This is a genomic window from Stutzerimonas kunmingensis, from assembly GCF_014764705.1.
In the GTDB taxonomy this organism is placed as follows: Bacteria; Pseudomonadota; Gammaproteobacteria; order Pseudomonadales; family Pseudomonadaceae; genus Stutzerimonas.
In genome coordinates, this window is the sequence record NZ_JACXXG010000006.1 from 113,192 (window position 1) to 169,699 (window position 56,508).

Genomic DNA, 56,508 nt, shown 5'->3' on the forward strand with positions numbered 1-56,508 from the left:
CGCAACCGACATCCAGTATCGCCAGCGCCCGCACCGCCAGCACCATCACCACGGCCGACGGCGTGCAGCTGTACTACAAGGACTGGGGCCCGAAGGACGGCCCGGTGGTCACCTTCAGCCATGGCTGGCCGCTCAACTCGGACAGCTGGGAATCGCAAATGCTGTTCCTCGCATCCGAGGGCTACCGCGTGGTCGCTCACGACCGCCGCGGCCACGGCCGCTCCAGCCAGCCGTGGGAAGGCAACGACATGGATCACTACGCCGACGACCTGGCCGCGGTGATCGAGGCGCTGGACCTGAAGGATGTCACCCTGGTGGGTTTCTCCACCGGTGGCGGCGAGGTGGCCCGCTACATCGGTCGCCACGGCACCGAGCGGGTGAAGAAGGCCGTACTGGTCAGCGCCGTGCCGCCGATGATGTTGAAAACCGCGGATAACCCGGGCGGGCTGCCGCTGGAAGTGTTCGACGGCATCCGCAAGGCATCGCTGGAGGATCGCGCGCAGCTGTACCTCGACCTCGCCTCCGGCCCGTTCTACGGCTTCAATCGACCGGGAGCCAAGGTTTCCCAGGGGTTGATCGACAATTGGCGCGCCCAGGGTCTGCAGGCCGGGCACAAGAATACCTACGACTCCATTGCCGCCTTCTCGGCCACCGACTTTCGCGGCGACCTGAAGAAGTTCGACGTGCCGACGCTGGTGATCCACGGCGACGATGACCAGATCGTGCCGCTGGACAGCTCGGGCAAGGCCTCCGCCGCGCTGATCGAGGGCGCGCAGCTGATCGTCTATCCCGGCGCGCCGCACGGCCTGACCGACACCCACAAGGAGCGCTTCAACAACGATCTGCTGGCCTTTCTCAAGGAGTGATGCGCAGCGGCTTTATCGAGCGGCTCGCAGCACCGCGTCACTTGCCGCTCAGAAACGACAAACCCCGCCAGATGGCGGGGTTTGTCTGTGGACTGCGCTCAGGCAGACCAGATTTTCTACACGACGCCGATCAGGCGTTCTGGCGGATACCAGCGACCAGCCAAGGCTGGTTCTCGCCCTGGGCACGTTCCATGCGCCAGCTTTCGCTGAACGGCTCGCCCTGGTCGAAGCGCGAAGTCTTCGCGGTGCCGGTGAAGGTCAGGGTCGCGGTGGTCTTCTCGGCATCGTCGTCGACGCCGTCGAGCTGGATTTGCAGGTCGTCGATGTAGGTCGACTGATAGGCATCACCGATCTCGGCGCGCTCCTGCTTGAGGAAGCCCAGCAGCTGCGGGGTGACGAACTCGGAGATCTTGTCCATCTCGTTGGCGTCCCAGTGCTGCTGCAGCGAGAGGAAATGCTCGCGGGCTGCGGCGACGAAGCTCTGCTCGTTGAACCAGGCCGGGGCGTTGATCACCGGAGCGGCGGCGGCCGGGGCGGCGCTGCCACCGAAGATGGAGGTCGACGGCTGCTGCGGCATGTCACGCTGCATCGGCGCATGGCCGGCCATGGCAGGCTGCTGCTGGCGACGGCGGGCGGCGAGGAAGCGGAACAGCAGGAACGCGATCAGGCCGAAGATCAGAATATCCATGAACTGGATGCCCTCGAAGCCGTCGCCCATGAACATCGAGGCGAGCAGGCCACCGGCGGCCAGACCGGCCAGCGGGCCGAGCCAGCGCGAGGCACCGCTGGCGGCAGCGGGCGTCTGACGGCCAGCCTGATTCGGTGCGGCCTGGGTCTGCTGGGGCGCCTGGCGGGTCTGGTGGCTGGGCGCCGAGCCGAAGCTCTTGCCGCCGCCGAAACGCTTGGCGTGGGCGTCGAGCGCGAAGGTCAGGCTGATACACAGCGCCATGAAGATGCTAAGCACACGTTGCATTGAGTGTTCCCGCTAAAAAGAGTGGAGTACGCGCGCCATCCTGCCGAGGCAGGCAGGGGTTGGCCAGGGGCAGTATGTTACCGGCTTTTGCTTGCGACCGTTGGTCGCGCCAGGTCAGCGCTGGGCAAGATGCGAAAACGGAGCCTGACGGCTCCGTTCTGTGCTGCAGCGGGTTTAGCGCCAGTTGTACAGCTCCTTCTCGGAGATCTCGTGCATCGGCTTGACCTGTTCCTGGAAGGCTTTCATCGACGCCCAGATGCGGCCGTTAAGCTCGCTCTGTTCGGCCAGCTCGCCGAGCACCAGCTCCGACTGCTCCTGCATGGCGCCGAGCACTTCGTCGGGGAAGCGCTTGAGTTCCACGCCTTGCTGCTTGAGCTGGTCCAGCGCCAGGGCGTTGTTGTAGACGTAGTCATCCATCATGTCGCGGCTGGCCGCACGGGTCGCCTCGGTGAGGATCGCCTGCAGGTCCTCGGGCAGGGTGTCCATCGCCTTCTGGTTCACCAGCAGCTCCAGCACCGCCTGCGGCTCCTGCCAGCCTGGGTAGTAGTAATACTTGGCGGCCTTGTGCAGGCCGAAGGCCAGGTCGTTGTACGGGCTGACCCAGTCGGTCGCGTCGATCGCGCCGGTCTGCAGTGCGGTGAACACCTCGCCGCCGGGCAGATTCACGGTGGTCGCGCCGAGACGCGCCAGCACTTCGCCGCCGAGGCCCGGCATGCGGATCTTCAGCCCGCGCAGGTCGTCCAGCGAACTGATTTCCTTGTTGTACCAGCCGCCCATCTGCATGCCGGTGTTGCCGACCACCATCGGCTTCACGCCGAAAGGTGCATAGGCCTCTTCCCAGAACTTCTGGCCTTCGCCCTTGCTCAGCCAGGCGTTCATCTCGATGGCGGACAGGCCGAACGGAACCGAGGTGAAGAACTGCGCGGTGGGCACCTTGCCCTTCCAGTAGTAGGCGGCGCCGTGGCCCAATTCGGCGGTGCCGCGGGAAACGGCATCGAACACTTCCAGCGCCGGGACCAGCTCGCCGGCGGCGTAGACCTTGATGGTCAGGCGACCGTCGCTCATCACCTTGACGCGATCGGCCAGGCGTTCGGCGGCGGTGCCCAGGCCCGGGTAGTTCTTCGGCCAGGCGGTGACCATCTTCCAAGTGTAGGTCTTGGCGGGTTCGCTGGCGGCCTGCTGGCCTGTGGTTTCGACTTTCTTGTCGTCGTTGCAACCGGCGAGGCCGAGGGTGGCAAGCAAGGCTGCGGCAGCACCGAACAGATGGCGGCGTTTCATGGGTCGGTATCCTTGGAAGACTCTTCTTATAGGAATGGCTTGTCGGTATGACGGGTTGACGTTAGCGTCAACCTCACAGGGCTTCAAGTTTTGCGTAGCTGAGCATCAGCCATTTGCTGCCCTCATCCTCGAAATTCACCTGCACCCGGGCCTGGGCGCCGGAGCCTTCGAAGTTGAGGATGGTGCCTTCGCCGAACAGCGAGTGGCGTACACGCTGGCCGAGGCTGAACGGCGTTTCCGGCACGCCGGCGCCGTCGAACAGCGACGAGCCGCTCATGCTCTTGCCGCTGAACGAGCGCGTCACGGTATTGCTCAGACGTACTTCCTGGATCAGTGCCGGCGGCACTTCGCGGACGAAACGCGAGATCTTGTTATAGGTTTCGCTGCCGTACAGCCGGCGCGTTTCGGCGTAGGTGATCACCAGCTGCTGCATGGCGCGGGTGATGCCGACGTAGGCCAGGCGGCGTTCTTCTTCCAGACGGCCGGATTCCTCCAGGCTCATCTTGTGCGGGAACAGGCCTTCTTCCATGCCGACCAGGAACACCAGCGGGAACTCCAGGCCTTTGGCGCTGTGCAGCGTCATCAGCTGCACGCTGTCCTCGTGGTCGCCGGCCTGCTGTTCGCCGGCCTCCAGCGAGGCGTGGTCGAGAAAGGCCGCCAGCGGTGACTGGACGTCGTCGTCCTCTTCGCTGTAGCTGTCGAAGGCGCGCGCGGCGGAGACCAGTTCCTCGAGGTTTTCCACCCGCGCCTGGGCTTTCTCGCCCTTTTCGTCGCGGTGATAGGCAAGCAGCCCGGACTGCTCGATGACCAGCTGCGCCATGCTGTGCAGCTGCATGCCTTCGACCTTCAGCGCCAGGGTATCGACCAGCTCGACAAAGGCGTTCAGCGCGCTGGCAGCGCGGCCGGAAACCGCCTTGATACCGACCGCCTGATGCAGCGCCGCCCACATCGACAGGCCCTGATCACGCGCCAGCTGGCGCAGTGCTTCGACGGTCTTCTCGCCGATGCCGCGCGCCGGCACGTTGATCACCCGTTCCAGCGCCGCGTCGTTGTCGCGGGTCTGGATCAGGCGCAGGTAGGCCATGGCGTTCTTGATCTCGGCGCGCTCGAAGAAGCGCTGGCCGCCGTAGATGCGGTAGGGAATCTTCTCGCGCAGCAGCGCCTCTTCCAGCACCCGCGACTGGGCGTTGGAGCGGTAGAGGATGGCGATCTCGCTGCGGCTCATGCCGTCGCGGATGGCCTTCTCGATGCTCTCGACCACGTAGCGCGCTTCGTCGTGCTCGTTGAACGCGGCGTACAGGCTGATCGGCTCACCCTCGCAGCCGGAAGTCCAGAGCTCCTTGCCGAGACGGCCCTGGTTGTTGGCGATCAGCGCGTTGGCGGCCTTGAGGATGCAGGCGGTGGAGCGGTAGTTCTGCTCCAGGCGGATGGTTTCGGCGTCGGGGAAGTCCTGGCTGAACTGGTGCAGGTTCTCGATCCGCGCGCCGCGCCAGCCGTAGATAGACTGGTCGTCGTCGCCGACCACCATCAGGCTCTCGCCGCCCTTGGCCAGCAGCCGCAGCCAGGCGTACTGCACGGCGTTGGTGTCCTGGAACTCGTCCACCAGCACGTGGCGGAAACGCCGCTGGTAGTGATCGAGCAGGCCCGGGTGGTCGCGCCACAGGTCCAGGGCGCGCAGCAGCAGCTCGGAGAAGTCGATCACCCCGGCGCGGGCGCAGGCCTCTTCATAGGCTTCGTAGATCTTCAGCTGGGTGGCGAGGAACAGATCACCGCCGGCCTGGATGTTGCGCGGACGCAGGCCTTCGTCCTTCTGCGCGTTGATCCACCACTGCGCCTGGCGCGCTGGCCAGCGTTGCTCGTCGAGGCCGAGTTCGCGGATCACCCGCTTGACCAGCCGCTGCTGGTCGTCGGAATCGAGGATCTGGAAGTTCTGCGCCAGCTTGGCCTCCTGCCAGTGCGCGCGCAGCAGGCGGTGGGCCAGGCCGTGAAAGGTGCCCACCCACATGCCCTGCGGGTTCACGTGCAGCAGCTGCTCGATGCGCTGGCGCATCTCGGCGGCAGCCTTGTTGGTGAAGGTCACCGACAGGATCGAGTGCAGCGAGGCGCGTTCGACCTGGTGCAGCCACGCGATACGGTGCACCAGAACGCGGGTCTTGCCCGAGCCGGCGCCAGCCAATACCAGCTGGCGGCCAAGCGGCGCGGCCACGGCCTGGCGCTGAGCATCGTTGAGGGAATTCAGGAGGAGAGAGAGATCGTCATGCATCGCGGCATTCTATTGGAAATGCCTGCGCTGCGCTCGCCCTGCGGTCCATTCGAAAGCGCAGTCTGCGGCAAACCGGCGCGGGCGCGGTTCTGGTCGATCGCGCCTGGTGGAACCTTCCGCTGGTCGGCTGGAGTACCGATCGCCGTTTTTCCGACGCACCATGGTATGACGCGACGCCATCAACGTGCCATTATCGACGGTGGTATGGTTCCGAGGGAGCCTGTTTTAGGTGCAGTTATTACTAGAACAATATTCATGACCGATTCCATCCGAGCCGCCTGCCCGGCATCAACACAGCCATTATCCAGCGGGGCCTCGGCGGCCGATTATGCTGCCGAGCGTACCCGGCTGCTGTATCGAGGTTCGCGCGTGCCCGCCTGGCTATTGCTGCTGGCTACGCTGGTCCTCGGTGTGGTGCTCTGGGGCGAGCAGGGCGGTGTCGAGCTCGGGCTGTGGCTTGGCTGGATGGGCGCGCTGGCACTGTTGCGCTTGCAGCAGATATTCGCCTTCAACCGAGCCAGCCCCGAGGCGCAGGCCGCGCCGTGCTGGCGCTGGCGCTTTCTGCTCGGCAGTGGCGCGTCTGCGCTGAGCCTGTGCTACGCCATGGTCGTGCTGGTGCCGGCCGATGTCTTCGTCACCCAAGCGCTGCTGTACGGGCTGATCGGTTCGGTCGTCGTGGCCGCGAGCGTCGCTTACGGGGTCTGCCTGCCCGCCTTCTTCAGTTTCGCCGTGCCCAGTCTGTTGCCCACCGGCCTATTGCTGATGACCAGCGGCCACCCGCTGCAGCAGGGCTGGGGTTTGCTGGCGATGATCGTGCTGGCCACCCTCAGCCTGATCGGCTGGCAGATCAGCCGGCTGGTGAACGACGGGCTCGAACAGCGGCTGCATAAGCAGCAGCTGATCGAGCGGCTGGAAAGCGCCGGCCGCGAAGCCGACCAGCTCAATCGCCGTTTGGCCTCGGAAGTCGAGCAACGTCGCCATGCCGAAAAGCAGCTGCGCAGTGCCTACGATGGCCTCGAGCAGCGCGTCGCCGAGCGCACCGCGGAACTCGCGCAGCTCGCCGAAGAGCTGGGGGAAAGCGAGGCGCGGCTGAATCTAGCGCTGGACGCCAGTGGCCTCGGCCTGTGGGACTGGGATCTGCAGAACAACCATGTTCATCATTCCCGTCTGGAGGTGGTGTTCGGCATCGGCCGGCAGCACCGCTACGACGAGGATGGCTCGCCGTTGCCGGACATCCATCCCAAGGATCTGGAAGGCGTGCGCGCGATCCTGATCGCGCACCTGAAGGGCGAATCCGAACAGTTCGCCGTCGAGTACCGTGCATTGCGCGCCGACGGCAGCGAAATCTGGCTCGAGGATCGCGGCCGGGTGATCCAGCGTGACGCCGCTGGCCGTGCCCTGCGCATGATCGGCACCCGTCGCGACATCAGCGAGCTGCGCCGCCAGGCCGAACAGCAGCGCCTGGCAGCGACGGTGTTCGAGGCGGCCAGCGAAGGCATGGTGATCATGAACGATCACTACCGCGTGCTGGCGGTCAACGACGCCTGCTGCGCGCTGTCCGGCTACAGCCGCGAGGAATTGCTCGGGCACAGCGTAGCGCGCATCGCCGGTTCGCCGGAGAGTCAGCGCCAGTACCAGACCATGCGTGAAGCGCTGGAACTGCACGGTCACTGGCAGGGCGAGCTGATCGAGACCCGCAAGAGCGGCGAGGTCTACCCGCAGTGGGTACAGCTGCGCGAAGTGCGCGATGCCAACGACAGCGTCACCCATGTGGTCGCGTTCATCTCCGACCTCAGCGTGCGGCGCAAGATCGAAGAGCGTCTGCGCTACCTGACCCATTACGACGACCTCACCGGGCTGGCCAACCGCGGCCTGCTCAAGGAGCGTCTGCACGAGGCCTGCCAGCGGGTGCGTCGCAACGGCCGCAACATGGCGGTGCTCTACATCGATCTGGACCGCTTCAAGCTGCTCAACGAAAGCCTCGGGCACGAGGCCGCCGACGCATTGCTGCGCGAGATGTCGCGGCGCATCACCCAGACCCTGGCAGATGCTGACACCATCGCGCGGCTGTCCGGCGACGAGTTCGTCGTGCTGTTCGACGCCTACGGCAGCCTCAGTAGCCTCGCGCATCTGGGCAGCCGGCTGCTGCAGCGAATCCGCAAGCCGCTGATCATCGATGAGCAGGAGCTGGTCATCAGCGCCTCCATCGGTGTCAGCCTGATGCCGGACAACAGCCGTGACGCGGAAGTGCTGCTGCGCCAGGCGAACATGGCCATGCAGCAGGCCAAGCATCTGGGCGGCAACACGCTGCAGTTCTTCACCGACCGGCCGCAGGCGTCGAGCATGCAGTACCTGCAGCTGGAGAATCAGCTGCGCAAGGCGCTGGAAGTCGGCCAGCTGGAAGTCTTCTATCAGCCACGTCTGAGCTTGGCCGACGATGCTCTGGAGGCCGCCGAAGCGCTGGTGCGCTGGCGTCATCCGCAGCGCGGGCTGGTCGCGCCGGCGCACTTCATTCCGCTGGCGGAAGAAACCGGTTTGATCATTCCGCTCGGTGAGTTCGTCCTGCGCGAGGCCTGCCGCCAGGCACGCCAGTGGCAGCAGGACGGGCTGGCGGAGATTCGCGTGTCGGTGAACCTCTCGGTCAAGCAGCTGCGGCAGGGCAACTTCGTCAGCCTGGTGCGCCAGGTGCTCGAGGAAACCGGCCTGCCGGCGACCATGCTGGAGCTGGAGCTGACCGAGAGCCAGTTGCTGGACGATATCGACAATGCCATCAGCATCAGCGAGCAACTTCGCGCGCTAGGAGTCAGGCTGGCGATCGACGACTTCGGCACCGGCTTCTCGTCGCTGAGTTACCTCAAGCGCTTCCCGGTGGACTACGTGAAGATCGACCGCTCGTTCATCAGTGAGCTGGAGCATTCCAGTCAGGATGCGGCGATTACCCGGGCGATCATCGCCATGGTCCACAGCCTGGAGCGCAAGGTGGTGGCCGAGGGGGTGGAAACCCAGGCGCAGATGGATTTCCTCAAGGCCAACCAGTGCGACGAGATTCAGGGCTACCTGCTCAGCCCGCCGGTGCCGGCCGAGCAGTTCGCCGAATTACTGCGCTAGCGGCGACGCGGTAACGCGCCGCCCGTAGCGGCGTCAGCCGCGGGTGGTGCTGCCTTCGAGCTCGCGCATCAGCAGCGCGTAGCGCAGATCGACGTCTTCCGGCACCGGCAGGTAGACCGTGTGACCGTCGCCCGGAGCCACCTCGATGGCTTCGCCGCGCTTGTTCTCCAGCTGCTCCAGGCGCAGGTTGAGGTTGCCCTGCGGCGTCATCAGTTCCAGCCTGTCGCCAACCGCGAAGCGGTTCTTCACCGTCACCTCGGCCAGGCCGTTGCGGCGTTCGCCGGTCAGCTCGCCGACGAACTGCTGACGCTCGGAGAGCGAGAAGCCGCGCTCGTAGTTCTGGTATTCGTCGTGCACATGGCGGCGCAGGAAGCCCTCGGTGTAGCCGCGGTGGGCCAGCGATTCGAGGGTATCCATCAGCGACTTGTCGAATGGCCGGTCGGCGAGGGCGTCGTCAATGGCCTTGCGGTAGACCTGCGCAGTGCGCGCCACGTAGTAGTGGCTCTTGGTGCGGCCTTCGATCTTCAGCGAGTGCACGCCCATCTGCACCAGGCGCTCGACGTGCTGCACGGCGCGCAGGTCCTTGGAGTTCATGATGTAGGTGCCGTGCTCGTCCTCGAAGGCGGACATGAATTCGCCCGGACGGCTGCTGTCCTCGAGCAGGAATACCTCATCGGTCGGCGCGCCGATACCGAGGGTTGGGTCGGGGCTGGGAGTTTGTGCCGGCTGCACGACGATCGGCTCGTACTTGTGCACGATGTCGCCGACTTCGTTCTCCTTCGCCTCATGGGTCTTGTACTCCCAGCGGCAGGCGTTGGTGCAGCTGCCCTGGTTGGGGTCGCGCTTGTTGATGTAGCCGGACAGCAGGCAGCGGCCGGAATAGGCCATGCACAGCGCGCCGTGGACGAACACTTCCAGCTCCATGCCTGGCACCTGTTCGCGGATCTCGCCAATCTCCTCCAGCGACAGCTCGCGGGAGAGGATCACGCGGCTGACGCCCTGGCTCTCCCAGAACTTCACCGTCGCCCAGTTCACCGCATTGGCCTGCACCGAGAGGTGGATGGTCTGCTGCGGGAAGTGCTGGCGCACCAGCATGATCAGCCCGGGGTCGGACATGATCAGCGCATCCGGTCCCATCGCCACCACCGGCTCCAGATCCTTGATGAAGGTCTTCAGCTTGGCGTTGTGCGGGGCGATGTTGACCACCACGTAGAACTGCTTGCCCAGTGCATGTGCTTCGTCGATGCCAAGCTTGAGGTTGGCATGGTCGAACTCGTTGTTGCGCACGCGCAGGCTGTAGCGCGGCTGCCCGGCGTACACCGCATCGGCGCCGTAGGCGAAGGCATAGCGCATGGATTTCAGCGTGCCGGCAGGCGACAGCAGCTCGGTGCGGTAGGGGGTGCTCATGGCGCGGGACTCGCAGGAGGGCATCGAAGAAGCGCGGCATTTTACTGCGCTCGGCGGTCGATTGCGCGTCGTCTGCGATATTCGGGGTGAGGCGCAATGGCGCCCCGCCTGAGCGGGGCGCCGAGGATCAGGCGGCGGGCGCTTCCTTGAGCATGGCGTAGAGCCGGTCCTTGAGCTGCAGCTTCTCCTTCTTCAGGGTCTCGACCTCGCTATCGGTGCCCGGGACGATGTGCGCTTCGATGTTCTTGACCCGTTGATCCAGCTCGTTGTGCTCGTCGAACAGGCGGGCAAAGGTCTTGTTTTCCGCCTTCAGGCGGGTGATCAGGTCGCGGTACTCGGGGAACATGGCAACTCCTGCGGCATGGATGAGCGGGTTGGGCAGATCGGCTCGGGCCGAGCTGCCTCGTGCTTCCATGGTCGTACCGGTGCTTGCCTGTGGTATTGACCCGCGTCATGCGCCGTCGGGAAGCCGGACAGCAAAACGCCGGGACGAGCCCGGCGTTTCGGTCTTGCGCCTGGATCAGGCCGCGGCGATCACGTCGCCGTGGTTTTCCGGCTCGATCAACGCGCGGTGCAGCGCGGCAATGGCGGCGTCGTAGTCCTCTTCGTTGACCACGCACTGCATCTCCACCTGACGGATCGACTGGTGGATCGCCTGGATGCTGATGCCCGCTTCGGCGAGCGCCGCCACGGTCTTGGCCAGGATGCCCTTGACCTTGAGGTCCGAACCGATCGCCGAGACGATGGCTAGGTTGTGCACCGTGACCTCGGCCGCCGGGTACTTCTCCTCGATCAGCCGCGCCGCGCGGTTGATCAGCTTGCGCGAGCCGGAGGCGTAGTAGGTGATGCTGTTGGCATCGGAGTCCTTGTTCACCACGTAGAGCTTGAGCTGCTTGAGCAGCTTGCTGATCTCCATGTCGTGGCTGATGTCGCCGAGCATGTCCTGGTCGAACACCTCGATGCCGAAGACATCCTTGCGTCCGGCGATGATTTCCACGCAGGGCTTCTCGCTCTTGTAGTCCTGGCTGATCAGCGTGCCGCCGTGCTCGGGCTCGAAGGCATTCTTGATGCGCAGCTCGACACCGGCACGGCGCAGGGTCTTGGCCGCGCGCGGGTGGATCGCTTCCATGCCGAGGTTCGACAGCTGGTCGGCGACGTCGTAGTTGGTGCGGCCGATGGTCACCACCTTGTCGGCACCGACCAGGTTCGGGTCGGCGGAAGAGAGGTGGAATTCCTTGTGGATGATCGCTTCATGCGCGCCGGTGGCGGCGGCGATCTGTGCGAAGGTGATCTCGCTGTAGCCTCGGTCGTAGGTGTTCATCAGGCCTTCGGCGCAGTGCGTGTAGCCGGTGGCGACCACCAGTTCGCGGCTCAGGTCGAAGCCGGCAAAATGGCTGGCGATCATCTCCTCGAATGGCAGCGGCGCTTCCTGCTGCCAGCCGGTGAGGTCGGCCAGGCGCGCGTTGACGCCGCGCTGCTTGAGTGCCAGCACAGAGTTGAAGGCGCTATGCGCTTCACCGAGGGAGGCGAGCATCTCGCGCACCTTCATCAGGTGCTCGGAGAGCTGGAAGTGGCCGTAGGCGCAGAGCTTCTGCAGGCTGTGCATGCACTCGCTGGCGTCGTCGATGCGCGAATTGATGAATTGGTTGGCAGCGTGCAGCTCATACTCGGAGCTGAACAGCTCGGCGTTCTTCGCCAGCATGCGCTGGCGCACGCCTTCCAGCGCCTCGCGCCAAGCGCCTTCGCTCTGGGCATCGGCAAAACGCTGGTAGACGCCGGGCTCGCCGGTCTTCTTATGTTCCAGCAGCAGATTGGTCATGCCGCTATAGGCCGAGACGACGAAGACGCGCTGGTACAGCGCTGCGCCTTCCCGGCGGCCGATGAAGATGTTGTCGAGGACTTCCTCGAAGCGGCTCATCGACGTGCCGCCGATCTTTTCTACGGTATGCATCTTTTTATTGCGTCCGAATCTGGCAGGCCGTTGATGGGCCCGGCGCGGCTGGCGCACCTGTCGATCAACGAGCTGGAAGTGAGTTCATCCCTGGGCCAATAAGCAATCGGCCAAGCCGGGGGATCGGGCCCGTCATCAGACGCGCCCGATCGCCTCAGAGATACTGTTGCGGCTGAATGTCCAGCGGCTTGAAGTTTTCGCGCTCGGCGACGAAGGCCGGGCGGGGTTTCTGCTCGCAGAACGGCGGCTGCACGGCATTATCCACGTGGTTGTAGACGTAGAACAGATTGCTCCGCGCGCTGGGTGTGATGTTGCCGTTGGAGCCGTGCATGGTGTTGCAATCGAAGAACACCACGCTGCCGGCCGGGCCGGTGGCGCACTCGATGCCGAAGCGGCTGGCCAGCTCGCTCAGGCTGTTCTGGTCGGGTACACCGAACTCCTGCTTGCGCAGGGACTTCTCGTAGTGGTTCTCCGGCGTGGCGCCGACGCAGCGCACGTAGTGCTTGTGCGAGCCGGGCATGAGCATCAGCGGGCCGTTGTGCGGCTCGTTGTCGGTCAGCAGGATCGAGCAGGACAGGCAACGCATGCGCGGCATGCCGTCCTCGACGTGCCAGGTTTCGAAATCCGAGTGCCAGTAGAACTCCTTGCCGGTGAAGCCGGGCTTGAAGTTCATCCGTGACTGATGCACGTACAGATCACCGCCGAGAATGTAACGGGCGATGCCGGCGGTGCGCTCATCGGCGGCCACGCGGGCGAACAGTTCGTTGTCGCTGTGGATGTCGAACACCGAGCGGACGGCGCCGCTGTCGGGTTCCTTGATGGTCTTGCCGGAGCCGGCGACGGCCGGGTCCTGGCGCATGCGCTCGAGTTCGGCGCGGAATACCGCCACTTCGTCGGCGCTGAACAGGTTGGGGATGACCAGGTAGCCGTCGCGCTCGAAACGCTCGATCAGCTCCGCCGCTATCGGCGCATTCTCCAGGTCGCTGCGGTAGACGACCGGATCCAGGCGTTCCTGCCAGCTGGGCTGGTCTTCCTGGCGCGAGGGATACAGGTCGGCTTGCATAGGGTTCACGCTTACCTCCTTTTCTTGTGATGGTGGGGCGGCTCCATGGCCGCCCCGGTAAACCGGTATCAGACGGTTTCGGCCTCCAGCGGATAGACGCCGCTCTCGTCATGTACTTCCTTGCCGTTGAGCGGCGGGTTGAAGACGCAGGCCATCTTCATGTCCTCGCTACCGCCGCGCAGCAGGTGCTCGTCGTGCTTGTCGAGGATGTACAGGGTGCCGGGTTCGATCTTGTAGATCTTGCCGTCGGCGATGGTCTCGATCTCGCCGTTGCCGCTCATGCAGTACACCGACTCCAGATGATTCTGGTAGTGGATGTGCGTTTCGGTGCCGGCGTAGATGGTGGTGATGTGGAACGAGAAACCCATGTTGTCGTCTTTGAGCAACAGACGGGTGCTGTCCCAGGTGCCGGTTTTGCTGTGGACCTTGCGGTCGGTCTGCTCGCACTCGGCGAGGGTTCTGACGATCATTGCAAATACCTCAGGAAGCTTGGTTTTCGGTCTGCTCGCTCATCACGGCGGCGAAGGCCTTGTCGAGGATGGCGAGTGCGCGGTCGATCTGCTCTTCGCTGATGATCAGCGGGCAGAGACACTTGACCACTTCGCTGTGGGCGCCGCTGGTTTCGATCACCAGGCCGTTCTCGAAGGCGTGGCGGCAGACGGCGGAGGCGATATCGCCATCCGGGCAGCTGATGCCGATCATCATCCCGCGGCCCTTGAGGAACAGCGAATCCGGGCCGTGGCGGCGGACGATGCGCTGCATGCCGTCGGCGATGCGCTTGCCCTTGGCCTTCACGCTGTTGGCGAACTCGTCGTTCTGCCAGAAGTGCTCGACGGCTGCGGCAGCAGTGACGAACGCATGGTTGTTGCCGCGGAAGGTGCCGTTGTGCTCGCCCGGCTTCCACTGGTCCAGCTCGGGGCGCAGCAGCACCATGGCGAATGGCAGGCCATAGCCGGACAGCGACTTGGACAGGGTCACGATGTCCGGATGGATGCCCATTTCCTCGAAGCTGAAGAAGGTCCCGGTGCGGCCGCAACCGGCCTGGATGTCATCGACGATCAGCAGCATCTCGTGCTTGCGGCAGAGCTTCTCGAGCTTGCGCATCCACTCGGTCGACGCGGTGTTCAGTCCGCCTTCGCCCTGCACCACCTCGACGATCACCGCGGCGGGCTTGTCGATGCCGCTGGAGGGGTCGGAGAGCAGCTTGTCCATCATGCCGATGGTGTTGGTCTTGTCACCGAAGTAGTTGGCGTACGGCATGCGGCTGACATCGGTGAGGCTGATGCCGGAGCCGCCGCGGTGATGCTGGTTGCCGGTCGCGGCCAGCGCGCCGATGCTGCAGCCGTGGAAGCCGTTGGTGAAGCTGATGATGTTGTTGCGCCCGGTGACCTTGCGCGCCAGCTTCATCGCCGCTTCGACCGCGTTGGTGCCGGTTGGGCCGGTGAACTGCATGCGGTAGTCGCCCATGCCGCGCGGTTCGAGGATCAGGCGGTTGAAGGTTTCGAGGAAACGCTCCTTGGCTGCGGTGTACATGTCCAGGCCATGGGTGATGCCGTCGTTCTGGATGTACTCGAGCAGCGCCTGCTTGAGTACCGGGTGGTTGTGCCCGTAGTTGAGCGTGCCGGCACCGGCGAGGAAGTCGATGTAACGCTTGCCGTCTCTGGTGACCAGTTCGGCACCCTGGGCCTGGTTGAAGACCACGGGGAAGGAACGGCAGTAGCTACGAACCTTGGATTCGTTCAGTTCAAAAGTTTTCATGCGTGCTCCTTGAGCTCTTCTTCTAGATGGGAAACGGTGAATGGGCCGGCGCGGTAGAGCACCTCGTCCTCGTGCTGACCGCCAAAGTGCGCGGCGCGGGAAAACAGCGTGCGCGTGGTGCAGTCGGCACCCAGTTGATCGAATGCCCGCTTGAACAGTGCCTGCGACGCCGCGTTGTCCGGGGAAATGGTGGTTTCCATGAAGCGCACGTCGTGCTCACGGGCCACACGGGCCGTCAGCGCCAGCAGCATGCGCAGGGCCAGGCCCTGACCGCGCATCGAACTATCGACGGCGACCTGCCAGACGAACAGGGTGTCCGGGCGGGCAGGGGGGCGGTAACCCGAGATGAAACCAACCAGTTCGCCTTGGGCGTTCTCTGCGGCGATGGCGGTGTCGGCGAAATCGGAGCACTGCAGCAGGTTGCAGTAGACCGAATTGGTATCGAGGGGCTGGCAGCGCGCCACCAGCTGATGCAGGTTGTAACCGTCGCCGTCGGTTGGGCGACGGAGCACTACGGTAGGGAAACTCAAAACAATGCCTTTGGGGTTGTTGATTGAATTCCTTTTTAGGGTAGGCATATCCGGAGAAGTTTCTCAACCCGAACTTCTGAATATGCGAAGTTAAGAGCGCTGCATATATCGCTCGATCCCGCGTAATTACGGCGATTGCGCCGTGGATGTTTCAGTCTGTTTCATTTCGCCAGGCTGGCGGTGAAGGCTGATAGTTACGGGGAAGTTTCGGGAGTGTCGCGAGAAGTTCGATGGCGGTGGTGCGCAGAAGTTCGCCTTGAGTGGCCATGACGTAGCTGCAAGCGGCATGAATGCTGGCTTTGCTGTGGTTGATCGATGCCCGAATCGTTCGCCATGCACGCGCTGTTGAGCATGGCGTGCTGTGGATAAGTGTGCAGGGAAGAATCAGGCTGAGAATCGACGCGGAAATAGCACTAAATGGCGGCGTGAACTACCGATGATATTTCGATGATGTGACGTCTGTATGTCGGCTCGATCTGGCCACGGCCGAGCTAGTTGCTCGGCGTAGTTGTGGTGGCCGCGATCGATGATTTCAGAAAGTCTGCCGATCCGCTCTATCTCGCGTTATGCGGGGGCTGTGGCGAAGTTGTCGGAAGTTGTGCCAGACAACTTCATTGCCACCAGCGATGACCCTGGCGTTCGATGAATTGATGGGCCTGTTCCGGGCCGTCCTCGCCGGCCGGATAGGGGCGCGGCTTGCGGTAGTAGCTGTGCCAGCCGCGCAGGATCGGATCGACCCAGTTCCAGGCCGCCTCGACCTCGTCACGGCGCATGAACAGCGTGGAGTCGCCTTCGATCACATCCAGCAGCAGCCGCTCGTAGGCTTCCCAGCGACGGGTGCTGCTGAAGGCGTGCGCCAGGTTCAGATCCAGCTCCACCGGTTCCAGCTGCATGCCCTTGCCGGGTGCCTTGGCCATCAGCTGCAGGCTGATGCTTTCTTCCGGCTGCAGGCTGATCACCAGGCGGTTCACTTCACCCTTGCTGAACAGCAGGTGCGGAACCTGTTTGAAGGTGATGATGATCTCCGAGCGCTTGCGCGCCATGCGCTTGCCGGTGCGCAGGTAGAAGGGCACACCAGCCCAGCGCCAGTTGTCGATCTCGGCCTTCACCGCGACGAAGGTTTCGGTGTCGCTGTCGTTGTCGATGTTCGGCTCGAAGTAGTAGGCCTGCACGTCGTGGCCACCGATGCGGCCGGCGCCGTATTGGCCGCGCACGGTCTTGTCCAGCACGTCGTTGCCGGTGATCGGCTTGAGCGCCTCGAGCACCTTCACCTTCTCGCCGCGGATGTGCTTGGCATCGAAACGCACCGGCGCCTCCATTGCCACCAGGCAGAGCAGCTGCAGGAGGTGGTTCTGCAGCATGTCGCGCATCGCGCCGGCGTTGTCGTAGTAGCCGCCGCGGTTCTCCACGCCGAGGGTTTCGGCGACGGTGATCTGCACGTGGTCGATATGCCCGGAGCGCCAGATCGGCTCGAACAGCGCGTTGGCGAAGCGCAGCGCCATGAGGTTCTGCACCGTTTCCTTGCCCAGGTAGTGATCGATCCGGTAGATGCGCGACTCGGGGAACACGGCGCCGATCGATTCGTTGATTTCCAGCGCCGAGTCCAGCGAATGGCCGATCGGCTTTTCCAGCACGATGCGCGCATCGTCACCGGCCAGCCCGGCGCTTTCGAGATTGGCGGCGATGGGTTCGAACAGGTCCGGCGCGGTCGCCAGGTAATACACCCGCACACGACCGTCGGCCTGACCGAGGTGATGGGCAAGGCGCACGTAGTCGCCGCGCTGGTTGGCGTCCATGGCGAAGTAGTCCAGGCGCTGGGCAAAGGCCTGCCAAGTGTCAGGGCTGAAGTCGCTGCGGGCGACCTGCGCGCGGCAATGCCGCTCTGCCAGGGCCAAGTAGCCGTCGCGGTCGAGCTTTTTGCGCGCCAGGGCGAGTATCCGTACGTCGGCGTGCAGGCGCCCGTCACGGTGCAGGTGGTAGAGCGCCGGAAGCAGTTTGTGCAGCGTCAGGTCACCGGTCCCGCCGAACACGAGCATGTCACAGGATATCGACATCGATTCTCTCCCAGGGCCAAAAAATGGGCGTCGTGGCGAGGCTTGTAGTATAACTACCGCCCCACTACAACCCGCTGACGGCTGAGCGGCGTCGATCGCGCCCGAGCAAAGCCATCAGACGAGAGCATAGCGAGTCCGGAACGTGAATCTGCTGCAGCACATCGCCCAATCCAGAAGCCTGCTACGGAAGTCGGAGCTGAAAGTGGCCGACCATGTCCTGCTCGATCCGGCGTCGGTGATGCACAGTTCCATGGCCGACCTGGCTCACGTGGTTGGTGTCAGCGAACCCACCATCGTGCGCTTCTGCCGCGCCATCGGTTGCCTGGGTTTTCAGGATCTCAAGCTCAAACTGGCGCAGAGCCTGGCGGCTGGCGCCAGCTTCGGTCAGTTCGCCATCAGCGAGAACGATTCGGTGGCCGACTTCGCCTTGAAGATCTTCGACACCACGCTGCACACGCTGATGGAAGTGCGCGAGCGGCTCGACCCCGAAGCGCTGCAGCGCGCCATCGCTGCCATGGCCAAGGCCGAGCGCGTGGAGTTCTACGGTTTCGGCGCATCCGGCGCGGTGGCCACCGACGCCCAGCACAAGTTCTTCCGTCTGCTGCTGTCAGCTGCCGCCTATTCCGATCCGCACATGCAGGCCATGTCGGCGGTGACGCTCAAGCCCACCGACGTGGCGATCTGCATCTCGCAGTCCGGTCGCTCGAAGGATCTGCTGATCACCGCCAACGTGGTGCGTGAATCCGGCGCGACGCTCATCACCCTGTGCCCGAGCCAGACGCCGCTGGCCGAGCTGGCCACCATCAACCTGGCAATCGACGTACAGGAAGACACCGAGATCTACACCCCGCTGACCTCGCGTATCGCTCACCTGGTAGTGATCGACGTGTTGGCGATGGGTGTTGCCATGGCGCGTGGACCGAGTCTGGTCAATCACCTCAAGAGCGTGAAGCGCAGCCTGCGCAGCCTTCGCCTGTCGCCGCAGAAGGTCAAGACGCACGACGACTGAGGCGCCGCTCACCTTCACGGTCGCGTAATCGCCCTGACTTCAGTTTGTCATCCATGACGTCGATGCTGATCTCTCCATATCTGTTCTGGGAGATCGCCTCATGCTCCGGCACACCGACGACAGCAGCCAGCTCGACAGCAAGTCCCGCCGCAAACAGCAGGATGAACGGCGCATGCGTTTTCGCCGCGCCATCGAAAGCTATACCGAGCAGCGTCAGCTGCATGCCGAGTTGAACGACTACGCCGATGCGCTGGTGATCAGCTCGCTGCGCTCGTCGTCGGCGAGCCGGCGAAGCGCTCCGCCAGCGCACTGATCTGCGCGCGCTCTTCACGGAGGAAGGCGAAGAACGCCTGGGCCACCGGAGTCAGGCGCTTGCCGCGCGAATGCACCACGCACCAGCTGCGATACAGCGGCAATTCCTCGACCGGCAGCTCGCGTAGCAGCCCGTTGGCCAGCTCCAGATGCACCGCATGGCGCGGCAGCAGCGCCAGGCCGAGCCCGGCCACCACGCATTCGCGCAGCGCATCCAGCGACGCGACCTGAATGGTCTGGGCGAAATGCGCGCGCTTCTGGCGCAGGTAGTCCTCGCCGGCCCGTCGCGTGCCCGAGCCGGGCTCCCGCACCAGCAGGGGATAGTCCGTGAGGTCCTGCAGGGACAGCGTGGCGGCGTTGCACAGCGGATGGTCGGGTGGCGCCACGGCGATGATCGGGTTGTTCAGGAAGGGCATGAACTCCAGGTCCATGTCGGTAGGCACCTGAGACATGATCAGCAGGTCGTCACGGCTCACCGACAGGCGCTTGACCGCCTGGGCATGGTTGACCACCACCAGTTGCAGGCTGATCTCAGGGTGCAGGCGCTTGAAGGCGGCGAACAGGTGCGGCGTGACGTACTTGGCGCTGGATTCAACCGCCAGGTTGAGCTGCCCCTGCAACGAGCCCTGCAGATCCGAGAGCTGCATGTCGAGGCTGTCCAGGCGACCGAAGATGTCGGTACTGGCGCGCTGTAGCGCTTCAGCCGCATCGGTCAGGTAGAGCTTCTTGCCGAGGTACTCGAAAAGCGGTTGACCGACCAGTTCCTCGAGCTGCCGAATCTGCAAACTGACGGCGGGCTGGGTCAGCGCCATTTCCTCCGCCGCACGGCTATACGAGTGCGTTTCGCACACGGCGCGAAATACCTGGAGCTGGCGCAATGTCATGCGCATCAACGATTTTCGCATCACGTTCTCCGCAATATTATTGAAGCGCAACCCCGTTGCCGTTGCCGGCGGCGCTGACCGTTCGGCCAGATTAATGCTGCTCAGGGCGTATCTATAAGTAATTACTTATTCTCAAGCAAACAATTATTCATTTTCAGTAATCCCCCCAGCGGGCGTAGGGTGAAACGGCTCGTTGCAAATGCGAGTGATCATGACCCGCACGCGGGTCGCCTGCTCAACGATCCGAGGGAAGACAGCGTGATCAAGAAGCTGCTGATCGCAAACCGCGGGGAAATCGCGGTGCGCATCGTCCGCGCCTGTGCCGAAATGGGTGTCCGCTCGGTGGCGGTATTCTCCGAAGCCGACCGCCACGCGCTGCACGTCAAGCGTGCCGACGAGGCGCATTTCATTGGCGAAGACCCGCTGGCCGGCTACCTGAACCCGCGCAAGCTGGTGAACCTGGCTGTGGAAACCGGCTGCGATGCGCTGCATCCAGGCTATGGATTTCTTTCCGAGAATGCCGAACTGGCGGAGATCTGCGCCGAACGTGGCATCCGCTTCGTAGGCCCCAGCGCCGAAGTCATCCGCCGCATGGGCGACAAGACCGAAGCGCGGCGCAGCATGATCAAGGCCGGCGTGCCGGTCACGCCGGGCACCGAGGGCAACGTCGCCGATCTTGCCGAGGCGCTGCGCGAAGCCGAGCGTATCGGCTATCCGGTGATGCTCAAGGCCACCTCCGGTGGTGGCGGTCGTGGCATTCGTCGCTGCAACTCGCAGGCAGAGCTGGAATCGGCCTTTCCGCGAGTGATTTCCGAAGCGACCAAGGCCTTCGGCAGCGCTGAAGTCTTCCTGGAAAAGTGCATCGTCGAACCCAAGCATATCGAGGCGCAGATCCTCGCCGATTCGTTCGGCAATACCGTGCACCTGTTCGAGCGCGACTGCTCGATCCAGCGCCGCAACCAGAAGCTCATCGAGATCGCCCCGAGCCCGCAGCTCACCCCCGAGCAGCGCGCCTATATCGGCGACCTGGCCGTGCGTGCGGCCAAGGCGGTGGGTTACGAGAACGCCGGCACCGTGGAGTTCCTGCTCGCCGATGGCGAGGTGTACTTCATGGAAATGAACACCCGGGTGCAGGTGGAACACACCATCACCGAGGAAATCACCGGGATCGATATCGTTCGCGAGCAGATCCGCATCGCCTCCGGCCAGCCGCTGTCGGTCAAGCAAGAGGACATCCAGTATCGCGGCTTCGCCCTGCAGTTCCGCATCAACGCCGAGGAGCCGCGCAACGACTTCCTGCCCTGCTTCGGCAAGATCACCCGCTATTACGCGCCGGGCGGCCCCGGTGTGCGCACCGACACGGCGATCTATACCGGCTACACCATTCCGCCGTATTACGACTCCATGTGCCTGAAGCTGATCGTCTGGGCGCTGACCTGGGAAGAGGCGCTGGCCCGCGGTTCGCGTGCGCTGGACGACATGCGCGTACAAGGCGTGAAGACCACCGCCACCTACTACCAGCAGATTCTCGCCAGTCCGGATTTCCGCAGCGGCCAGTTCAACACCAGCTTCGTCGAGAACCATCCGGAACTGCTGAACTACTCGATCAAACGCAAGCCGGGCGAGCTGGCCCTGGCCATCGCTGCTGCCATCGCCGCCCACGCAGGACTGTGAGGAACGAACCATGACTGCTCAGAAGAAAATCACCGTTACCGACACCATCCTGCGTGACGCCCATCAGTCGCTGCTGGCCACCCGCATGCGCACTGAAGACATGCTGCCGATCTGCGAAAAGCTCGACCGTGTCGGCTACTGGTCGCTGGAAGTCTGGGGCGGCGCCACGTTCGACGCCTGCGTGCGCTTCCTCAAGGAAGACCCCTGGGAGCGCCTGCGCCAGCTCAAGGCGGCGCTGCCCAACACCCGACTGCAGATGCTGCTGCGCGGGCAGAACCTGCTCGGCTACCGCCATTACAGCGATGATGTGGTCGAAGCGTTCTGCGCCAAGGCGGCGGAGAACGGCATCGACGTGTTCCGCATCTTTGACGCGATGAACGACGTGCGAAACCTGGAAACCGCGATCAAGGCCGTGAAGAAGACCGGCAAGCACGCCCAGGGCACCATCGCCTACACCACCAGCCCGGTGCATACCGTCGAGTTGTTCGTCGAGCAGGGTCGGGCGATGCGCGACATGGGCGTCGATTCCATCGCCATCAAGGACATGGCCGGCCTGCTCACGCCGTTCGCCACCGGCGAGCTGGTGCGCGCGCTGAAGGCCGAGATCGACCTGCCTGTGTTCATTCACTCCCACGACACGGCTGGCGTCGCCAGCATGTGCCAGTTGAAAGCCATCGAGAACGGCGCCGACCACATCGACACCGCCATTTCCTCCATGGCCTGGGGCACCAGTCATCCCGGCACCGAATCGATGGTCGCCGCGCTGCGCGGCACGCCCTATGACACCGGCCTCGATCTGGAGCTGCTGCAGGAAATCGGCCTGTACTTCTACGCGGTGCGCAAGAAGTACCACCAGTTCGAAAGCGAATTCACCGGCGTCGATACGCGTGTGCAGGTCAACCAGGTGCCGGGCGGGATGATTTCCAACCTGGCCAACCAGCTGAAGGAGCAGGGTGCGCTCAACCGCATGGATGAAGTGCTCGCCGAGATTCCGCGCGTGCGCAAGGACCTCGGCTACCCGCCGCTGGTAACCCCGACCTCGCAGATCGTCGGCACCCAGGCGTTCTTCAACGTGCTCGCCGGCGAGCGCTACAAGACCATTACCAACGAGGTGAAGCTCTACCTGCAGGGCCGCTACGGCAAGGCGCCGGGCACCATCGACGCCAAGCTGCAGCGCCAGGCCATCGGCGGTGAAGAGATCATCGACGTGCGCCCGGCCGACCTGATCAAGCCGGAGCTGGACAAGCTGCGCCAGGAAGTCGGTGCGCTGGCCAAATCCGAAGAAGACGTGCTGACCTACGCCATGTTTCCCGACATCGGCCGCAAGTTCCTCGAGGAGCGTGAGGCCGGTACGCTGGTACCGGAAACACTGCTGCCGATCCCTGACGGCAGCACCGCGACCGCTGCAGGCGGGCAGGGCGTGCCGACCGAGTTCGTCATCGACGTGCATGGCGAAACCTACCGCGTGGATATCACCGGTGTCGGCGTCAAGGGCGAAGGCAAGCGGCACTTCTTCCTTTCCATCGACGGCATGCCGGAAGAGGTGGTGTTTGAGCCATTGAACAACTTCGTCGGCGGCAGCGGCGGCAGCCAGCGCAAGCAGGCCAGCGGTCCGGGTGACGTCAGCACCAGCATGCCGGGCAACGTGGTCGACGTGCTGGTCAAGGAAGGCGACGTGGTCAAGGCTGGCCAGGCCGTACTGATCAGCGAAGCGATGAAGATGGAAACCGAGATTCAGGCGCCCATGAGCGGAACGGTCAAGGCCGTGCATGTCGCCAAAGGTGACCGGGTGAATCCAGGCGATGTCTTGATAGAGATCGAGGGCTGAGTGAAGGGTGGCGTGGCGGTCTGATCACGTCACGCCAGCGTCGTTTCGACTGTTTTGGCCGCGCTGCGCAAGCATGCGCGGCAGCCAGCGGAACGGACGGCGCGGGCAGTGTGTCCCCTTTGGGAGCCCTTGCGGCTCCTTTTTTTTCGAGCCAATGTCTGCCAGGGATCGGTCCATTGTCCAAGCTGTGGAGACTGTAGATGGGTATCGACCCAGTAGTGCTGTTCTTCGTGTTCGGCCTGTTTGCGGGCCTGGTGAAGAGCGAGTTGAAGCTGCCGCCGGCGCTCTACGAGACGCTGTCGATCATCCTGCTGCTGGCGATCGGTCTGCACGGTGGTGTGGAGCTGGCCGAACAGGCCAGTGCGGCGCTTCTGGGGCAGTCGCTGCTGGTGCTGGGGCTGGGCGTGTTGCTGCCGATCCTGGCCTTCATCCTGCTGCGCGGGTTGCGCTTCGACAGGGTCAACGCGGCGGCGGTGGCGGCGCACTACGGTTCGGTGAGCGCTGGTACCTTCGCCGTCGTGGTGGCCTATCTGGCGGCGCGGGAAATCTTCTTCGAAAGCTACATGCCGCTGTTCGTGGCGATTCTCGAAATCCCGGCGATCCTGGTCGGCATTCTGCTGGCCAAGGGCGTGTCGCGCGATACCGACTGGAAGGAACTGGGCCGCGAGATCTTCCTTGGCAAGAGCATCATGCTGCTGCTCGGTGGCCTGCTGATCGGTGCGATCGCCGGCAAGGAGGCCATCAAACCGCTCGAACCGCTGTACACCAGCATGTTCAAACCGGTGCTGGCGTTCTTCCTGCTGGAGATGGGCCTGATCGCCTCCGGCCAGCTCGGCTCGCTCAAGCGCTACGGCTTCAAGCTCGCTGCCTTTGCGCTGCTGATGCCGCTGATCGGTGCGCTGATCGGCGCCCTGCTGGCGCGCTTCATGGGTCTGTCGCTGGGCGGTACGGCGATGCTCGCCACGCTGGCGGCGAGTGCCTCGTACATTGCGGTGCCAGCGGCGATGCGTCTGGCGGTACCGGAAGCCAATCCGTCGCTGTCGCTGACCGCGTCGCTGGGCATCACCTTTCCGTTCAACATCCTGATCGGCATTCCGCTCTACCTGGCCCTGGCCGAGCGGCTGATCGCCTGGGGGTTCTGAGATGAACGCGCACAATCGTACGCTGCTGACCGTGATCTGCGAGGCAGCGCTGGAACACAAGCTGGAAGCCGACCTGAAAAACCTGGGCGCTCCGGGCTGGACCCTGTCGGACGCCCGTGGCAGCGGCAGCCGCGGGGTGCGCAGCGCCGGCTGGGATACCGACGGCAATATCCGCCTGGAGGTGATCTGCAGCCGCGAGATCGCCGAGCGTATCGCCGAGCACCTGCAGGCGCGCTACTACGAAAACTTCGCCATGGTCTGCTATCTGGCCGAGGTGGAAGTGCTGCGGCCCGAGAAGTTCTGACCGCGCGCTGTGATGCCCCTCGGCCGGCGGGCGTCCACCCTGGACTCAGGACCGATGGAGCCTTCGATGCACGCCCTGCTGCAGGAAATTCTCGACGATGTACGCCCGCTGCTCGGGCAAGGTCGCGTGGCTAGTTACATCCCGGCGCTGGCCGACGTGCCGCCCAACCAGTTGGGTATTGCCGTGTGCAGTGCCGAGGGCGAGATTTTCGAAGCCGGCGACGCGCAGACGCCGTTCTCGATCCAGAGCATTTCGAAAGTGTTCAGCCTGGTGCAGGCCATCGCCCATCGCGGCGAGTCGTTATGGGAGCGGCTAGGCCACGAGCCTTCGGGGCAGCCGTTCAATTCACTGGTGCAGCTCGAGTTCGAACGCGGCCGCCCGCGCAACCCGTTCATCAACGCCGGGGCGCTGATAATCTGCGACGTCAACCAGTCGCGCTTCGCCACCCCGGAGCTGTCGATGCGTGATTTCGTCCGGCACCTGTCCGGCAACCGGCAGATCGTTTCCGACACCCGCGTCGCCGAATCCGAATATCAGCACCGCGCGCGCAATGCGGCCATGGCTTACCTGATGCAGGCCTTCGGCAACTTCCACAACGATGTCGAAGCGGTATTACGCAGCTATTTTCATCACTGTGCGCTGCGCATGAACTGCGTCGACCTGGCCCGCGCGTTCGCCTTTCTCGCCCGCGATGGTGCCTGTCCGCAAAGCGGCGAGACGGTGCTGGCGCCGCGCCAGACCAAGCAGGTCAACGCGATCATGGCCACCAGCGGGCTGTACGACGAGGCGGGCAACTTCGCCTATCGCGTCGGCCTGCCCGGCAAGAGCGGGGTGGGCGGCGGCATCGTCGCGGTGGTGCCGGGCCGCTTCACCGTCTGCGTCTGGTCGCCGGAGCTCAACGCCGCGGGCAATTCGCTGATCGGCATGGCCGCCCTCGAGGCGCTGTCGCAGCGTATTGGCTGGTCCATCTTCTGACGCGCCGTCGCGGCGGCGCCTACCCTTCGAATTCCTCTGGAGAGAACCAAGCATGAATGACGGCAAGAAGAGCGAAACCGCCCAGGAGGCCCTCGAACACATCGTCTCGGGCGTCAAGCGCTTCCGCGAAGAGGTCTATCCCGAGCAGCGCGAGCTGTTCGAGAAGCTCGCCTACGAGCAGACCCCACGGGCGATGTTCATTACCTGCGCCGATTCGCGAATCATCCCCGAGCTGATCACGCAGAGTTCGCCCGGCGACCTGTTCGTCACCCGCAACGTCGGCAACGTGGTGCCACCCTACGGGCAGATGAATGGTGGCGTGTCGACCGCCATTGAGTTCGCCGTGATGGCGCTTGGCGTGCAGCACATCATCGTCTGCGGCCACTCCGACTGCGGCGCGATGAAGGCGGTGCTCAACCCGGCTCAGCTGGAGCGCATGCCGACGGTCAAGGGCTGGCTGCGGCATGCCGAGGTGGCGAAGATCGTAGTCGAGCAGAACTGTGGCTGCGCCGACCACAACACCCTCGGCATCCTTACCGAGGAGAACGTGGTGGCCCAGCTCGACCACCTGCGCACGCATCCCTCGGTGGCAGCGCGGCTGGCCAGCGGTCAGCTGTTCATCCACGGCTGGGTGTACAACATCGGGACCAGCGAGATTCGTGCCTACGATGCCGAGAAGGGCGAGTTCCGCCTGGTCGGCGACGGCCCGCTGCCGATGGCCACGCCGCGGGCGCGCTATCAGGTGAGCTGAAGCGCTTCCGGGCGGTTTCGGTCTGCTGACGAGGCGCGGGGTCAGCGACCGCCGGCCAGCGTCGTGCCGCGCTCCTGAATCAGGTAGCACAGGTCAGGGGTCTTGCTGCAGCCGGCGTAGCCTTCGGCGATCACTTCCTCAAGTGCCTTCTGCAGGCGGTTGACCACTTCGTCCGGCGTATCAGGGCTCAGTGCCAGATACAGCGGTTCGCTGCGATAGCTCAGCGCTATGCGCAGCTGGCTCTCGTCGACGCCCTGCAGCCGCGCGTAATGACGCCACACTGGGTCGGCCACCGCCCACAGGTCGATGCGCCCGGTCAGCAGTTTGCGCAGGTTTTCAGCGTCGTTGAGGCTGTTGCTGGTGCGGATGCCCTGGCTTTCCAGGAACAGGCTGACACTGCCGTTGGCGTGGCCGCCGATCTGGTAGCCCTGCGCCTGCTCCAGGCTGTCGAACTTCAGGCCACTGTCGGCCGGCGCCAGCAGCACGCTGGCGTGATGGGCCAGCGGCCCGACCCACTTGAACTGTCCGGCGTTCTGCGGCGTGCGCGCCACCGAGAACAGGCCGTGGGCGGGCTGCTGCCGGGTCTGCTCGTAGAGCCGGCTCCAGGGGCCGCGCAGGGTCAGGTTGTAGGCGATGCCGGCGCGGCGAAAGATGTCACGCACGGTGTCGGCATCGATGCCCTGCACATCGTCGCCGCGGGCGAAGCCCTTGCTGTTGGGGCCCATGTTGAAGGGCGGAAAGCTGTCGGTTTGCAGGGTGATCTGATAGTTGGCAGGCAGTTCGGCCTGGGCGGCGCATGCAGCGCTGATGAGCAGGACGAACAGCGCCCCGGCAGTTCGGGATCTGGCCATGGCATCGGCTCCTTGACGCTTTTCTTGTTGTTGGCGTGAGCAAGGGTAGCGGTGCTGCCGGGACATCGCCAGCCGGCCGCGCTGCCCTGCGGGGCAGCGCGCATTTTTGCCGGTGTCGTTTTCAGTCGGCCATTTCGCCGCAGAGGTCGCGGCAGAACCAGTGTTCCACCTCGGCGTGATCGAGCCCGGCGGCGAGCAGAGCGAACAGCTTGCCCAGCGCCGCTTCACGGGTCATGCCGCCGCCGGAGACCAGGCCGGCATCGCGCAGGCCGCTGCCGGTGGCATAGACGTCGAAGTCGACATGGCCGCCCGGGCACTGGCTGATCGCCGCCAGCACCACGCCCTGTCGATGCGCGTGGCGCAACGCTTCGATGAATGCGGCATCGCCCGTCGGACCGGTGCCGCTGCCATAACATTCGAGCAGCAGCGCCTGGGCGCCACTGGCGACCAGCGCCTGCACCTGCGCGGCACCGACGCCGGGGTACAACGGCAGCACCACGACCTGCGCCGGTCGCTGCGGCAACAGCGCCGGCGGACGTTCGCTGGCCGCTGCGGCGAGGCGCTTGCGCGGCGCCTCGGCAAAGGCGTCGAAGGCGTCGCTGCGCAGTTTGCTGACCCGCGCGCCGTGCAGCAGCACGCCGTTGAAGAACAGTTGCACACCGTGCACCTGCCCGGCCTGCAGGGCGCGCATGGCGCCGAACAGGTTGGGCCAGGCATCGCTGCCCGGGCTTCCCGCCGGCAGCATGGCGCCGGTGAGCAGCACGGGGATCTCAAGATCCAGCAGCAGGAAGGACAACGCAGCGGCGCTGTAGGCCAGGGTATCGGTGCCGTGCAGCAACAGCACCGCATCGCAGTCGCCCTGCGCCACGGCATCGCGGACGGCGGACGCCATCTGCAGCCAGTGGGTCGGCTGCATGTTGGCGCTGTCCAGCAGCGGTTGCAGTTCGCGGAAGGTCCAGCTCGGCAGCGGCCCGGCTTCCAGCGCCTGCTGCGCCCGCAGGCGAGCTTCGAAGCCGGAGGCTGGCATCAACCCGGCGGCGCTCTGTTGCATGCCGATGGTGCCGCCGGTGTAGAGCACCAGCAGGCGTTCGATTGATTGATTCACACGCGCTCCTCGCTCGTTCGGCGCAGACCATCAGAAATACAGGCGGATGGGGCCAGCCCCGTGCGCGGTTGCGCAGAGGGCTGGCCGGTCGCGTCGGAGCGCTTAGCGGCGCTCGGTGGTGTCGGGTGTGGCGGGCATGTTCGCCTTCCACACGGCCGGGTCGAGATCCAGGTCGGCGAAGTCCTTCGGATCGAGCACGGGCTGCTCGATGCCGGCGCGGATCTGGCTGTCGTAGTCGCGCATCAGGCGCAGACCGACCTTGAACAGCAGGGCCACGGCGATCAGGTTGGCGATGGCCAACAGGCCCATGGTGACGTCGGCGAAGGCGAACACGGTGCCCAGGTCCTGCACTGACCCCCAGAGCACGAGGATGATCACCAGCACGCGGTAGATCACTACCGGGGTGCGCTTCTCGGTGAAGAAGCCCAGCGCGTTTTCGCCCAGGTAGTAGTTGTAGATCAGCGTGGTGAACACGAACAGCAGCAGTGCGACGGTGACAAACACCCGGCCCCACTCGCCAACGACGGCAGCGACGGCGGTCTGGGTCAGCACCACGCCGGCCTGGTCCATGCCCGGCTCGTAGACGCCGGAGAGCAGGATGATCAGCGCGGTGCAGCTGCACAGGATGATGGTGTCGATGAACACCGACAGCGACTGCACGATACCCTGCGCCACCGGGTGCTTGACCTCGGCCACCGCAGCGACGTTCGGCGCACTGCCCAGGCCCGCCTCGTTGGAGAACAGGCCGCGCTTGACGCCCATCAGAATGGCCGCGCCGATGCCGCCGGCGAAGGCCTGCTCGAGGCCGAAGGCGCTACGGAAGATCAGGCCGAAGGTTTCCGGAATCGCGCTGAAGTTACTGCCGATGACGAACAGCGCCATGCCCAGGTAGGAAAACGCCATGACCGGCACCAGCACGTCGGCCCACTTGGCGATGCGACGGATGCCGCCGAAGATGATGCCGCCGATCACCAGGGTCAGCGCGATGCCGCTGGCCACGGTGGGTACGCCGAAGGTGTCGTGCAGCGAGCTGGCGACGGTGAACGACTGCACGGCGTTGAAGCCGAAGCCGAAGGTCATCAGCAGCAGGATCGACACCAGGATGCCCAGCCAGCGCTGGCCGAGGCCGTGCTGGATGTAGAACGCCGGGCCGCCGCGGTAGGTGCCGTCGGGTTCGCGGCGCTTGTACAGCTGGGCCAGCGAGCATTCGAAATAGCTGGTGGCCATGCCCACCAGAGCCACCACCCACATCCAGAAGATCGCGCCCGGGCCGCCGAGCATGATCGCCACGGACACGCCGGCGATGTTGCCGGCGCCGACCCGGCCGGCCACCGAGAGCATCAGCGCCTGGAAGGAGGAGAGCTGCCCCGGCTGCCGCTCGAAGGCGTGGCCGAAGATCGTGAACATGTTGCCGAAATAGCGGAACTGGACGAAGCCGGAACGGATGGTGAAGAGCAGACCCAGGCCGATCAGCATGACGATCAGCAGTTTGCTCCAGATAAGGTCGTTGAGAAGGTCGAGCATGGCGATGTTCACCTTGTTGTCGTTGTTAGGGCGTCCGGCGCGCGCCGCTGCGCCGTGCAAGCGGGGGATGTTTCAACAGCAGGGCGTGCGGAGCAATTTCGCGGCTGGCCGCGATGTGGCGCGACCTGATGCTAGAATGGCGACACTCGCGCCAACCGTCAGGGCATCCCATGACCTCCCACCTCGCCGAAAACCTCAAGTTGCTCTGCAGTCACTACCGCTCGATTGCCGAGGTGTGCCGCAAGCTGGCAATCAATCGGGCGCAGTTCAACAAGTACCTGGGCGGGCAGAGCCGTCCCACGCCGTTCAACCTCAAACGCATCGGCGACTTCTTCGGGGTCGAGGGCTACGAGCTGGAAATGCCGCCCGAGCAGTTCGCCCGGCTGGTCGGGGCGCGCCATCCGGAAGCCCAGGCGCTGCCGCGGACCGATCCGCTGCTGGCCCTGCTGCAGCCGTTGCGCGAGCACGCCGCGAGTCTGTCGCGCTATTGCGGCTACTACTTCGAATACGCCAACTGCATGTCGGTGCCGGGCAGCATCCTCATCTCGCTGGTGCATCTGCGCGAGGAAAACGGCCTCTACCTCTTCGAGCGTCAAGAGCGCCAGGAACGCGCCAGCCCTACCCTCGGCCACGCCGAGGACTGGGTACGCTGCCGCTACCTCGGCGCGGCGTTCGGCCTGCAGGACCGCCTGTTCCTGATCGACTACGAGTCGCTGACGCTCAACGAGATGAGCCAGACCATCCTCATTCCCAGCTTCAAGAGCCGCATCACCCGTCTTAACGGAATGAAGACCGGCGTCTCTTCGGGCGACCGCCGCACGCCAGCGTGCACCTCGGTGGTGTGGGAATACCTGGGCCGCGAGATCAACCGTGTCAGCGCCTATCGCCAGGTGATGCTCTACAGCCCGGACGACCCGCGCATCGACCTGGACATCCGCGAGCGCCTGGCGACGCCGCATGTGGAGAACGGGCTGTTCGGCATCGAGTGAAGGCTCAGAGGATCTTGCGGTACTGGATGAAGCCCGAGCGTTCGGCGATGCGGTCGTAGAGCATGCGCCCCGTATAGTTGGTCTCCTCGGTCAGCCAGTGGACGCGCGAGGCGCCAGCGGCTGCGGCCTTGGCGTAGACGTGCTCCATCAGCGCCCGACCGATGCCTTTGCCGCGGGTGCCCTCGGCCACGTAGAGATCCTGCAGGTAGCAGTAGTCACCGCGGGTCCAGCAGCTGCGATGGAAGATCCAGTGCACCAGGCCGATGGCGTGGCCGTCATGCCAGGCCAACGCGGCATGCATCGGCTCGGCTGGATCGAGGAAGCGCTGCCAGGTAAGGTCGCTGGTCTGCTCCGCAATCGCAGCGGCGTAGAAGCGTTGATAGTTCTGCCAGAGTTCTCTCCAGACAGCGTGGTCGGCAGCGGTGATAGGGCGGATCTCAGGCACAGTGCATTCCTCTTCAATCGGTGATGGGCATGCGTGCGGCCAGGGCCTGGTCGCGTGGATCGAGCGAGGCGGCCAGGCCCTGGCGAACCCCGGCCTGGTCCGCCGGCGAGCGGTTCTGCCCGAGTTTCCACTTGCCCTCCAGCCGGCGAATCGGCAGGGCGAAGCCGACGATGGCGCGCAGCATGGCGTCCAGGTAGTCGTCTGGTGCATCGCTTACGGCCCAGGGCTGTGGGCGGCTGGCTTCATGCTGATCGCTGAGGCGGCTGACGATCTGCAGCAGGCTCTTGCGGTCGTCGATCAGCTGCACCGGGCCGCGGGCATGCACGGCAATGTAGTTCCAGGTCGGTACGACCTTGCCGTGCTCCGCTTTGGTCGGATACCAGCTGGGGCTGATGTAGGCGTCAGGGCCGCTGAACACGGCTAGCGCTTCGCAGCCGTCCTGCAGCTCGCGCCAGTGCGGATTGGCCTTGGCGAAGTGCCCGTAGAGCGTGCCGAACTCGCCTTCGTCCGATTCCAGCAGCAGCGGCAGGTGACTGGCCTGCACGCCGTCCGTGCCCGCGCTGGTCAGCAGCGCGAACGGCATCGCCCGAATCTGGCGATGCAACTCGCCAAGATCGTCCTGGCGGAATGAGGCTGGCAGGTACATGGCGTCTCTCCAAATACAGTGTTGCCATGCTAGGCAGGATATTGGCCCGCTGTAAGATCCATTACTTGTGACTTTGATAGAGCCAATGCGACCTATGCCGACCACACCCCCGTTGCCTGTCGATCTTTCCGGCATTTGCCTGGAGCGCGGCCAGGGGCTGACACGCCAGCTCTATCAGGCCCTGCGCGAGCGCATCCTCGACGGGCGTCTGGCTGGAGGAAGTCGGCTGCCAGCCGGTCGCGATCTGGCGGCATTGCTGGCAGTGTCACGCAACACCGTTACCCGGGCGTTCGATCAGCTCTACGCCGAGGGCTACATCGAAGGCCGGGTAGGCGATGGCACCTACGTGGTGGAACTCGGCAGCGCGCGGCCGCTGATGCAGCCGTCTGCTTCCGGGGTGGCGCCGACCGAGGCGCTGTTGCGCCTGCAGCGTAATCACTTGGTGCCGCCGGTGAGCGGTGCGCCGCGTGCCTTTCGCATCGGCGTACCGGCCTTCGATCTTTTTCCCTTCGAAATCTGGGCGCGGCTCACGGCGCGTTTCTGGCGCAAGCCATCGCCGGCGCGCCTGGGCTATAGCGACCCGGCGGGTGAGCCTGCCTTGCGCGAACTGGTAGCGGCCTACCTGCGCAGCAGTCGTGGGCTGAACTGCGATCCGTCCCAGGTGGTTATCACCTGCGGCGCACAGCAGGGCATCAGCCTCTGTGCCCAGCTGCTGGTGCAGCCCGGCGATCGTGTCGCGCTGGAGAATCCCGGCTATCGCGCCGCCGGCCATGCCTTCGCCGTGGCTGGCGCCGAGCTGTGTGGGGTCGCGGTGGATGGCGAGGGACTGGATACCGCCGCCCTCGCGCAGATCGAAGGCTGTCGGCTGGCCTATGTCACGCCCTCGCATCAGTACCCGACCGGCGTGACCCTGTCGCTGGCGCGGCGCCTGGAACTGCTCGCGTGGGCCGAACGCAACGAGGGTTGGATCGTCGAGGACGACTACGACGGCGAGTACCGTTACAGCGGCACGCCGTTGACGCCTTTGGCGGCGCTGGACCGGCAGGGGCGGGTGCTCTACGTCGGCACTTTCTGCAAGATCACCTTCCCCGCGCTGCGCCTCGGCTACCTGGTGTTGCCTCCCGGCCTGGCCGAGGCCTTCGCCCGTCGCCGCGCATTGGATATGCGTCACTCGGACATTGGCAGCCAGATGGTGATGGCGGAGTTCATCGCCGCCGGCCATTTTCAGCGTCACGTGCGCCGTATGCGCCAGGCCGCCCGGGTGCGCCGCGACACCCTGTTGCAGCACTGGCCAGAGGCGATCCCCGGTTGCGGCGCGTTGCCGGCGGTGGATGCCGGGCTGCATCTGTGCGTGCCGGTGCACAGCCACGCCCGCGAAGCCGAGTTGGTTGCCGCGGCGCGAGCGGCCGAGGTGGAAATGAACGGGCTGGCCGACTACTGGCTGGACGGTCAGGCGCCGAGAGGCGCACCGGGCGGCCTGGTGCTGGGTTTTGCGGCGGTTCCGAAAGTGGAAATCATCGCCGCGCTGCAACGCCTGCGTCACGCCTGGGACCTGCCGAGCTAGCGGCAGGTCTCCGGACGGCGCTCACTCCTTGTTGCTGGCGTCGTACACCGCTCGGTCGAGTTCCTGCTCGCTGCGACCGACCAGCGTGGTGGTCATCAGGTCGCCGGCGACGTTCACCGTGGTGCGTGCCATGTCGAGGATGCGGTCGATCCCGGCGATCAGCGCCACGCCTTCGAGCGGCAGGCCGGCAGCGGTGAGTACCAGCCCGAGCATGATCAGCCCGGCGCCGGGGATGCCGGCGGTGCCGATGGAGGCCAGCGTCGCGGTGAGGATGATCATCGCGTACTGCCCGGCACTGAGGTCAATGTCGAAGGCCTGGGCGATGAACAGTGCCAGCACGCCCTGATAGATCGCCGTGCCGTCCATGTTGATGGTCGCGCCTACTGGCAGCACGAAGCCCGCCACACCTTCGGATACGCCGAGGTTCTTGCGCGCGCATTCGATGGACACCGGCAGAGTGCCGGAGCTGCTCGAGGTGCTGAAGGCCACCGCCAGCGCCGGGGCGATGCCCTGGAAGAAACGCAGCGGATTGAGCCGCGCCAGCAGGCCGAGCAGGCCGCCGTAGACCAGCAGCACGTGGGCGATGCTGGCCAGGTAGATCACCCCGATCACGCCCGCCAGCGGCAGCAGTACTTCAGCACCATGGCTGCCGACGACGCCGGCGGTGAGGGCGAAGACGCCAATCGGCGCGACGCGCATCACCAGATCGGTGAGCTTGTAGAAACTCTCGGCCAGCGCATCAAACAGGCGCACCGCCGGCGCGCCGCGCTCGCCGATCAGGTTGATGCTGACGCCCAGGGCGATGGCGAAGACGATGATCTGCAGGATGTTGCCCTCGGCGAAGGCGGTGACCGGGTTGGCCGGCACCAGGCCGACCAGAATCGACACCAGCGAGGGCGCCTGCTTGGCCTGCTCGCTGCCACTGGCGACCATGTTCATGCCTTCGCCCGGGGTGAACAGCGCGCCGAACAGCAGGCCGATGCTGACCGCGAAGGCAGTGGTCACCAGGTAGATGATGATGGTCTTCAGACTGATGCGGCCGATCTTGGCGCTGTCCTGCATCGAGGTTATGCCGGCCACCAGCGAAACGAACACCAGCGGCACGATGAGCATCTTGATCGCATTGAGAAACAGCGTGCCGATCGGTGCCAGCAGCTGCGCGTCTGCGCCAAAGGCCATGCCGGCGGCGACGCCGAGGGCCAGGCCGATGAGGATCTGCTGCCAGAGCGGCAGGCGGACGAGCAGGCGCAGGGGAGCGGAGAGGGTCGTACTCTGAGTCATGGGTTTTCCTGTTGTTTTTATTGTGCGAACAAGCCGGGCTGGTGGCTCGTAAAGCGAACGCCCGGCATGGGGGCCGGGCGCTTGGGGCGATCACACCACCAGCGGTGCCAGGCGTGGCGCGATCATGTTTTCCGGGCGCAGGATCTCGGCGAGCATGGCGTCGTCGAGCAAACGCTCCTCGCGCACCAGCTCCAGCACACTGCGGCCGCCGAGCAGCGCCTCGCGGGCCAGGCGGGTGCTGTTGTCGTAGCCGATGTAGGGGTTCAGCGCGGTGATCAGGCCAATGGAGCTTTCCATCAGCTCGCGGCAACGGTCTTCGTTGGCAGTGATGCCTTCGATGCAGTGCTCGCGCAGCATGTCCATGGCGCGCTGCAGCAGGCGGATCGAATCGAACAGCTTGTAGGCGATCAGCGGCTCCATGACGTTGAGCTGCAGCTGCCCGCCCTCGGCGGCCATGGTCAGCGCCAGGTCGTTGCCGATCACTTCGAAAGCGACCTGGTTGACCGCTTCGGGGATTACCGGATTGACCTTGCCCGGCATGATCGAGCTGCCCGGCTGGCGCGGCGGCAGGTTGATCTCGTTGAAGCCGGTGCGCGGGCCGCTGGAGAGCAGGCGCAGGTCGTTGCAGATCTTCGACAGCTTCACCGCCAGGCGCTTGAGCATGCCGGAGAACAGCACGAACGAGCCCATGTCCGAGGTGGCTTCGATCAGGTCGGCGGCCTGGCGCAGCGGCTGGCCGCTGATCTGCGCCAGGCGCTGCACGGCAATGGCCTGGTAGCGCGGGTCGGCATTGATGCCGGTGCCGATCGCGGTGCCGCCGAGGTTCACTTCCAGCAGCAGCTCCGGGGCGAAGCCGCGCAGATGGTGCAGATCCTCGCCGAGGGTGGTGGCGAAGGCGTGGAATTCCTGGCCGAGGGTCATCGGCACGGCGTCCTGCAGCTGGGTGCGGCCCATCTTCAGCACGTGGGCGAAGGCATGGCCCTTGCCGGTCAGCGACTGGCAGAGGCTCTCCAGGCTGGCGAGCAGGGTGTCGTGACCGAGCAGCAGGCCCAGGCGAATCGCCGTCGGATAGGCGTCGTTGGTGGACTGCGCCATGTTCACGTCGTTGTTCGGGTGCAGGTACTGGTACTCGCCCTTGGCGTGGCCCATCGCCTCAAGGCCGAGGTTGGCGATTACTTCGTTGGCGTTCATGTTGGTCGAGGTGCCGGCGCCGCCCTGGATCATGTCCACCACGAACTGCTCATGGAATTCGCCGCGAATCAGTCGTGCACAGCCCTGGCTGATTGCCACGTGCTTGGCTTCGGGCAGGTAGCCCAGCTCGCGGTTGGCGTCTGCGGCGGCCTGCTTGACCATCGCCAGGGCGACGATCAGCTTCGGGTAATGCGCCAGCGGCACGCCGGAGAGGCGGAAGTTGTGCAATGCGCGCAGGGTCTGGATGCCGTAGTAGGCGTCGGAAGGAACGGGGAGGGTGCCAAGCAGGTCTTTTTCGACCCGCGATGATGCAACTTCGGACATGATGGTAATGTGGCTTCGGTAGGCGCAGGCAGTGCTGCAGTGCGCCTAAAATAAGGCTTTCAGGCGTTTCGCGGCCAATGCCGTTGCTGGCTGCCCTATGCTGAAACGGCATAATGTCCGTGTGACTTTGTGCCGGTCGCAATCGTATCGAGGGATGTTCAGGTGAATCTGGAAACCAAGTGGCTGGAGGATTTCGTGGCGCTGGCGGCGACTCGCAGCTTCTCCCAGGCCGCGCAACGCCGCTTCGTCACGCAGCCGGCCTTCAGCCGGCGGATACGCTCGCTGGAAGAGGCGCTCGGCCTGCAACTGATCAACCGCTCGCGCACGCCGATCGAGCTGACCGAGGCCGGCCAGCTGTTCCTGGTCAGTGCGCGCAACATGGTCGAACAGCTCGGCGAAGTGGTGCGCCATCTGCACCACGTCGAGGGCCAGCAGGGCGAGGTGTTGCAGATATCCGCCGCGCACTCGCTGGCGCTGGGCTTCTTCCCAGCGTGGATCGCCGGCCTGCGCCACGACGGGCTGAACATCGCCACCCGGCTGATCGCCACCAACGTCGGCGAAGCCGTGCATGTGCTGCGCGAAGGCGGCTGCGACCTGATTCTCGCCTACTACGACCCGGATGCTGCCTTGCAGCTCGACCCGGAGCTGTTCCCCTCGCTGCACCTGGGCCGCACCGAAATGCTGCCGGTCTGCGCGGCGGGTGATGACGGCACGCCGCTGTACGACGTCGACAGCGGCCAGACGGTGCCGCTGCTGGCCTACAGCGCTGGCGCCTTTCTCGGTCGCTCGGTGAACCTGCTGTTGCGTCAGCGCGCACTGCGCTCGACCACCGTTTACGAGACGGCGATGGCCGACAGCCTGAAGAGCATGGCACTGCAGGGGCTGGGCATTGCCTGGGTGCCGCGCCTGAGCGTCGAGCCCGAGCTGCAGCGTGGCGAGCTGGCGATCTGTGGTAGCGAGCAATGGCGCGTACCACTGGAAATCCGCCTGTATCGCTGCTCGCTGATGCGCAAGGGTGCAGTGCGCTTGCTCTGGCGAAGGCTGGAAAACCGTGCCGCGCAAGCGCAGCGACAGGCGGGCGAAGCGGCAGGTTAAAGCGCCCCACGCAGCCAAATGTGCGTAACAAGCGGTTAACTGCACACATTTTGTTGCTTCGAGCGAGGCAACTTTTTCGGGCGACGCTGTCTTAGCTGAGCAATCCGTGCCATGGCCAGGCCGGACTCTAGCCAAGGACAGACAGCCGTGAATTACGACTCCGACGCCGCCGTGCCCCCTGCGGGCTCGGTCTTTGCTGCGCCCGACCCGGCGACCGCCGGCATCGAGCCCGTCACTTTGCATGCCGCGCTGAGCCGCGTGGCGCATGGCGCACCTGATCGATCGGCGGTGCTTTCGACACGCTTCGCGCCGCTGGACCATCGCGGCCTGCAGCAGATGATCGAGCAGACCCGTCGCCAGTTGCGCCTGGCCGGCTTCGGCCGCGACGCGCGCATCGGCGTATTGCTGCCAGAAGCCCCGCAGGCGGCGGTCGCGATCATTGCCGTCGCCTGTTCCGCGGTTGCCGTACCGCTCGATCCGCGCCTCGGCCCGGCCGAACTGGATCAGTTTCTCCAACAGCTGCCGCTCGATGCCCTGCTGATCAGCAGTGACGGCGATCAGCAGGGCCGGGCGGCCGCCGAGCGCCACGGGCTGACGCTGATCAGAGCCGAAGCGGCCGCGGACGGCAGCCCGGCGTTACAGCTCGACATGCCGCTGGCTGCTGCACAGCCGGCCGCCGATGATCTGCCCGAGGCAGACGCTCCGGCGTTCATCCTGCGCAGCTCCGGCACCACGGCGTTGCCCAAGCTGATTCCCTTCACCCATCGCAACATGCTGACTGCCGCCCGCAAGTGGCAGCGCTGGTTCGGCCTGGATGCCAGCGACCGCTGCCTGTGCGTATCGGCGCCCTATTACTCCCACGGGCTGAAGGTCACCATCCTCACGCCGCTGCTCACCGGCGGCAGCGTCGCCTTTCCGCTCAGCCCGGCGGTGGTGGACCTGCACGAGTGGTTCGAAAGCCTGCGGCCGAGCTGGTATTCCGCCGGCCCAGCGTTGCACCGCGCAATTCTCGAAGCGGCCAGCGCGCACCCCGAAGGGTTGGGCACGCAGCGGCCGCGCTTCGCCTCATCCGGCGGCGCGCCGTTGGGACAGGACATCATCGATGCCTTCGAGCAGACCATGGGCTTCCCGCTGCTGGAGCACTACGGCTCCAGCGAGGCCGCGCAGATTGCCGTCAACACCCCGACCGAGCGCAAGGCGGACACGGTCGGTCGGCCCTGGCCGGAAACCCTGAGCATCGTCGACGAGAACGGCATTCCGCTGGCGGCCGGCGAGCGCGGCGAGATCCGCGTGCGTGGCGCGACGGTGATGCCTGGCTATCTCGGCGATGACACGCTCAACCGCGAGGTGCTGCGCGACGGCTGGTTCCACACCGGCGACATCGGCAGCCTCGACGAGGACGGCTTCCTGCGCCTGCATGGACGCCTGCGGGAAGTGATCAACCGCGGCGGCGAGAAGGTCAGCCTGCCGGAAGTCGATGCGGTGCTGTTGCGCCATCCGGCGGTGGCCGATGCAGCGGCGTTCGCCGTGCCGCATCAGCGCCTCGGCCAGGACGTCGCCGCCGCCGTGGTGCTACGCCCTGGCATGCAGGTGGCGTCCGAGGAGCTGCAGCGCTACCTGCGGGGCGAGCTGGTGTACTTCAAGGTGCCGCGGCGCGTGCAGATCATCGAAGCCTTGCCGCGTGGCTTGACCGGCAAGGTGTTGCGGCATCGGCTGGCGGATGCCTACCTCGAGCAGCGCAGCGCGCGGGCCAGGGCCGCGGCGGTGGCCGAGGCGGCGTCCGAACTGGAGCAGCAGGTGCTGGCGCTCTGGCGGCGACTGCTGAAAACCGAGGCGGTCGGCCCGAGCGACAACTTTCTCGATTGTGGTGGTGACTCGCTGCTGGCCACCGAAATGCTTGCCGAGCTGGAGCAGATGCTCGGGCGGGTGATCCCCGAGTCGTTGCTGGTCGAGGCGGAGACTGCCCGCGAGCTGGCAGCACGCCTGGAGAATCTTGCCAACCACATCATTCCGGTCATCGATTTCAACGCTCAGCCAGGGCGCACGCCGTTGTTCTGGTTCCACGGCGATTTCGCCCATGGCGGCTATTACATCCGTCGCCTGGCCCGGCTGCTCGGCCCGCAGCAGCCGCTGACGGCCATCGCTCCGCATGGCATGGACAACGAGCTGATACCAGAGTCGGTGCAGCAGATGGCGCGTGAACGTCTGCCGCCTGATCCTCGCGCGCCAGGCGCAGGGACCGTACCGCATCGGCGGCTACTGCAACGGCGCGCTGGTGGCCTTCGAGGCCGCTCGTTTGCTCATCGAGGCGGGCCATGAGGTGGAGATCGTCGCTCTGATCGATCCGCCCACTGCCAATGTTCGCCCGTGGTCGCGGGCCATCCTGCGTACCCTCGACCGCGTGCTGCCGGACATGCACCTTGCCCGCGCCTACGAGGCGCTCAGCCGTTTCGGTGAAACCAGCAAGTGGCCCTACCCCAAGCGCTTCGCCAACCTGGCCTGGAAGCTGTCGCGGCGCAGCGTGCGCATGGTGCAGCAGCGGCTGGCCGGTCACGTGCCGACACCACCCACCGCGCGTGATCGTGAGGTGCGCGTGCGCTTCCTGCAGTACTCGCTGGTGATGGCGCGCTACCTGCCCCGGCGCATCGACGCGCCGGTGGTGTATTTCTCCGCCGACTACACCAGTCGCGCCTGGCGCGACATGGGTGCGAGCTTCGAGAGTTACGACGTGCTCGGCGGCCATCATCGCTGTGTCAAGGACTACACCGCCTCCATCGCCACGCCGCTGCGCGCGCTGCTGGAGGATCCGGCTGCGGCAATGCCTGGTCAGAGCGGCTTGATGTTGCCGCTGGCCGAGCCGGGCGAGCGCGATGGTCTGGTGCCCTGATCATGCTCGCGTCGACCCCAGCGCTGCCGCGCAACTTCCCGAGTCACCCGGTAACAGGAGTAACCGCATGAAACGCTCGATCGCCACCGTGTCGCTGAGCGGCACCCTGCCGGAGAAGCTGGAGGCCGCCGCGGCGGCTGGATTCGATGGCGTCGAGCTGTTCGAGAACGACCTGCTCTATCACTCCGGCAGCCCGCAGGACATCCGCCGCCTGTGCGAGGACCTGGGCATTGCCGTCACGCTGTTCCAGCCGTTCCGTGATTTCGAGGGTTGCCCGCGGGCGCGCGTGCAGCGCAATCTCGATCGCGCCGAGCGCAAGTTCGACCTGATGCACGAGCTGGGCGTCGACCTGATGCTGCTCTGCAGCAACGTCCAGGCCGATGCGCTGGGCGATAACGAGACACTGGTGGGTGACCTTGGCCAGATCGCCGAGCGCGCCGGTGCACGCGGGCTGCGCGTGGGCTACGAGGCGCTGGCCTGGGGCCGCCACGTGAAGACCTGGCGGCAGGTCTGGTCACTGGTACAACAGGTCGACAATCCTGCACTGGGGGTGATTCTCGACAGTTTCCATACGCTGGCGCTGGGCGATGACCCGAGCGGCATTGTCGATATCCCGGGCAAGCGGATCTTCTTCGTACAGCTCGCCGATGCGCCGCTGCTGGCAATGGATGTACTGCAGTGGAGTCGGCATTTCCGTTGTTTTCCCGGTCAGGGCGAATTCGACCTGGCGGGCTTTCTCGCACCTGTGCTGCAGGCCGGCTACAGCGGCCCGTTGTCGCTGGAGGTGTTCAACGATGGCTTCCGCGCTGCGCCGCCGCGAGGCATCGCCGCTGACGGCCTGCGTGCGCTTCAGCACCTGGAAGAGAAAACCGGGCAACGTCTGAGTGCCTCGAGCAGCCTGGCGGTGGCGCAAACGCTGTTCGCGCCACCGCCGGCACCGCGTTACGAAGGCATCGATTTCCTCGAGTTCGCGGTAGACGAGCCGCACGCCGTGCGCCTCGGCAGCTGGCTGCAGCGTCTTGGCTTCGCCCATGTCGGTCAGCACCGCTCGAAGGATGTGCAGCTGTTTCGCCAGGGCGAGATCAATATCGTGCTCAACGCCGAGCCCTATTCGTTTGCCCACAACTACTTCGAGGCGCATGGCCCTTCGGTGTGTGCAATGGCGCTGAAGATCGACGAAGAGGGGCCGGCGCTGGCGCGTGCCTGCGCCTTTGGCGGCCAGCCCTACCGTGGCCTGATCGGGCCGAACGAGCGGCAGATTCCGGCCGTGCGCGCGCCGGACGGCAGCCTGATCTATCTGCTCGAGTCCGGCGCGCCAGGGCAGAGCAACTACGACATCGACTTTCGCCTGCATGCGGTCGGCCCGAAGGATGCGGGCTTGCGGCGTATCGATCACATGGCTACCGCGCTGCCGGCCGAAAGCCTGGCCAGCTGGGTGCTGTTCTATCGCAGCCTGTTCGATTTCGAGGCCGACAACGAGCTGCTGCTGCCCGATCCCTATGGGCTGATGAAGTGCCGCGCCATGCGTAGCCCCTGCGGCCGCGTCCGGCTGCCGCTGAACACCTCGCAGGATCGCGACACCGTGATCGCCCAGGCGCTGTCCAGTTATCGTGGCGCCGGGGTGCACCACGTGGCGTTCGCCTGCGACGACATCTTCGCCGAGGTCGCCCGGGCGCAGGCGGCCGGGGTGCCGTTGCTGGAAATCCCGCGCAACTACTACGACGATCTGGCGGCGCGGTTCGATTTCGACGACGCGCTGCTCGCCGAACTGGCGCGCTACAACGTGCTCTACGACCGCGATGCCGAGGGTGGCGAGCTGTTCCACGTCTACACCGAACCGTTCGAAGGTCGCTTTTTCTTCGAGATCCTGCAGCGCTGCAATGGCTACGCCGGCTACGGCACCGCCAATGTCGCGGTACGCCTGGCGGCGATGGCCAAGCAATGCCGCCGTTCGGTCTCCGGCACCACCAGCGTCGCCAGCGCCTGCTGAGATGGCGGCGCCCGCGCCGCAAGGCTCCAGCGCCTTGTTTCGGAGCCATCTATATCCGAACTTGCCTCACCGCGCAGGCCACTAGCTCGACGCCGCGAGCGCGATGGTATGATCACGGCCTCGCCGCGCCTACTGCTGATTATTCGCCTTGCGCGGCCGCTGGAGCCCATCGTGCCCACCTCAAAGCCAACCGGCCTGCGTCAATGGATCTGGCGGGCCTTCGTGCGCAGCGCGCTCATCCCACTGGTGCTGGTGGAGACCGCGCTGATCGCGATCTATCTGCTGACCAACAACGCCATTCGCGACGCCCAGGTCGAGCATCTGCGCGAAACCGCGCTCAACGACCTGCAGGCGGCGGTAAGTCTCGAGTCGCGTCTGATCAGCGAGCAGCTAAGCCAGGTCAGCTCCCTGACCCAGTTGTATCGCAATCTCACCGCGCAGGCGCTGCAGAGCGAAGCGCCGCAGCAGACGCCCAATCTGGCCCTGAGCGACGACGGGGTGCGCTACAGCCCAAGCGACGACGGCGGCGCCGCCGTGTTCTATTCCAACGCCACCGCCCCCGAGCGGCATGACCTGCAGAAGATCGCCAGGCTGCGGCAGCTGGAGCCGCTGATGAAGGAGATCGAGGCGCGCAACCCGCTGGTCGCCAGCCTTTACTTCAACAGTTGGGATAGCTTCAACCATATCTATCCGTGGTTCTTCACGCTCGATCAGTACCCGGCGGACATGGATATCCCCAAGTACAACTTCTATTACCTGGCAGACGCCAAGCACAACCCGTCGCGCGGCGTAATGTGGACCGATGTCTACCTCGACCCGGCCGGGCACGGCTGGATGATGTCGGCGACCGCGCCGGTGTACCGCGGCGATTTTCTCGAAGGCGTGGTCGGCATCGACATCACCGTCAGCGGCATCCTCGAGCAGATCGGCCAGGTGCAGGTGCCTTGGGGTGGCTACGCCATGCTGGTCAGCGATGATCTGTCGATCATGGCGCTGCCCGAACCTGGCGAAGCGGATTTCGGCCTGGCCGAGCTGACCGAGCATTCCTATCTTGATGCCATCCGCCGCGAGGTGTTCAAACCGGAGGATTTCCAGCTCGATCGCCGCCCGGAAACCGCTGAACTCGCCGCGGCGATCTCCGGGGCCAGCAGCGGCGTACAGCAGGTGATGCTTGGCGGCCGGCCGCAGCTGGTGGCCTGGACCACTGTGGCGCAGACCGGCTGGCACCTGCTGGCGGTGGTCGATGAGGCCGCGGTATTTCGCCAGACCAATGCCCTGGCGAGCCGTTATCAGCAGATCGGCTATCTGCTGATTGCCGGGTTGGTGCTGTTCTATATCGGTTTCTTCGCCCTCATGTGGCTGCGCGCACGCCAGCTCAGCGGCGCGCTGCTGACGCCCATCGCCGGCATCTCGCGGATGCTCGGCGAGATTGGCGTCGGCCGCTGGCAGCCGCAGCCGGCCGAGTCGCAGATCCGCGAGCTGGACGAAATGTGCCGCCACACCCAGGACATCGGTAGCCGCCTGGCCTATAGCGAGTCCGAGCGCTGGGAGGCGCAACGACGACTGGAACTGGTGCTGGAAAGCGCGACCGAGAGCCTCTGGGAATATGACATGCCCAACCACCGGCTGCGTATACGCGGCGGTATGGGGACGCGCTTCGGCCTGCCGTCGGGGCAGCTCAGCGATAGCGAGTTCCGTCGCCGTATCCACCCCGACGACTTGCCGCAGGCGCTGGCGCAGATCGAACGCGTCAGCCGCGGGCTGCAGCAGCGCTACGAGGCCGAATACCGCTTCGCCGATACCCAGGGCCGCTACCACTGGCTGCTCAGCCGCGGGCGTGTGCTTGAACATGATCCGGATACTGGCGTGGCGAAGATACTCGCCGGTACTCATGTGGATATCGACGCGCTGAAGCGGGTCGAGGAAGAACTACGCGCGGCGACCCTGCAGGCCCAGGCTGCCAGCGAAGCGAAGGGTCGGCTGCTCTCGGGTATCAGCCATGAACTGCGCACGCCGCTCAATGCGATTCTCGGTTTCGCCCAGCTGATGCGCATGGACTGCGACGACGAGAGTCAATCCGAGGCGGCGGAATACCTCGACGAGATCCTGCTTGCCAGCCGCCATCTCAACCAGCTGCTGGGCGAGATTCTCGAGTGGTCCAGCCTGCAGAATGAACCGGCGCAGCTCGAACTGCAGGCGGTGGACGTCTGCAAGCTGATGCGCGAGTGCGCCGAACTGGTCTCGCTCGAGGTTCAGCAACGCGGCCTGCATCTGCAATTGCAGTTGCCGGATGAGCCACTGCAGGTGCTTGCCGAGCCGCGTCGGTTGCGCCAGGTGCTGCTCAACCTGCTGTCCAACGCGATGAAGTACAACGTCCCCGATGGCCACATCAGCCTGCGTACCGAAACCAGCCCGGGGCATGTGCGGCTGTTGGTCGAGGATACGGGATTGGGCATCGAGCCCGCGCAGCAGGCGCAGGTGTTCGAACCCTTCCAGCGGCTCGGGCGCGAGAACAGCATGATCCAGGGCACCGGCATAGGGCTGTCGCTGTGCCTGGAGTTCGCCCGCCTGATGAACGGCCAGCTGGGACTGCACAGCGAACCTGGCGTCGGCAGCCGTTTCTGGATCGAACTGCCACGCCTGGCGCCTGCTGCGCTGCAGTAGCGCGGGGTACTGGCTGGTCACGCCTTGCGCTATACTGCGCGGCTTTCGCGCGGGCGGCCAAGGTCAGTCCGCGACTGTCCAGGCCACGCTCTTTTGCGTGGTTTGTTGTTCTTGACGCGCCCGCGGGCGTCCAATGAGAGGCACGACGATGAGCGCACTGGTAGGCGTGATCATGGGCTCCAAGTCCGACTGGTCCACACTGAGCCACACCGCCGACATGCTGGAAAAGCTGGGCATCCCCCATGAAGTGACGGTGGTGTCCGCCCATCGCACCCCGGACCTGCTCTTCCAGTACGCCGAACAGGCCGAAGCCCGCGGGTTGCGCGTGATCATCGCAGGCGCCGGCGGTGCCGCCCATCTGCCGGGCATGTGCGCCGCCAAGACGCACCTGCCGGTGCTCGGCGTGCCGGTGCAATCCTCGATGCTCTCCGGCGTCGATTCGCTGCTGTCCATCGTGCAGATGCCGGCGGGCGTGCCGGTCGCCACCCTGGCCATCGGCAAGGCCGGCGCGATCAACGCCGCGCTGCTGTCGGCGAGCATCCTCGGTCACGAGTTTCCCGAGTATCACCAGGCACTGAAGAAATTCCGCGACGAGCAGACCCAGACCGTTCTGGACAGCCCGGACCCACGCGTCTGAGCCGACCCTGCCGGCGCGGCGACGCCCGCTGGCGGGTATAAACTTGCTTTCCTGCGCCGCGCGACGCGCGCGCTCGATCTGCCGCCTACTGAAGGGCCGTTGATATGAAAATTGGTGTGATCGGTGGCGGCCAGCTGGGCCGCATGCTGGCCCTGGCGGGCACTCCGCTGGGCATGAGCTTCGCCTTCCTCGACCCGGCACCGGATGCCTGCGCCCAGGCCCTCGGTGAGCACATCCGCGCCGACTACGACGACAAGGACCACCTGCGCCGGCTGGCCGACGAAGTGGATCTGGTGACCTTCGAGTTCGAGAGCGTACCGGCTGAAACCGTGGCCTTTCTCTCGCAGTTCGTGCCGGTCTACCCGAGCGCCGAATCGCTGCGCATCGCCCGTGATCGCTGGTTCGAGAAATCCATGTTCAAGGATCTCGGCATTCCCACCCCGGAGTTCGCCGATATCCAGTCCCAGGCCGATCTAGACGCCGCGGTGGCCAGCATCGGCCTGCCGGCGGTACTCAAGACCCGCACCCTGGGTTACGACGGCAAAGGTCAGAAGCTGCTGCGCAAGCCGGCTGATGTGAGCAATGCCTTCGCCGAACTGGGCAGCGTGCCGTGCATCCTCGAGGGCTTCGTGCCGTTCACCGGCGAAGTCTCGCTGATCGCCGTGCGCGGGCGTGATGGCGAGACCTGTTTCTATCCGCTGGTGCACAACAGCCACGAGAGCGGCATCCTGCGGCTGTCGGTGGCCAGCAGCAACCATCCGCTGCAGGCGATGGCCGAGGACTACGTCGGTCGCGTGCTCAAGCAGCTCGACTATGTCGGCGTGCTGGCCTTCGAGTTCTTCGAGGTCGATGGCGGCCTGAAGGCCAACGAGATCGCCCCGCGCGTGCACAACTCCGGGCACTGGACCATCGAAGGCGCCGAGTGCAGCCAGTTCGAGAACCACCTGCGTGCCGTCGCCGGTCTGCCGCTGGGCTCGACCGCCAAGCTGGGCGAGAGCGCCATGCTCAACTTCATTGGTGAAGTGCCGCCGGTGGAAAAGGTCATCGCCATCGAGGATTGCCATCTGCATCACTACGGCAAGGCCTTCAAGGTCGGACGCAAAGTTGGCCACGCCACCCTGCGCTGCCCCGATCGCGCCACCCTCGACCGGCAGATCACCGCCGTAGAGACGCTGATCCCGCATTTCTGACGCCCGGCCGTCAGGCTTCGGCGAACGGTGACAGAGCCCTCGGGTCCGATTGGTTACCCACCTTTCGGACCTCAGGAGCTTATCCATGGGCATCATCGGCACCATCATCATCGGCCTCATCGTTGGCCTCATCGCGCGTTTCCTCAAGCCCGGCGACGACAGCATGGGCTGGATCATGACCATCCTGCTCGGTATCGGCGGCTCGCTGCTGGCGACCTATGGCGGCCAGGCGCTCGGCCTATACCAGGCGGGCGAAGGCGCAGGCTTTATCGGCGCGGTGGTCGGTGCGATCATCCTGCTGGTGATCTACGGCATGGTCACCAGCCGCAAGCATTGATCCTCCGCGGGGCCGCGCCCTGCGGCCCCGTTCTCTTTTCACGTAGTTGCCTTATGCGCACATTCTTCCTTTCACTGCTCTGCTGCCTCACATTCGCCTCCCACGCCCAGACCGCACCGCCGGAACTCGACTGGCTTGAACTGATGCCGCCCGAGGACCGCCAGGCACTGGAGGAAATGCCCGAGATCGACCACGCGACGCCCGAAGACTTGGGCTTCAGTGATCAGGGCGGGTTGAAGCAGGAGGCTGGTCTGCCCGCGGTGATGTACTCGGCCAAGACCGTCGCCGAACTGAATGGCCGCGAGATCCGTCTGGGCGGCTATCCAGTGCCGCTGGAGAGCGACGCGCGCGGGCGCAGCACCGAATTCTTCCTGGTGCCCTATCCCGGGGCCTGCATCCACGTACCGCCGCCGCCACCGAATCAGATCGTGCTGGTGCGCTACCCGAAGGGCATCGCCCTGGAGGACATCTACGCGCCGCTGTGGGTGGACGGTCGCCTGCAAATCGAGCCGGTCAGCAACGATCTGGCCGATGCCGCCTATGCGCTGGAAGCCGCCGCAGTCGAGCTGGTCGACGAAAGCGACTTCTGAGCCACAGGCAATGACGCTACCCACCGAGATATGTCAGGCGCTGCGCGAGCTTGCCGCGCACACCGATGGCATTGATCGACCGGTCTACCAGGTATTCGAGCGTGATCCGCTGGAGCCAATCATCGGTCTTGGCGACGCCGATGCGCCGCTCTGCTTTTTCGGTCGTGACCCAGGCCGCGAGGAGGTCCGCAGTGGCGAGCCCTTCATCGGCTCCGGCGGGCAGATCGTCCGCCGCGTGCTCTATCGCCACCTGCATGGCGAGCAGATGCCGGATTTCGAGGCGGGGCGGGCGCTGGGGCGGCACTACTTCTGGATCAATACCGTGCCGTACAAGCCGGTCGGCAACAAGGCCTGGTCGATGGCAGTCAAGCGCCGCTTCCATCCGCTGATGCGTCAGTTGCTGGTGGACAACTGGCGCGGGCGGCACATCATCACCCTCGGGCGCGAGGCGTTTCTCTGGTTCGGCATCGACCAGCCGCGTGAGGCGCGCCAGCGTCTGGAAGACTTCTGGCAACGTGAGGATCGTTTCACCGCCAGCCTCGATGTCGAGCTGCAGGACGAACAGGGGCAGGCCCGAACCTTCACCCTGCACCCGCTGCCGCATCCCTCGCCGTTGAACCAGACCTGGTTCAAGCGCTTTCCGGAGCTGCTCGAGGCGCGGCTGCGCCAGCTCGACGAAAAACCAGTCCGTTAGTGGCCTTTGCCAAGTTCAGTTGGTCAATTTCGGCGCCTATGGCCCAATACTGTGTTGCTGCTCCTTACCATAGCCTGGCTATGACTCGTCGCAGCGCCTTGCCTCTCATCCGAACTTACCTCAACCAACCCACCGCACAGGCCGCTAGCCGCTGACCTGATTGCTGATCTGCCCGGCCTGCCAGGCCGCGACATTGCCCAGCGTGGTGCCTGCGATCGCTGCCAGCGCGTCGTCGGTGAGAAATGCCTGATGGGCGGTGACGATCACGTTGGGGAACGACAGCAGCCGCGCCAGCACATCGTCCTGCAGCGGCAGGCCGGAGTGGTCCTCGAAGAACAGCCCGGCCTCTTCCTCGTAGACGTCCAGGCCCAGGTAGCCGAGCTGACCGCTCTTCAGCGCGCCGATCAGTGCTGGCGTGTCGATCAGCGCGCCACGGCCGGTGTTGATCAGCATGGCGCGCGGCTTCATGGTCGCCAGGCTCTGCTGGTTGATCAGGTGACGGGTCTGCTCGGTCAGCGGGCAGTGCAGGCTGACGATATCACTGCTGGCGAGCAGCTCGTCGAGCGCCACATAACGCATGCCGAGGCGCTCCAGTTCCGGGTTGGGGAAGGGGTCGTACAACTGCATCTCACAGCCGAAACCGAGCATGATCCGCGCGAACACGGCGCCGATCTGCCCGCTGCCGACCACGCCGACGCGCTTGCCCACCAGATCGAAACCGGTCAGCCCCTGCAGCGAGAAATTGCCCTCGCGGGTACGGTTGTAGGCCCGTGGCAGGCGCCGGTTGAGTGCCAGGATCAGCGCCACGGTGTGCTCGGCCACCGCATGCGGCGAATAGGCCGGCACCCGTACTACCGGCAGGCCGAGGCGCTGGGCACAGGGCAGATCGACGTGGTTGTAGCCGGCCGAACGCAGGGCGATCAGCCGCGTGCCTCCAGCGGCGAGCCTCTCCAGCACGGGCGCCGACAGCACGTCATTGACGAACGGGCAGACCACCTCAGCGCCCGCGGCCAGCGCCACGGTGTCGGGATCGAGGCGCGATTCGAGGAATTGCAGCTCGAAGCCATGTGCCTGATTGGCGGCTCGGAAGCTGTCACGGTCGTAGGGCTTGCTGCTGAACAGGGTGATACGCATCGGGAGCCTCGCGATAAGGGGCGACTGCCGACAGGGTGCGACAGTTGCCCGCCGCGGCCAAGTCGCTTCTGTCGCCCGATATGACCGCGAGTCGAGGCGGCGGCGCGCATCAGCCCGCGCGCAGCGCCTGCCCCTTGGGCTGGAAGTACAGCGTGCTGCCGCGTCGCACGCCTACCAGGCTGGCGTGGTCATTGCCGACCTCCGCTTCGATCGGCTCGGCCTGTCCGGCAACCTTGAGCGTGACCCGGGTCAGCGCACCAAGCGGGCGGATGTCGCGCACCTCGCCGGCCATGTGCTCGGCGGCGGCTTCACGACTCAGGGAAACCTCATGCGGGCGGAACAGCACACTGCGCTGTTCATCCAGCTGCAGCCGATTGGCGTCGCCGAGAAAGTGGTAGACGAACTCGCTGGCGGGGTTGGCGTAGACCTCCGCCGGCGTGCCGATCTGCTCGATCACCCCCTTGTTCATCACCACGATGCGGTCGGCGACTTCCATTGCTTCTTCCTGGTCATGGGTGACGAACACACTGGTCAGATGCACGTCCTCGTGCAGGCGGGCCAGCCAGCGGCGCAGTTCCTTGCGCACCTTGGCGTCCAGCGCACCGAACGGCTCGTCGAGCAGCAACACCTTGGGCTCCACCGCCAGCGCGCGGGCCAGGGCGATGCGCTGGCGCTGGCCGCCGGAGAGCTGCTCGGGGTAGCGATCGGCGAGCCAGTCCAGCTGCACTAGATTCAGCAACTCGTGAACCTTGGTGGCGATCACCGCTTCGCTCGGCCGCTGCTTCTTTGGCTTCATGCGCAGGCCAAAGGCGACGTTGTCGAACACCGTCATGTGGCGGAACAGTGCGTAATGCTGGAAGACGAAGCCGACGTTGCGGTCGCGCACATCGCGGCTGGAAACGTCCTCGCCATGGAAGACAATGCTGCCATTGTCCGGCGTTTCCAGCCCGGCGATGATGCGCAGCAGGCTGGTCTTGCCGCAGCCGGACGGGCCGAGCAGGGCGACCAGCTCGCCGCTCTGGATGTGCAGGTTGATGGCGTTCAATGCCTGGAACTGGCCGAAACGCTTGTTGATGTTGCTGATCTCGATCGACATGGTCAGTCCTCGGCGTTGGCGTGCAGGCGGGCGATACGCGACTCGCTCCACTGCTTGAGCAGCAGGATCACCAGCGCCAGAGCCAGCAGCAGGCTGGCCACGCTGAACGCGGCGACGTGGTTGTATTCGTTGTAGAGAATCTCGACGTGCAGCGGCAGGGTGTTGGTCAGCCCGCGGATATGCCCGGAGACCACCGACACCGCGCCGAACTCGCCCATTGCCCGCGCGGTGCAGAGCACCACGCCGTAGATCAGGCCCCATTTGATGTTCGGCAGCGTGATGTGCCAGAACATCTGCCAGCCGCTGGCGCCGAGCAGCCGCGCGGCTTCTTCCCCGGTGCTGCCCTGTTCCTGCATCAGCGGGATCAGCTCACGGGCGACGAAGGGCACGGTGACGAACAGCGTCGCCAGGACGATGCCCGGCACGGCGAAGACGATCTGGATATCGCGATCACTCAGCCACTCGCCGAAATAGCCCTGGGCGCCGAACAAGAGCACGTAGATCAGGCCGGCGATGACCGGGGAGACCGAGAACGGCAGGTCTATCAGGGTCACCAGCAGGCTCTTGCCGCGGAACTCGTACTTGCTCACGCACCAGGCGGCGGCGACGCCGAACACCATATTGAGCGGCACCGAGATGCCCACGGCGAGCAGGGTGAGCTTGAGCGCGGCCAGGGCGTCGGGCTCGAAGATCGCGTCGAAGAAGGTGCCGAAGCCCTGCTTCAAGGCCTCGCTGATGACGATCAACAGGGGCAGCAGCAGGAACAGCGGGAACACCAGCCAGGCGGCAATGATCAGCAGCCGACGACCAAGGGCGCTGCCGCGCCGCGTTGCATTGGCGGTGCCAGTAGCAGTCACCGATAGGGAAGCGGAAGTCATGTCGGTGGCCTCTTCACGAACGCGCAATGCGGCGCTGCAACAGGTTGATGAGCAGCAGCAGGACGAACGACACCACCAGCATCAACACGCCAATGGCCGTAGCGCCGGTGTAGTCGTACTGATCCAGCTTGACCATGATCAGCAGCGGCAGGATTTCAGTCTTCATCGGCATGTTGCCGGCGATGAAGATCACCGAGCCGTACTCGCCGACGCCGCGGGCGAACGCCAGGGCGAAACCGGTCAGCCAGGCGGGCAGCAGCGCCGGCAGCAGCACGTGGCGAACCACCTGCGACGGACGCGCGCCGAGGCAAGCTGCGGCTTCTTCCACTTCACCGGGTATGTCGGCCAGCACCGGCTGGATCGTGCGCACCACGAAGGGCAGGGTGACGAACGTCAGCGCCAGGGTGATGCCCAGCGGGCTATAGGCGATCTTGAAGCCCAGCTGCGTAGCGAACTGGCCGATCGGCCCGTTCGGCGCATACAGCGCGGTGAGGGCAATGCCAGCCACCGCGGTCGGCAGGGCGAACGGTAGGTCGATCATCGCCTCGATGATCTTGCGGCCGGGGAAACGGTAGCGCACCAGTACCCAGGCCAGCAGCGTGCCGATGACGCCATTGAGCACGGCGGCAGCAAAGGCGGTACCGAAGCTCAGCTTGAGCGCCGCCAGCACGCGCGGCGCGCTGACGATGGCTATGAACTGTGCCCAGCTGAGTTCGGTGGTCTTGAGAAACAGCGCACCCAGGGGAATCAGCACCAACAGGCTGAGGTACACCAGGGTGTAGCCCAGCGTCAGCCCGAAGCCGGGTATGACGGAGGTAGATCGGGACATGGACGTTGCCTTTATTCGAGCGACTGGCGTGACGAGCGCAGCCTGTAGGGTGGAAGTCGCCTTTCACTTCCACCATCGTTCCGGGTGGGAGCGATGGTGGATCGGTGAAGCGCGATCCACCCTACGAAGCCACGGCTTACTGCGTCTGGTAGATCTGGTCGAAGATGCCACCATCATTGAAGAACTTCGGCTGCGCGGCCTTCCAGCCACCAAAATCCCCGTCGATGGTGACCAGCTTTAGCGCCGGGAACTGATCCTTGAATTCGGCCGCCACGGCCTCGTTGCGTGGCCGGTAGAAGTTCTTCGCAGCGATGCGCTGGCCTTCCTCGCTGTACAGGTAGTTCAGGTAGGCCTCGGCGACTTCACGGGTGCCCTTGCGCTCGACGTTCTTGTCCACCACGGCCACCGGCGGCTCGGCGAGGATCGACAGCGACGGCGCGATGATCTCGAAGTCTTCACCGCCCTGTTCCTTCAGGGCCAAAAAGGCCTCGTTCTCCCAGGCCAGCAGCACGTCGCCGATGCCATTGTTGACGAAGGTGACGGTCGAGCCGCGGGCGCCGGTGTCCAGTACGGGCACGTTCTTGTACAGCGTCCCGACGAATTCCTGTGCTTGTTCCTCAGTGCCGAACTTCTGCTGCGCGTAGGCCCAGGCGGCAAGGAAGTTCCAGCGTGCGCCGCCGGAGGTCTTCGGGTTCGGCGTGATCACCTCGACGCCCGGCTTGACCAGGTCGTCCCAGTCCTTGATGCCTTTCGGGTTGCCCTTGCGCACCAGGAAAACAATGGTCGAAGTGTAGGGGGTGCTGGCGTCCGGCAAACGGGTCTGCCAATCCTCGGGGATCAGCTTGCCGAGGCGATGCAGCTCATCGATATCGCCAGCCAGGGCCAGCGTCACCACATCGGCGCGCAGACCATCGATGACGGCACGGGCCTGCTTGCCGGAGCCGCCATGGGACTGCTGGACCTTGATCGGCTCATGGCCCTGGGCCTGCCAGTGCTTGTTGAAGGCGTTGTTGAATTCCACATAGAGCTCGCGCGTCGGATCGTAGGACACGTTGAGCAGGGTATCGGCGGCCAGTGCGGGGCCGGCGAACAGCGCGCTCGCCAGGGCGGCGAGGGCGAAGCGACGAATGGACATGGTGCAGCTCCTGAAAAAACTAATTTGGTATGTGTTGGCGCTTCAGGGGCGGTCGCTGAAATCACGCTGGAAGACAGGCAGGGCGAGGCAGAAGCAGCCTGGCGGGTTGCAACCTGGTCTAGCTGTGTCAGGCGGTTTTCAGTGACTCGATTAGCTCCGCATTCGCGGACGACAGCTGCAGTGCCGGTGCGTGTTCATGGTCTCGGCTCGTTTCACGGTCACGCCCTCCGGTGGTCCAGTCGGGCTGATGGATGGGGTAGTCGGGGGGTCAGGCGTTCTTGCCGGTCGGCTGCAGGCGGAACTTCTCCTTGCGCTCGATCTGCACGACCTGACCGTTGTGCACGGTGATTTCAACCGAGCCGAACTTGAGGCCGCTCAGGGCACTGTGGATCTCGCGCAGGATGCTGGCTTCGTCCTGCCCCTCGAGGTTGCGAATGGTCGCGGTCATTGCTGTTCTCCGTGAAAGCCTTTCGTGACGACCGGAACGGCCGTAGCCAGCAAGGCGTGGAGCGGATCATAGGTGCGGGCGAAATATTCTTAAAAATATTGTTTAAGAACATTTATAGACTCTTATGGAATAAGAAAGCGGTTCGTTATCAGATGATTTGATAGATTTAAAAAGAATAAATAAAGAATTCGTTATTCTTTTTAAGTGGGTCTATCTGCTGTCTAGACTGGCCACCATGAATCACAGGAGGCGCCGATATGCGCAGCATCCGTTATCTGATCGTGCCGGGCTGGCACGGCTCGCCCGATGAGCACTGGCAGAGCCATTGGCAACGCACCCTGCCGGGCAGCGCCCGAGTGGAGCAGCAGGACTGGCTCCTTCCGCGTCGCGAAGACTGGGTCGCCGAGCTGCAGCGCAGCATCGCCGCTCATGACGATCCGGTCATTCTGGTGGCGCACAGCCTGGGCTGCATCACGGTTGCGCACTGGGCGGCGCAGGCGCCTGCGCCGCTGCTGCAACGGGTGCGCGGCGCCCTGCTGGTGGCACCCGCGGATGTCGAACGCAGCGGCTGCCCGGAACCCTTGCGCAACTTCGCCCCGATCCCCCGCCAGCCTTTGCCATTCGCCAGCCTGCTGATCGGCTCGGACAACGACACTGCCGCCAGTGCCGCGCGTGCCGTCGAGATGGGCCACGCCTGGGGCAGCGAGACCACGATCCTGGCTGGTGCCGGACATATCAACGTGGCCTCCGGACATCGGCGCTGGGAGCAGGGCTTCGCCAGCCTGTACCGCTTGCAGAGCCGGATCGAGCGACAGGCGCAACGGCGCGCCTGAATCGCTATCAACCAACGCAGCACCCACGCAAGAAAGGAGAACGAAGATGAGTATCCGCCTCGGCGATATCGCCCCCGATTTCGAACAGGATTCCAGCGAAGGCCGCATCCGCTTCCACGAGTGGCTGAGTGACAGCTGGGGTGTGCTGTTCTCGCACCCGGCCGACTTCACCCCGGTGTGCACCACCGAACTGGGCTTCACCGCCAAGCTGAAGGACGAGTTCGCCAAGCGCAACGTCAAGGCCATCGCCCTGTCCGTGGACCCGGTGGATTCGCACATCAAGTGGATCGACGACATCAACGAGACGCAGAACACCCGCGTCAACTTCCCGATCCTGGCTGATGCCGACCGCAAGGTCTCCGAGCTGTACGACCTGATTCATCCCAATGCCAGCGACACCCTGACGGTGCGCTCGTTGTTCGTCATTGATCCGAACAAGAAGGTGCGGCTGACCATCACCTACCCGGCGAGTACCGGGCGCAACTTCCACGAGATCCTGCGGGTGATCGACTCGTTGCAACTGACCGACAACCACAAGGTCGCGACCCCGGCCAACTGGCAGGACGGCGACGAGGTGGTGATCGTGCCCTCGCTCAAGGATGAAGAGGAGATCAAGCAGCGCTTTCCCAAGGGCTATCGCGCGGTCAAGCCGTACCTGCGCCTGACCCCGCAACCTAACCGCTGAGCGAGGCGCCGCCGGCATCGTCACCTCGGTGATCACCACCCGCTCGGTGCGCGAGCTGGAGCTGCAGGCCGGCAGCGAGGTGATCGCCTTCGTCAAATCCACCAAAGTGTCGATCGTCAAGCTGTAGCGGATGGGGTGGGCGGCTTCAGCCCTTACTCTCAAGAGGATCGGCACTGCGCGGGTAGGTGCGCTCCTTCTGGATGGTGCCGTCCTGCTTGTAAATCTTCACCGAGGCCGTTTTGCCTTCGAGGAAGGTTGCGGTCACCTGCAACATCTCATCCTTGGTGGCAGCGGTCTTCGAGGCGCGGGTCGCCCCCTGCTTGCGCAGTTCCCAACCGTTATCGATGGCGTTGATGTGGTAGTTGTCCATGCGTGCCTCCTCTGACGTGATGCAGGTTTAGAGGGGCGTCGGCCGGGGCGGTTCGCCGAGTCGCGCACTGGCGGCGTGCAGGCTGATAGCCTGTGCGGCCAGCCCTCGTGGAGCACCTCATGCACACGCACGCCCGATTGCGCGCCATCATCGCGGCCGACCCGCTGCGCATGCGGGTGCTCGATCTTGTGAAGGCGCTCGCCCTGCCGGATTGCTGGGTGGCTGCAGGTTTCGTGCGCAGTGCGGTGTGGGATCACCTGCATGGACGTGACAGCAGCCCGCTGCCTGCGGATATCGATGTCATCTGGTTCGACCCCGACCGGCCCGACAAGGCGCTGGATACCGGGCTCGAGGCGGCACTGCGGCGCTCCGACGGCTTGCTCAACTGGTCGGTGAAGAACCAGGCCCGCATGCACCTGCATAACGCGGATCAGCCCTACCGGTCGGCAGTGGACGCGATGACCCACTGGCCGGAAACGGCCACTGCAGTCGGGGTGAGGCTGGGAGCGCTGGAAGAGATCGAGGTGGCGGCCTCGCTGGGGCTGGACGATCTGTTCGATCTGATCGTCCGACCCACGGCGGCCTTTCGTGCCGGCAAGCGACAGGTCTATCTGGAGCGCCTGGCCGCGAAGGGCTGGTCTGAAACCTGGCCAGGCCTGCGCATTCGGCAGGACTGACCGGCAGCGCCGTTCTGGGGGCTAAATGAACGCCTGCCGCGCTACGCCGCGAGGCAGGCGATTGTGCCCCGGCAGTTGCTCCAGGCGCTTCTGCCATTCGGCGCGTGCGGACAGGACGGAAGCCGGCTTCGCTGTCGTTGCGGGCGCAGTCGGGGCGGCCTTTACCGACGCTGCGGGGGCCGTCGTTGCCGTCTTCGCCACGGCTGCGGGTGCACCCGCCGTGGTCTTCGCCGCCTTCGCGGCAGCCCTCAGTTCGGCGAGGCTCGGTGTCTTGCGTACAGGCTCGCTC

The 56,508-nt window shown here is 65.0% G+C and carries 50 protein-coding genes and 2 pseudogenes (2 of these 52 only partly in view); 25 read left to right on the plus strand and 27 right to left on the minus strand.

Annotated features, from left to right (window positions below):
* Positions 1–866 carry the 3' portion of an alpha/beta fold hydrolase gene (locus IEG05_RS07765; RefSeq protein WP_191121855.1) on the plus strand. It extends 85 nt beyond the left edge of the window, so 866 of the gene's 951 nt are visible here — the last part of the coding sequence; its start codon lies off the left edge, out of view; the stop codon is at positions 864–866.
* Positions 867–996: 130 nt separating this feature from the next.
* Here IEG05_RS07765 and IEG05_RS07770 read toward each other — a convergent pair whose 3' ends face one another.
* From IEG05_RS07770 to uvrD, 3 genes are all read right to left on the minus strand, one after another.
* Positions 997–1,839, minus strand: a complete 843-nt coding sequence (locus IEG05_RS07770) for a Tim44 domain-containing protein (RefSeq protein WP_023444806.1) — start codon at positions 1,837–1,839, stop codon at positions 997–999.
* Between the two features lie 174 nt (positions 1,840–2,013).
* A complete protein-coding gene (locus IEG05_RS07775) occupies positions 2,014–3,117 on the minus strand; it encodes a TRAP transporter substrate-binding protein (protein WP_046618092.1) in 1,104 nt (367 codons plus the stop codon).
* Positions 3,118–3,190: 73 nt separating this feature from the next.
* The gene (gene uvrD, locus IEG05_RS07780) at positions 3,191–5,380 is read right to left on the minus strand and encodes a DNA helicase II (RefSeq protein ID WP_191121856.1); all 2,190 of its coding nucleotides are present in this window, start codon (positions 5,378–5,380) and stop codon (positions 3,191–3,193) included.
* 255 nt (positions 5,381–5,635) lie between these two features.
* Between uvrD and IEG05_RS07785 the strand changes: the two genes are divergently transcribed.
* Positions 5,636–8,488, plus strand: a complete 2,853-nt coding sequence (locus tag IEG05_RS07785) for a putative bifunctional diguanylate cyclase/phosphodiesterase (RefSeq protein ID WP_191121857.1) — start codon at positions 5,636–5,638, stop codon at positions 8,486–8,488.
* A gap of 33 nt (positions 8,489–8,521) precedes the next feature.
* Here the strand turns inward: IEG05_RS07785 and trhP are convergent, their stop codons facing one another.
* The 8 genes from trhP to zwf all read right to left on the minus strand — a co-directional run bounded on the left by trhP (position 8,522) and on the right by zwf (position 17,251).
* Positions 8,522–9,895, minus strand: a complete 1,374-nt coding sequence (gene trhP / locus IEG05_RS07790) for a prephenate-dependent tRNA uridine(34) hydroxylase TrhP (protein WP_023444810.1) — start codon at positions 9,893–9,895, stop codon at positions 8,522–8,524.
* A gap of 127 nt (positions 9,896–10,022) precedes the next feature.
* Positions 10,023–10,241 carry an HP1242/YdcH family protein gene (locus IEG05_RS07795; protein WP_041015392.1) on the minus strand — a complete coding sequence of 73 codons (219 nt, stop codon included), beginning with the start codon at positions 10,239–10,241 and terminating at the stop codon, positions 10,023–10,025.
* A 174-nt stretch (positions 10,242–10,415) separates the two neighbouring features.
* Positions 10,416–11,846, minus strand: a complete 1,431-nt coding sequence (locus IEG05_RS07800) for an aspartate kinase (RefSeq protein WP_045666733.1) — start codon at positions 11,844–11,846, stop codon at positions 10,416–10,418.
* A 154-nt stretch (positions 11,847–12,000) separates the two neighbouring features.
* On the minus strand, positions 12,001–12,909 hold the full coding sequence (gene thpD / locus IEG05_RS07805; RefSeq protein ID WP_191121871.1) for an ectoine hydroxylase: 909 nt from the start codon (positions 12,907–12,909) through the stop codon (positions 12,001–12,003).
* Positions 12,910–12,977: 68 nt separating this feature from the next.
* Positions 12,978–13,379: an ectoine synthase gene (locus IEG05_RS07810; protein WP_003297794.1), complete on the minus strand. Its 402-nt coding sequence runs from the start codon at positions 13,377–13,379 to the stop codon at positions 12,978–12,980.
* Between the two features lie 10 nt (positions 13,380–13,389).
* Complete coding sequence (ectB, locus tag IEG05_RS07815; protein WP_014822041.1) at positions 13,390–14,667, minus strand: diaminobutyrate--2-oxoglutarate transaminase; 1,278 nt, start codon at positions 14,665–14,667, stop codon at positions 13,390–13,392.
* Positions 14,664–15,179 (minus strand): diaminobutyrate acetyltransferase, encoded by a 516-nt coding sequence (gene ectA / locus IEG05_RS07820; RefSeq protein WP_191121872.1) that lies wholly within the window; start codon positions 15,177–15,179, stop codon positions 14,664–14,666. The genes ectB and ectA overlap by 4 nt, the downstream gene beginning before the upstream one ends.
* Positions 15,180–15,808: 629 nt before the next feature.
* Complete coding sequence (gene zwf / locus IEG05_RS07825; protein ID WP_031297446.1) at positions 15,809–17,251, minus strand: glucose-6-phosphate dehydrogenase; 1,443 nt, start codon at positions 17,249–17,251, stop codon at positions 15,809–15,811.
* 142 nt (positions 17,252–17,393) lie between these two features.
* Between zwf and hexR the strand changes: the two genes are divergently transcribed.
* Together hexR and IEG05_RS23260 are read left to right on the plus strand one after the other, a co-directional pair.
* On the plus strand, positions 17,394–18,260 hold the full coding sequence (gene hexR, locus IEG05_RS07830) for a transcriptional regulator HexR (protein WP_014822039.1): 867 nt from the start codon (positions 17,394–17,396) through the stop codon (positions 18,258–18,260).
* A 100-nt stretch (positions 18,261–18,360) separates the two neighbouring features.
* Entirely contained in the window at positions 18,361–18,573 is a 213-nt protein-coding gene (locus IEG05_RS23260) for a PA3496 family putative envelope integrity protein (protein WP_041754611.1), read from the plus strand.
* On the opposite strand, the gene IEG05_RS07840 is transcribed toward IEG05_RS23260, so the two are convergent.
* On the minus strand, positions 18,518–19,477 hold the full coding sequence (locus IEG05_RS07840; RefSeq protein WP_272872745.1) for a LysR family transcriptional regulator: 960 nt from the start codon (positions 19,475–19,477) through the stop codon (positions 18,518–18,520). The two genes, IEG05_RS23260 and IEG05_RS07840, sit on opposite strands and share 56 nt — an antisense overlap.
* Before the next feature lie 237 nt (positions 19,478–19,714).
* Between IEG05_RS07840 and IEG05_RS07845 the strand changes: the two genes are divergently transcribed.
* The 6 genes from IEG05_RS07845 to IEG05_RS07870 all read left to right on the plus strand — a co-directional run bounded on the left by IEG05_RS07845 (position 19,715) and on the right by IEG05_RS07870 (position 26,130).
* Positions 19,715–21,130 (plus strand): acetyl-CoA carboxylase biotin carboxylase subunit, encoded by a 1,416-nt coding sequence (locus IEG05_RS07845; protein ID WP_014822037.1) that lies wholly within the window; start codon positions 19,715–19,717, stop codon positions 21,128–21,130.
* Between the two features lie 10 nt (positions 21,131–21,140).
* Positions 21,141–22,958, plus strand: coding sequence for a sodium-extruding oxaloacetate decarboxylase subunit alpha (gene oadA / locus IEG05_RS07850; protein WP_046618085.1), 1,818 nt, complete (start codon positions 21,141–21,143; stop codon positions 22,956–22,958).
* Positions 22,959–23,158: 200 nt separating this feature from the next.
* On the plus strand, positions 23,159–24,100 hold the full coding sequence (locus tag IEG05_RS07855; protein ID WP_042922987.1) for a sodium-dependent bicarbonate transport family permease: 942 nt from the start codon (positions 23,159–23,161) through the stop codon (positions 24,098–24,100).
* Between the two features lies 1 nt (position 24,101).
* Positions 24,102–24,404, plus strand: coding sequence for a P-II family nitrogen regulator (locus IEG05_RS07860; RefSeq protein WP_014822034.1), 303 nt, complete (start codon positions 24,102–24,104; stop codon positions 24,402–24,404).
* A 66-nt stretch (positions 24,405–24,470) separates the two neighbouring features.
* Complete coding sequence (gene glsB, locus IEG05_RS07865; protein ID WP_046618084.1) at positions 24,471–25,379, plus strand: glutaminase B; 909 nt, start codon at positions 24,471–24,473, stop codon at positions 25,377–25,379.
* A gap of 52 nt (positions 25,380–25,431) precedes the next feature.
* Positions 25,432–26,130 (plus strand): carbonic anhydrase, encoded by a 699-nt coding sequence (locus IEG05_RS07870; protein WP_014822032.1) that lies wholly within the window; start codon positions 25,432–25,434, stop codon positions 26,128–26,130.
* A 41-nt stretch (positions 26,131–26,171) separates the two neighbouring features.
* Here IEG05_RS07870 and IEG05_RS07875 read toward each other — a convergent pair whose 3' ends face one another.
* From IEG05_RS07875 to IEG05_RS07885, 3 genes are all read right to left on the minus strand, one after another.
* A complete protein-coding gene (locus tag IEG05_RS07875; protein WP_046618082.1) occupies positions 26,172–26,981 on the minus strand; it encodes a substrate-binding periplasmic protein in 810 nt (269 codons plus the stop codon).
* Positions 26,982–27,102: 121 nt separating this feature from the next.
* The gene (locus tag IEG05_RS07880; protein WP_046618081.1) at positions 27,103–28,086 is read right to left on the minus strand and encodes an asparaginase; all 984 of its coding nucleotides are present in this window, start codon (positions 28,084–28,086) and stop codon (positions 27,103–27,105) included.
* 102 nt (positions 28,087–28,188) lie between these two features.
* Entirely contained in the window at positions 28,189–29,610 is a 1,422-nt protein-coding gene (locus IEG05_RS07885) for an alanine/glycine:cation symporter family protein (protein ID WP_046618156.1), read from the minus strand.
* A 170-nt stretch (positions 29,611–29,780) separates the two neighbouring features.
* Here IEG05_RS07885 and IEG05_RS07890 point away from each other — a divergent pair, with 170 nt between their 5' ends.
* Positions 29,781–30,599, plus strand: a complete 819-nt coding sequence (locus tag IEG05_RS07890) for a helix-turn-helix domain-containing protein (RefSeq protein ID WP_041015381.1) — start codon at positions 29,781–29,783, stop codon at positions 30,597–30,599.
* A gap of 4 nt (positions 30,600–30,603) precedes the next feature.
* On the opposite strand, the gene IEG05_RS07895 is transcribed toward IEG05_RS07890, so the two are convergent.
* Entirely contained in the window at positions 30,604–31,044 is a 441-nt protein-coding gene (locus IEG05_RS07895) for a GNAT family N-acetyltransferase (protein ID WP_046618080.1), read from the minus strand.
* A 13-nt stretch (positions 31,045–31,057) separates the two neighbouring features.
* Entirely contained in the window at positions 31,058–31,690 is a 633-nt protein-coding gene (locus IEG05_RS07900; RefSeq protein ID WP_046618079.1) for an FMN-binding negative transcriptional regulator, read from the minus strand.
* Between the two features lie 94 nt (positions 31,691–31,784).
* Between IEG05_RS07900 and pdxR the strand changes: the two genes are divergently transcribed.
* Positions 31,785–33,254 (plus strand): MocR-like pyridoxine biosynthesis transcription factor PdxR, encoded by a 1,470-nt coding sequence (pdxR, locus tag IEG05_RS07905; protein WP_191121859.1) that lies wholly within the window; start codon positions 31,785–31,787, stop codon positions 33,252–33,254.
* A 21-nt stretch (positions 33,255–33,275) separates the two neighbouring features.
* On the opposite strand, the gene IEG05_RS07910 is transcribed toward pdxR, so the two are convergent.
* Positions 33,276–34,535 (minus strand): dicarboxylate/amino acid:cation symporter, encoded by a 1,260-nt coding sequence (locus tag IEG05_RS07910; RefSeq protein WP_046618077.1) that lies wholly within the window; start codon positions 34,533–34,535, stop codon positions 33,276–33,278.
* A 90-nt stretch (positions 34,536–34,625) separates the two neighbouring features.
* Entirely contained in the window at positions 34,626–36,050 is a 1,425-nt protein-coding gene (locus tag IEG05_RS07915; protein ID WP_014822023.1) for an aspartate ammonia-lyase, read from the minus strand.
* A 162-nt stretch (positions 36,051–36,212) separates the two neighbouring features.
* Here IEG05_RS07915 and IEG05_RS07920 point away from each other — a divergent pair, with 162 nt between their 5' ends.
* The 9 genes and pseudogenes from IEG05_RS07920 (at position 36,213) to IEG05_RS07960 (ending at position 48,134) form a co-directional block, all read left to right on the plus strand.
* Positions 36,213–37,145, plus strand: a complete 933-nt coding sequence (locus tag IEG05_RS07920; RefSeq protein WP_046618075.1) for a LysR substrate-binding domain-containing protein — start codon at positions 36,213–36,215, stop codon at positions 37,143–37,145.
* A 147-nt stretch (positions 37,146–37,292) separates the two neighbouring features.
* Positions 37,293–40,032: pseudogene (locus IEG05_RS07925) on the plus strand (AMP-binding protein).
* 67 nt (positions 40,033–40,099) lie between these two features.
* Entirely contained in the window at positions 40,100–42,022 is a 1,923-nt protein-coding gene (locus IEG05_RS07930) for a bifunctional sugar phosphate isomerase/epimerase/4-hydroxyphenylpyruvate dioxygenase family protein (RefSeq protein WP_191121860.1), read from the plus strand.
* A 171-nt stretch (positions 42,023–42,193) separates the two neighbouring features.
* Positions 42,194–44,686 carry an ATP-binding protein gene (locus IEG05_RS07935; protein ID WP_191121861.1) on the plus strand — a complete coding sequence of 831 codons (2,493 nt, stop codon included), beginning with the start codon at positions 42,194–42,196 and terminating at the stop codon, positions 44,684–44,686.
* A 148-nt stretch (positions 44,687–44,834) separates the two neighbouring features.
* Positions 44,835–45,323, plus strand: coding sequence for a 5-(carboxyamino)imidazole ribonucleotide mutase (gene purE / locus IEG05_RS07940; RefSeq protein ID WP_014822018.1), 489 nt, complete (start codon positions 44,835–44,837; stop codon positions 45,321–45,323).
* Between the two features lie 104 nt (positions 45,324–45,427).
* Positions 45,428–46,513, plus strand: coding sequence for a 5-(carboxyamino)imidazole ribonucleotide synthase (locus tag IEG05_RS07945; protein WP_191121862.1), 1,086 nt, complete (start codon positions 45,428–45,430; stop codon positions 46,511–46,513).
* 85 nt (positions 46,514–46,598) lie between these two features.
* The gene (locus tag IEG05_RS07950) at positions 46,599–46,850 is read left to right on the plus strand and encodes a GlsB/YeaQ/YmgE family stress response membrane protein (protein ID WP_003297756.1); all 252 of its coding nucleotides are present in this window, start codon (positions 46,599–46,601) and stop codon (positions 46,848–46,850) included.
* 53 nt (positions 46,851–46,903) lie between these two features.
* Positions 46,904–47,440 (plus strand): DUF3299 domain-containing protein, encoded by a 537-nt coding sequence (locus IEG05_RS07955; protein ID WP_046618072.1) that lies wholly within the window; start codon positions 46,904–46,906, stop codon positions 47,438–47,440.
* A gap of 10 nt (positions 47,441–47,450) precedes the next feature.
* Positions 47,451–48,134 (plus strand): uracil-DNA glycosylase family protein, encoded by a 684-nt coding sequence (locus tag IEG05_RS07960; RefSeq protein WP_191121863.1) that lies wholly within the window; start codon positions 47,451–47,453, stop codon positions 48,132–48,134.
* A gap of 144 nt (positions 48,135–48,278) precedes the next feature.
* On the opposite strand, the gene IEG05_RS07965 is transcribed toward IEG05_RS07960, so the two are convergent.
* The 6 genes from IEG05_RS07965 to oscA form a co-directional block, all read right to left on the minus strand.
* A complete protein-coding gene (locus IEG05_RS07965; RefSeq protein WP_046618070.1) occupies positions 48,279–49,268 on the minus strand; it encodes a 2-hydroxyacid dehydrogenase in 990 nt (329 codons plus the stop codon).
* A 109-nt stretch (positions 49,269–49,377) separates the two neighbouring features.
* On the minus strand, positions 49,378–50,364 hold the full coding sequence (locus tag IEG05_RS07970; protein WP_046618069.1) for a sulfate/molybdate ABC transporter ATP-binding protein: 987 nt from the start codon (positions 50,362–50,364) through the stop codon (positions 49,378–49,380).
* A gap of 2 nt (positions 50,365–50,366) precedes the next feature.
* Positions 50,367–51,242, minus strand: a complete 876-nt coding sequence (cysW, locus tag IEG05_RS07975; protein WP_046618068.1) for a sulfate ABC transporter permease subunit CysW — start codon at positions 51,240–51,242, stop codon at positions 50,367–50,369.
* Between the two features lie 13 nt (positions 51,243–51,255).
* Positions 51,256–52,071, minus strand: a complete 816-nt coding sequence (gene cysT, locus IEG05_RS07980) for a sulfate ABC transporter permease subunit CysT (RefSeq protein ID WP_046618067.1) — start codon at positions 52,069–52,071, stop codon at positions 51,256–51,258.
* Between the two features lie 136 nt (positions 52,072–52,207).
* Positions 52,208–53,206 carry a sulfate ABC transporter substrate-binding protein gene (locus tag IEG05_RS07985; RefSeq protein WP_046618066.1) on the minus strand — a complete coding sequence of 333 codons (999 nt, stop codon included), beginning with the start codon at positions 53,204–53,206 and terminating at the stop codon, positions 52,208–52,210.
* A gap of 268 nt (positions 53,207–53,474) precedes the next feature.
* Positions 53,475–53,654 carry a sulfur starvation response protein OscA gene (gene oscA, locus IEG05_RS07990; RefSeq protein ID WP_011911457.1) on the minus strand — a complete coding sequence of 60 codons (180 nt, stop codon included), beginning with the start codon at positions 53,652–53,654 and terminating at the stop codon, positions 53,475–53,477.
* 257 nt (positions 53,655–53,911) lie between these two features.
* Between oscA and IEG05_RS07995 the strand changes: the two genes are divergently transcribed.
* The 3 genes and pseudogenes from IEG05_RS07995 to IEG05_RS08005 all read left to right on the plus strand — a co-directional run.
* Positions 53,912–54,487, plus strand: coding sequence for an RBBP9/YdeN family alpha/beta hydrolase (locus tag IEG05_RS07995; RefSeq protein ID WP_046618065.1), 576 nt, complete (start codon positions 53,912–53,914; stop codon positions 54,485–54,487).
* Between the two features lie 46 nt (positions 54,488–54,533).
* Positions 54,534–55,172, plus strand: a complete 639-nt coding sequence (locus tag IEG05_RS08000) for a peroxiredoxin (RefSeq protein ID WP_046618064.1) — start codon at positions 54,534–54,536, stop codon at positions 55,170–55,172.
* A 7-nt stretch (positions 55,173–55,179) separates the two neighbouring features.
* Positions 55,180–55,299, plus strand: a pseudogene (locus IEG05_RS08005) (TOBE domain-containing protein); the annotation flags it as partial.
* Between the two features lie 18 nt (positions 55,300–55,317).
* On the opposite strand, the gene IEG05_RS08010 reads toward IEG05_RS08005, so the two are convergent.
* Entirely contained in the window at positions 55,318–55,542 is a 225-nt protein-coding gene (locus IEG05_RS08010; RefSeq protein ID WP_191121864.1) for a DUF2188 domain-containing protein, read from the minus strand.
* Between the two features lie 119 nt (positions 55,543–55,661).
* Between IEG05_RS08010 and IEG05_RS08015 the strand changes: the two genes are divergently transcribed.
* Complete coding sequence (locus IEG05_RS08015) at positions 55,662–56,219, plus strand: nucleotidyltransferase family protein (RefSeq protein WP_046618062.1); 558 nt, start codon at positions 55,662–55,664, stop codon at positions 56,217–56,219.
* A gap of 21 nt (positions 56,220–56,240) precedes the next feature.
* Here the strand turns inward: IEG05_RS08015 and IEG05_RS08020 are convergent, their stop codons facing one another.
* On the minus strand, positions 56,241–56,508 hold the 3' portion of the coding sequence (locus tag IEG05_RS08020; RefSeq protein WP_191121865.1) for a hypothetical protein. It continues 128 nt past the right edge of the window; 268 of the gene's 396 nt are visible here — the last part of the coding sequence; its start codon lies beyond the right edge, outside the window; it ends in the stop codon at positions 56,241–56,243.

Excerpts from the sequence above, each read along its gene's own strand:
- IEG05_RS07960 (WP_191121863.1), top strand. The coding sequence starts at position 47,451 with ATGACGCTACCCACCGAGATATGTCAGGCGCTGCGCGAGCTTGCCGCG.
- IEG05_RS07890 (WP_041015381.1), top strand. The coding sequence starts at position 29,781 with ATGACCTCCCACCTCGCCGAAAACCTCAAGTTGCTCTGCAGTCACTAC.
- IEG05_RS07785 (WP_191121857.1), top strand. The coding sequence starts at position 5,636 with ATGACCGATTCCATCCGAGCCGCCTGCCCGGCATCAACACAGCCATTA.
- IEG05_RS07860 (WP_014822034.1), top strand. The coding sequence starts at position 24,102 with ATGAACGCGCACAATCGTACGCTGCTGACCGTGATCTGCGAGGCAGCG.
- IEG05_RS08015 (WP_046618062.1), top strand. The coding sequence starts at position 55,662 with ATGCACACGCACGCCCGATTGCGCGCCATCATCGCGGCCGACCCGCTG.
- glsB (WP_046618084.1), top strand. The coding sequence starts at position 24,471 with ATGCACGCCCTGCTGCAGGAAATTCTCGACGATGTACGCCCGCTGCTC.
- IEG05_RS07970 (WP_046618069.1), bottom strand. The coding sequence starts at position 50,364 with ATGTCGATCGAGATCAGCAACATCAACAAGCGTTTCGGCCAGTTCCAG.
- IEG05_RS07870 (WP_014822032.1), top strand. The coding sequence starts at position 25,432 with ATGAATGACGGCAAGAAGAGCGAAACCGCCCAGGAGGCCCTCGAACAC.
- IEG05_RS07930 (WP_191121860.1), top strand. The coding sequence starts at position 40,100 with ATGAAACGCTCGATCGCCACCGTGTCGCTGAGCGGCACCCTGCCGGAG.
- IEG05_RS07955 (WP_046618072.1), top strand. The coding sequence starts at position 46,904 with ATGCGCACATTCTTCCTTTCACTGCTCTGCTGCCTCACATTCGCCTCC.
- pdxR (WP_191121859.1), top strand. The coding sequence starts at position 31,785 with ATGCCGACCACACCCCCGTTGCCTGTCGATCTTTCCGGCATTTGCCTG.
- IEG05_RS07840 (WP_272872745.1), bottom strand. The coding sequence starts at position 19,477 with ATGCGAAAATCGTTGATGCGCATGACATTGCGCCAGCTCCAGGTATTT.
- IEG05_RS08010 (WP_191121864.1), bottom strand. The coding sequence starts at position 55,542 with ATGGACAACTACCACATCAACGCCATCGATAACGGTTGGGAACTGCGC.
- IEG05_RS07995 (WP_046618065.1), top strand. The coding sequence starts at position 53,912 with ATGCGCAGCATCCGTTATCTGATCGTGCCGGGCTGGCACGGCTCGCCC.
- purE (WP_014822018.1), top strand. The coding sequence starts at position 44,835 with ATGAGCGCACTGGTAGGCGTGATCATGGGCTCCAAGTCCGACTGGTCC.
- IEG05_RS07885 (WP_046618156.1), bottom strand. The coding sequence starts at position 29,610 with ATGCTCGACCTTCTCAACGACCTTATCTGGAGCAAACTGCTGATCGTC.
- IEG05_RS07775 (WP_046618092.1), bottom strand. The coding sequence starts at position 3,117 with ATGAAACGCCGCCATCTGTTCGGTGCTGCCGCAGCCTTGCTTGCCACC.
- IEG05_RS07855 (WP_042922987.1), top strand. The coding sequence starts at position 23,159 with ATGGGTATCGACCCAGTAGTGCTGTTCTTCGTGTTCGGCCTGTTTGCG.
- IEG05_RS07910 (WP_046618077.1), bottom strand. The coding sequence starts at position 34,535 with ATGACTCAGAGTACGACCCTCTCCGCTCCCCTGCGCCTGCTCGTCCGC.
- IEG05_RS23260 (WP_041754611.1), top strand. The coding sequence starts at position 18,361 with ATGCTCCGGCACACCGACGACAGCAGCCAGCTCGACAGCAAGTCCCGC.
- thpD (WP_191121871.1), bottom strand. The coding sequence starts at position 12,909 with ATGCAAGCCGACCTGTATCCCTCGCGCCAGGAAGACCAGCCCAGCTGG.
- IEG05_RS07795 (WP_041015392.1), bottom strand. The coding sequence starts at position 10,241 with ATGTTCCCCGAGTACCGCGACCTGATCACCCGCCTGAAGGCGGAAAAC.
- trhP (WP_023444810.1), bottom strand. The coding sequence starts at position 9,895 with ATGAGCACCCCCTACCGCACCGAGCTGCTGTCGCCTGCCGGCACGCTG.
- cysT (WP_046618067.1), bottom strand. The coding sequence starts at position 52,071 with ATGTCCCGATCTACCTCCGTCATACCCGGCTTCGGGCTGACGCTGGGC.
- cysW (WP_046618068.1), bottom strand. The coding sequence starts at position 51,242 with ATGACTTCCGCTTCCCTATCGGTGACTGCTACTGGCACCGCCAATGCA.
- IEG05_RS07915 (WP_014822023.1), bottom strand. The coding sequence starts at position 36,050 with ATGTCCGAAGTTGCATCATCGCGGGTCGAAAAAGACCTGCTTGGCACC.
- IEG05_RS07770 (WP_023444806.1), bottom strand. The coding sequence starts at position 1,839 with ATGCAACGTGTGCTTAGCATCTTCATGGCGCTGTGTATCAGCCTGACC.
- ectB (WP_014822041.1), bottom strand. The coding sequence starts at position 14,667 with ATGAAAACTTTTGAACTGAACGAATCCAAGGTTCGTAGCTACTGCCGT.
- IEG05_RS07900 (WP_046618079.1), bottom strand. The coding sequence starts at position 31,690 with ATGTACCTGCCAGCCTCATTCCGCCAGGACGATCTTGGCGAGTTGCAT.
- zwf (WP_031297446.1), bottom strand. The coding sequence starts at position 17,251 with ATGTCGATATCCTGTGACATGCTCGTGTTCGGCGGGACCGGTGACCTG.
- IEG05_RS07950 (WP_003297756.1), top strand. The coding sequence starts at position 46,599 with ATGGGCATCATCGGCACCATCATCATCGGCCTCATCGTTGGCCTCATC.
- uvrD (WP_191121856.1), bottom strand. The coding sequence starts at position 5,380 with ATGCATGACGATCTCTCTCTCCTCCTGAATTCCCTCAACGATGCTCAG.
- oscA (WP_011911457.1), bottom strand. The coding sequence starts at position 53,654 with ATGACCGCGACCATTCGCAACCTCGAGGGGCAGGACGAAGCCAGCATC.
- IEG05_RS07875 (WP_046618082.1), bottom strand. The coding sequence starts at position 26,981 with ATGGCCAGATCCCGAACTGCCGGGGCGCTGTTCGTCCTGCTCATCAGC.
- IEG05_RS07985 (WP_046618066.1), bottom strand. The coding sequence starts at position 53,206 with ATGTCCATTCGTCGCTTCGCCCTCGCCGCCCTGGCGAGCGCGCTGTTC.
- IEG05_RS07800 (WP_045666733.1), bottom strand. The coding sequence starts at position 11,846 with ATGCATACCGTAGAAAAGATCGGCGGCACGTCGATGAGCCGCTTCGAG.
- oadA (WP_046618085.1), top strand. The coding sequence starts at position 21,141 with ATGACTGCTCAGAAGAAAATCACCGTTACCGACACCATCCTGCGTGAC.
- IEG05_RS07810 (WP_003297794.1), bottom strand. The coding sequence starts at position 13,379 with ATGATCGTCAGAACCCTCGCCGAGTGCGAGCAGACCGACCGCAAGGTC.
- IEG05_RS07945 (WP_191121862.1), top strand. The coding sequence starts at position 45,428 with ATGAAAATTGGTGTGATCGGTGGCGGCCAGCTGGGCCGCATGCTGGCC.
- IEG05_RS08000 (WP_046618064.1), top strand. The coding sequence starts at position 54,534 with ATGAGTATCCGCCTCGGCGATATCGCCCCCGATTTCGAACAGGATTCC.
- IEG05_RS07965 (WP_046618070.1), bottom strand. The coding sequence starts at position 49,268 with ATGCGTATCACCCTGTTCAGCAGCAAGCCCTACGACCGTGACAGCTTC.